Annotated in this window: 55 protein-coding genes, 1 rRNA gene and 4 pseudogenes (1 of these 60 cut by a window edge); 37 read left to right on the forward strand and 23 right to left on the reverse strand. The window is 70.5% G+C overall.

The window, feature by feature from the left end; translation table 11 throughout:
- From rrf to ACZ5WC_RS15960, 9 genes are all read left to right on the forward strand, one after another.
- Positions 1-92, forward strand: a 5S ribosomal RNA gene (gene rrf / locus ACZ5WC_RS15920); the annotation flags it as partial.
- 71 nt (positions 93-163) lie between these two features.
- Entirely contained in the window at positions 164-808 is a 645-nt protein-coding gene (locus tag ACZ5WC_RS15925) for an HAD family hydrolase (protein ID WP_468541349.1), read from the forward strand.
- Positions 809-850: 42 nt separating this feature from the next.
- Positions 851-2053 (forward strand): MFS transporter, encoded by a 1203-nt coding sequence (locus ACZ5WC_RS15930; protein WP_468541350.1) that lies wholly within the window; start codon positions 851-853, stop codon positions 2051-2053.
- Complete coding sequence (locus ACZ5WC_RS15935; RefSeq protein ID WP_468541351.1) at positions 2022-3191, forward strand: acetoin utilization protein AcuC; 1170 nt, start codon at positions 2022-2024, stop codon at positions 3189-3191. Before ACZ5WC_RS15930 ends, ACZ5WC_RS15935 begins: the two co-directional genes overlap by 32 nt.
- A gap of 103 nt (positions 3192-3294) precedes the next feature.
- Positions 3295-4110: a phosphatase gene (locus ACZ5WC_RS15940; RefSeq protein ID WP_468541352.1), complete on the forward strand. Its 816-nt coding sequence runs from the start codon at positions 3295-3297 to the stop codon at positions 4108-4110.
- A 128-nt stretch (positions 4111-4238) separates the two neighbouring features.
- Complete coding sequence (locus ACZ5WC_RS15945; RefSeq protein WP_003968329.1) at positions 4239-4451, forward strand: helix-turn-helix domain-containing protein; 213 nt, start codon at positions 4239-4241, stop codon at positions 4449-4451.
- Between the two features lie 110 nt (positions 4452-4561).
- Entirely contained in the window at positions 4562-4660 is a 99-nt protein-coding gene (locus ACZ5WC_RS15950; RefSeq protein ID WP_003948845.1) for a 30S ribosomal protein bS22, read from the forward strand.
- A gap of 148 nt (positions 4661-4808) precedes the next feature.
- Entirely contained in the window at positions 4809-5897 is a 1089-nt protein-coding gene (locus ACZ5WC_RS15955) for an NAD-dependent epimerase/dehydratase family protein (RefSeq protein ID WP_468541353.1), read from the forward strand.
- Positions 5898-5912: 15 nt separating this feature from the next.
- On the forward strand, positions 5913-6968 hold the full coding sequence (locus tag ACZ5WC_RS15960; protein WP_468541354.1) for a lysophospholipid acyltransferase family protein: 1056 nt from the start codon (positions 5913-5915) through the stop codon (positions 6966-6968).
- Positions 6969-7050: 82 nt separating this feature from the next.
- Here the strand turns inward: ACZ5WC_RS15960 and ACZ5WC_RS15965 are convergent, their stop codons facing one another.
- The 3 genes from ACZ5WC_RS15965 to ACZ5WC_RS15975 form a co-directional block, all read right to left on the reverse strand.
- Positions 7051-8250 carry a DUF5667 domain-containing protein gene (locus tag ACZ5WC_RS15965; protein ID WP_468541355.1) on the reverse strand — a complete coding sequence of 400 codons (1200 nt, stop codon included), beginning with the start codon at positions 8248-8250 and terminating at the stop codon, positions 7051-7053.
- A gap of 219 nt (positions 8251-8469) precedes the next feature.
- Positions 8470-9246, reverse strand: coding sequence for an ECF subfamily RNA polymerase sigma factor, BldN family (locus tag ACZ5WC_RS15970; protein ID WP_096633006.1), 777 nt, complete (start codon positions 9244-9246; stop codon positions 8470-8472).
- Between the two features lie 396 nt (positions 9247-9642).
- Positions 9643-10587: an HAD family hydrolase gene (locus ACZ5WC_RS15975; protein ID WP_468541356.1), complete on the reverse strand. Its 945-nt coding sequence runs from the start codon at positions 10585-10587 to the stop codon at positions 9643-9645.
- 135 nt (positions 10588-10722) lie between these two features.
- Between ACZ5WC_RS15975 and ACZ5WC_RS15980 the strand changes: the two genes are divergently transcribed.
- The 6 genes from ACZ5WC_RS15980 to hemB all read left to right on the forward strand — a co-directional run bounded on the left by ACZ5WC_RS15980 (position 10723) and on the right by hemB (position 17316).
- On the forward strand, positions 10723-11013 hold the full coding sequence (locus tag ACZ5WC_RS15980; protein WP_468541357.1) for a glutaredoxin family protein: 291 nt from the start codon (positions 10723-10725) through the stop codon (positions 11011-11013).
- A gap of 257 nt (positions 11014-11270) precedes the next feature.
- Complete coding sequence (locus tag ACZ5WC_RS15985) at positions 11271-12032, forward strand: redox-sensing transcriptional repressor Rex (protein WP_096631502.1); 762 nt, start codon at positions 11271-11273, stop codon at positions 12030-12032.
- Positions 12029-13537, forward strand: coding sequence for a glutamyl-tRNA reductase (locus ACZ5WC_RS15990; RefSeq protein WP_468541358.1), 1509 nt, complete (start codon positions 12029-12031; stop codon positions 13535-13537). The genes ACZ5WC_RS15985 and ACZ5WC_RS15990 overlap by 4 nt, the downstream gene beginning before the upstream one ends.
- The gene (gene hemC, locus ACZ5WC_RS15995) at positions 13534-14520 is read left to right on the forward strand and encodes a hydroxymethylbilane synthase (protein ID WP_096631505.1); all 987 of its coding nucleotides are present in this window, start codon (positions 13534-13536) and stop codon (positions 14518-14520) included. The genes ACZ5WC_RS15990 and hemC overlap by 4 nt, the downstream gene beginning before the upstream one ends.
- The gene (locus tag ACZ5WC_RS16000) at positions 14517-16187 is read left to right on the forward strand and encodes a bifunctional uroporphyrinogen-III C-methyltransferase/uroporphyrinogen-III synthase (protein WP_468541359.1); all 1671 of its coding nucleotides are present in this window, start codon (positions 14517-14519) and stop codon (positions 16185-16187) included. Before hemC ends, ACZ5WC_RS16000 begins: the two co-directional genes overlap by 4 nt.
- Before the next feature lie 118 nt (positions 16188-16305).
- Positions 16306-17316, forward strand: coding sequence for a porphobilinogen synthase (gene hemB / locus ACZ5WC_RS16005; RefSeq protein WP_468541360.1), 1011 nt, complete (start codon positions 16306-16308; stop codon positions 17314-17316).
- Between the two features lie 15 nt (positions 17317-17331).
- Here hemB and ACZ5WC_RS16010 read toward each other — a convergent pair whose 3' ends face one another.
- From ACZ5WC_RS16010 to ACZ5WC_RS16020, 3 genes are all read right to left on the reverse strand, one after another.
- Positions 17332-17811, reverse strand: coding sequence for a hypothetical protein (locus tag ACZ5WC_RS16010; protein ID WP_468541361.1), 480 nt, complete (start codon positions 17809-17811; stop codon positions 17332-17334).
- Positions 17812-17829: 18 nt separating this feature from the next.
- Positions 17830-18219, reverse strand: a complete 390-nt coding sequence (locus ACZ5WC_RS16015; protein ID WP_468541362.1) for a hypothetical protein — start codon at positions 18217-18219, stop codon at positions 17830-17832.
- Positions 18220-18314: 95 nt separating this feature from the next.
- Positions 18315-19145: a DUF4253 domain-containing protein gene (locus ACZ5WC_RS16020; protein ID WP_468541363.1), complete on the reverse strand. Its 831-nt coding sequence runs from the start codon at positions 19143-19145 to the stop codon at positions 18315-18317.
- 180 nt (positions 19146-19325) lie between these two features.
- Here ACZ5WC_RS16020 and ACZ5WC_RS16025 point away from each other — a divergent pair, with 180 nt between their 5' ends.
- Both ACZ5WC_RS16025 and ACZ5WC_RS16030 read left to right on the forward strand, forming a co-directional pair.
- On the forward strand, positions 19326-20243 hold the full coding sequence (locus tag ACZ5WC_RS16025) for an alpha/beta fold hydrolase (RefSeq protein WP_468541364.1): 918 nt from the start codon (positions 19326-19328) through the stop codon (positions 20241-20243).
- A 109-nt stretch (positions 20244-20352) separates the two neighbouring features.
- The gene (locus ACZ5WC_RS16030; protein WP_468541365.1) at positions 20353-20919 is read left to right on the forward strand and encodes a dihydrofolate reductase family protein; all 567 of its coding nucleotides are present in this window, start codon (positions 20353-20355) and stop codon (positions 20917-20919) included.
- 19 nt (positions 20920-20938) lie between these two features.
- Here the strand turns inward: ACZ5WC_RS16030 and ACZ5WC_RS16035 are convergent, their stop codons facing one another.
- From ACZ5WC_RS16035 to ACZ5WC_RS16045, 3 genes are all read right to left on the reverse strand, one after another.
- Positions 20939-21181, reverse strand: a complete 243-nt coding sequence (locus tag ACZ5WC_RS16035) for a DUF397 domain-containing protein (RefSeq protein ID WP_468541366.1) — start codon at positions 21179-21181, stop codon at positions 20939-20941.
- 53 nt (positions 21182-21234) lie between these two features.
- Positions 21235-21963, reverse strand: a complete 729-nt coding sequence (locus ACZ5WC_RS16040; RefSeq protein ID WP_468541677.1) for a helix-turn-helix domain-containing protein — start codon at positions 21961-21963, stop codon at positions 21235-21237.
- Positions 21964-22118: 155 nt separating this feature from the next.
- Entirely contained in the window at positions 22119-22826 is a 708-nt protein-coding gene (locus ACZ5WC_RS16045) for a DUF4232 domain-containing protein (RefSeq protein WP_468541367.1), read from the reverse strand.
- 195 nt (positions 22827-23021) lie between these two features.
- Between ACZ5WC_RS16045 and ACZ5WC_RS16050 the strand changes: the two genes are divergently transcribed.
- Positions 23022-24455: a helix-turn-helix domain-containing protein gene (locus tag ACZ5WC_RS16050; RefSeq protein WP_468541368.1), complete on the forward strand. Its 1434-nt coding sequence runs from the start codon at positions 23022-23024 to the stop codon at positions 24453-24455.
- A gap of 87 nt (positions 24456-24542) precedes the next feature.
- On the opposite strand, the gene argS is transcribed toward ACZ5WC_RS16050, so the two are convergent.
- Entirely contained in the window at positions 24543-26315 is a 1773-nt protein-coding gene (gene argS / locus ACZ5WC_RS16055; RefSeq protein WP_468541369.1) for an arginine--tRNA ligase, read from the reverse strand.
- 135 nt (positions 26316-26450) lie between these two features.
- On the opposite strand from argS, the gene lysS reads away from it, so the two are divergent.
- Positions 26451-28223, forward strand: coding sequence for a lysine--tRNA ligase (gene lysS / locus ACZ5WC_RS16060; protein WP_468541370.1), 1773 nt, complete (start codon positions 26451-26453; stop codon positions 28221-28223).
- A 107-nt stretch (positions 28224-28330) separates the two neighbouring features.
- Here lysS and ACZ5WC_RS16065 read toward each other — a convergent pair whose 3' ends face one another.
- The 3 genes from ACZ5WC_RS16065 to ACZ5WC_RS16075 form a co-directional block, all read right to left on the reverse strand.
- Positions 28331-29824 (reverse strand): DUF2637 domain-containing protein, encoded by a 1494-nt coding sequence (locus tag ACZ5WC_RS16065; RefSeq protein WP_468541371.1) that lies wholly within the window; start codon positions 29822-29824, stop codon positions 28331-28333.
- Positions 29825-29966: 142 nt separating this feature from the next.
- On the reverse strand, positions 29967-30131 hold the full coding sequence (locus ACZ5WC_RS16070) for a hypothetical protein (RefSeq protein WP_468541372.1): 165 nt from the start codon (positions 30129-30131) through the stop codon (positions 29967-29969).
- Between the two features lie 98 nt (positions 30132-30229).
- Entirely contained in the window at positions 30230-30991 is a 762-nt protein-coding gene (locus tag ACZ5WC_RS16075; RefSeq protein WP_468541373.1) for a DUF3558 domain-containing protein, read from the reverse strand.
- A gap of 428 nt (positions 30992-31419) precedes the next feature.
- Between ACZ5WC_RS16075 and ACZ5WC_RS16080 the strand changes: the two are divergent.
- The 7 genes and pseudogenes from ACZ5WC_RS16080 to ACZ5WC_RS16110 form a co-directional block, all read left to right on the forward strand.
- Positions 31420-31948 (forward strand): annotated as a pseudogene (locus tag ACZ5WC_RS16080) (transposase family protein); the annotation flags it as partial.
- A 248-nt stretch (positions 31949-32196) separates the two neighbouring features.
- Positions 32197-33263: pseudogene (locus ACZ5WC_RS16085) on the forward strand (IS110 family RNA-guided transposase).
- Positions 33264-33279: 16 nt separating this feature from the next.
- A pseudogene (locus ACZ5WC_RS16090) lies at positions 33280-33507 on the forward strand (transposase family protein); the annotation flags it as partial.
- Between the two features lie 421 nt (positions 33508-33928).
- On the forward strand, positions 33929-34336 hold the full coding sequence (locus ACZ5WC_RS16095; protein ID WP_468541374.1) for a hypothetical protein: 408 nt from the start codon (positions 33929-33931) through the stop codon (positions 34334-34336).
- 77 nt (positions 34337-34413) lie between these two features.
- Positions 34414-35160: an ABC transporter ATP-binding protein gene (locus ACZ5WC_RS16100; RefSeq protein ID WP_468541375.1), complete on the forward strand. Its 747-nt coding sequence runs from the start codon at positions 34414-34416 to the stop codon at positions 35158-35160.
- Positions 35161-35306: 146 nt separating this feature from the next.
- Positions 35307-36419 carry a DUF7224 domain-containing protein gene (locus ACZ5WC_RS16105; RefSeq protein WP_468541376.1) on the forward strand — a complete coding sequence of 371 codons (1113 nt, stop codon included), beginning with the start codon at positions 35307-35309 and terminating at the stop codon, positions 36417-36419.
- On the forward strand, positions 36416-36988 hold the full coding sequence (locus ACZ5WC_RS16110) for a hypothetical protein (protein WP_468541377.1): 573 nt from the start codon (positions 36416-36418) through the stop codon (positions 36986-36988). The genes ACZ5WC_RS16105 and ACZ5WC_RS16110 overlap by 4 nt, the downstream gene beginning before the upstream one ends.
- 157 nt (positions 36989-37145) lie before the next feature.
- Here the strand turns inward: ACZ5WC_RS16110 and ACZ5WC_RS16115 are convergent.
- The 4 genes and pseudogenes from ACZ5WC_RS16115 to ACZ5WC_RS16130 all read right to left on the reverse strand — a co-directional run.
- Positions 37146-37307 (reverse strand): annotated as a pseudogene (locus tag ACZ5WC_RS16115) (DUF2637 domain-containing protein); the annotation flags it as partial.
- A 142-nt stretch (positions 37308-37449) separates the two neighbouring features.
- Positions 37450-37614, reverse strand: coding sequence for a hypothetical protein (locus ACZ5WC_RS16120; RefSeq protein ID WP_468541372.1), 165 nt, complete (start codon positions 37612-37614; stop codon positions 37450-37452).
- Positions 37615-37712: 98 nt separating this feature from the next.
- Positions 37713-38531: a DUF3558 domain-containing protein gene (locus ACZ5WC_RS16125; protein WP_468541378.1), complete on the reverse strand. Its 819-nt coding sequence runs from the start codon at positions 38529-38531 to the stop codon at positions 37713-37715.
- A gap of 162 nt (positions 38532-38693) precedes the next feature.
- Positions 38694-39548, reverse strand: a complete 855-nt coding sequence (locus ACZ5WC_RS16130; protein WP_468541379.1) for a DUF3558 domain-containing protein — start codon at positions 39546-39548, stop codon at positions 38694-38696.
- 163 nt (positions 39549-39711) lie between these two features.
- On the opposite strand from ACZ5WC_RS16130, the gene ACZ5WC_RS16135 reads away from it, so the two are divergent.
- On the forward strand, positions 39712-40905 hold the full coding sequence (locus ACZ5WC_RS16135) for an RtcB family protein (protein ID WP_468541380.1): 1194 nt from the start codon (positions 39712-39714) through the stop codon (positions 40903-40905).
- A 32-nt stretch (positions 40906-40937) separates the two neighbouring features.
- Here the strand turns inward: ACZ5WC_RS16135 and ACZ5WC_RS16140 are convergent, their stop codons facing one another.
- Entirely contained in the window at positions 40938-41600 is a 663-nt protein-coding gene (locus ACZ5WC_RS16140) for an HAD family hydrolase (RefSeq protein WP_468541381.1), read from the reverse strand.
- 82 nt (positions 41601-41682) lie between these two features.
- Entirely contained in the window at positions 41683-42423 is a 741-nt protein-coding gene (locus tag ACZ5WC_RS16145; RefSeq protein ID WP_468541382.1) for a GntR family transcriptional regulator, read from the reverse strand.
- Positions 42424-42737: 314 nt separating this feature from the next.
- Here ACZ5WC_RS16145 and ACZ5WC_RS16150 point away from each other — a divergent pair, with 314 nt between their 5' ends.
- The 4 genes from ACZ5WC_RS16150 to ACZ5WC_RS16165 are packed head-to-tail and all read left to right on the forward strand — an operon-like array spanning position 42738 to position 46736.
- Positions 42738-43886 (forward strand): extracellular solute-binding protein, encoded by a 1149-nt coding sequence (locus tag ACZ5WC_RS16150; protein ID WP_468541383.1) that lies wholly within the window; start codon positions 42738-42740, stop codon positions 43884-43886.
- A gap of 2 nt (positions 43887-43888) precedes the next feature.
- Positions 43889-44845 (forward strand): ABC transporter permease, encoded by a 957-nt coding sequence (locus ACZ5WC_RS16155; RefSeq protein WP_468541384.1) that lies wholly within the window; start codon positions 43889-43891, stop codon positions 44843-44845.
- Complete coding sequence (locus ACZ5WC_RS16160; protein WP_468541678.1) at positions 44842-45675, forward strand: ABC transporter permease; 834 nt, start codon at positions 44842-44844, stop codon at positions 45673-45675. Before ACZ5WC_RS16155 ends, ACZ5WC_RS16160 begins: the two co-directional genes overlap by 4 nt.
- Positions 45672-46736, forward strand: coding sequence for an ABC transporter ATP-binding protein (locus tag ACZ5WC_RS16165; protein ID WP_468541385.1), 1065 nt, complete (start codon positions 45672-45674; stop codon positions 46734-46736). Before ACZ5WC_RS16160 ends, ACZ5WC_RS16165 begins: the two co-directional genes overlap by 4 nt.
- Before the next feature lie 69 nt (positions 46737-46805).
- On the opposite strand, the gene ACZ5WC_RS16170 is transcribed toward ACZ5WC_RS16165, so the two are convergent.
- Positions 46806-47564: an SDR family NAD(P)-dependent oxidoreductase gene (locus tag ACZ5WC_RS16170; protein ID WP_468541386.1), complete on the reverse strand. Its 759-nt coding sequence runs from the start codon at positions 47562-47564 to the stop codon at positions 46806-46808.
- 152 nt (positions 47565-47716) lie between these two features.
- On the opposite strand from ACZ5WC_RS16170, the gene ACZ5WC_RS16175 reads away from it, so the two are divergent.
- Both ACZ5WC_RS16175 and ACZ5WC_RS16180 read left to right on the forward strand, forming a co-directional pair.
- The gene (locus ACZ5WC_RS16175) at positions 47717-48250 is read left to right on the forward strand and encodes a hypothetical protein (RefSeq protein WP_468541387.1); all 534 of its coding nucleotides are present in this window, start codon (positions 47717-47719) and stop codon (positions 48248-48250) included.
- A 25-nt stretch (positions 48251-48275) separates the two neighbouring features.
- Complete coding sequence (locus ACZ5WC_RS16180; protein ID WP_468541388.1) at positions 48276-48983, forward strand: AAA family ATPase; 708 nt, start codon at positions 48276-48278, stop codon at positions 48981-48983.
- A gap of 12 nt (positions 48984-48995) precedes the next feature.
- On the opposite strand, the gene ACZ5WC_RS16185 is transcribed toward ACZ5WC_RS16180, so the two are convergent.
- The 3 genes from ACZ5WC_RS16185 to ACZ5WC_RS16195 form a co-directional block, all read right to left on the reverse strand.
- A complete protein-coding gene (locus tag ACZ5WC_RS16185; RefSeq protein ID WP_468541389.1) occupies positions 48996-49730 on the reverse strand; it encodes a Mut7-C RNAse domain-containing protein in 735 nt (244 codons plus the stop codon).
- 125 nt (positions 49731-49855) lie between these two features.
- A complete protein-coding gene (locus ACZ5WC_RS16190) occupies positions 49856-50161 on the reverse strand; it encodes a hypothetical protein (RefSeq protein ID WP_468541390.1) in 306 nt (101 codons plus the stop codon).
- 386 nt (positions 50162-50547) lie between these two features.
- Positions 50548-51132: a hypothetical protein gene (locus tag ACZ5WC_RS16195; protein WP_468541391.1), complete on the reverse strand. Its 585-nt coding sequence runs from the start codon at positions 51130-51132 to the stop codon at positions 50548-50550.
- A gap of 294 nt (positions 51133-51426) precedes the next feature.
- On the opposite strand from ACZ5WC_RS16195, the gene hemL reads away from it, so the two are divergent.
- The 4 genes from hemL to ACZ5WC_RS16215 all read left to right on the forward strand — a co-directional run.
- The gene (hemL, locus tag ACZ5WC_RS16200; RefSeq protein WP_468541392.1) at positions 51427-52734 is read left to right on the forward strand and encodes a glutamate-1-semialdehyde 2,1-aminomutase; all 1308 of its coding nucleotides are present in this window, start codon (positions 51427-51429) and stop codon (positions 52732-52734) included.
- A complete protein-coding gene (locus ACZ5WC_RS16205; protein ID WP_468541393.1) occupies positions 52731-53435 on the forward strand; it encodes a histidine phosphatase family protein in 705 nt (234 codons plus the stop codon). The genes hemL and ACZ5WC_RS16205 overlap by 4 nt, the downstream gene beginning before the upstream one ends.
- A gap of 313 nt (positions 53436-53748) precedes the next feature.
- Entirely contained in the window at positions 53749-55071 is a 1323-nt protein-coding gene (locus tag ACZ5WC_RS16210) for an enterochelin esterase domain-containing protein (RefSeq protein WP_468541394.1), read from the forward strand.
- Positions 55072-55316: 245 nt separating this feature from the next.
- Positions 55317-55939 carry the start of a polysaccharide deacetylase family protein gene (locus tag ACZ5WC_RS16215; protein ID WP_468541395.1) on the forward strand. 637 nt of this gene lie beyond the right edge of the window, so the window shows 623 of its 1260 coding nt (coding positions 1-623); its start codon is at positions 55317-55319; its stop codon lies off the right edge, out of view.

The raw sequence follows: 55939 nt of genomic DNA on the forward strand, positions 1-55939 counted from the left end.
CGCCCGGTTACATTCCGAACCCGGAAGCTAAGCCTTTCAGCGCCGATGGTACTGCAGGGGGGACCCTGTGGGAGAGTAGGACGCCGCCGAACAATTTTTCCGGGAAAGCCCCGTGCCTTGTGGCACGGGGCTTTTCTGCGTTCTGAACGTCTAGGCTCGAACCATGCGCTACGAACTGGTCATCTTCGACAACGATGGTGTGCTCGTCGACAGTGAGCCGATCGCCAACACCATCCTCTCCGGCTACCTGACCGAACTCGGTCACCCGACCTCGTACGAGGAATCGCTCCGCGACTACATGGGATCCGCTGTTCACCGCGTGCACGACCTCGTCGAGGAGAGAACCGGGGAGAAGCTGCCCGCGGACTTCGACACCACGCTCAACTCCCGTACGTTCGCGGCTTTCCAGCAGGAGCTGGTGGCCGTGGACGGGGCGGAGGAGCTGCTCGGGAAGCTTGTCGCCGACGGGGTGGACTACTGCGTCGCGTCCTCCGGGAGCCACGAGCGGATCCGGGTCGGGCACCGCAAGACCGGCATCGACCAGTGGTTCGAGGAGGAGTGGATCTTCAGCTCGGAGGACGTGGGGCGGGGGAAGCCGGCGCCGGATCTGTTCCTGCATGCCGCCGAGCGGATGGGGGTGGCGCCGGAGCGGTGCGTGGTCATCGAGGACAGCCCGCTCGGCGTCGAGGCGGCACGGGCCGCGGGGATGGACGTGTACGGGTTCACGTCGATGATGCCCGCGGACCGGCTCGTCGGAGTGACCGGGTACTTCTCCGACATGTCCCAACTTCCGGAACTGCTCGCCTGACCCATCTACCCACGGGTAGAGCCGGGCTCTACGCTCGCGGCCATGACTGATGCGGGCTTGCGGCACGGCAGGGCCTCCCTGGGGCTGAGCTTCGGCGTTCAAGGCGTCGCCTTCGCTCTCCTGGTGACGCGCATACCCGCCATTCAGGACCAGTACGGGATATCCGACGGGCTGCTGCCCGTCTTCCTCGCTGCCGTCCCCGTTCTGGCGGGGGTCGGCAGTGTGGCCACCGGAAAGCTGGTCGCGCGGGTGCGGCCCGGTGCCGTGCTGCGGTGGGCCCAGCCCCTCGTCCCGCTCGCCCTGCTCGGGGTGGGCGCGGGGCGGGAAGTGTGGCAGGTCGCCGTCGCGCTCGGCGTTTTCGGCCTGGCCGTCGGGGCGTTGGACGCCTCGATGAACATGCTGGGCGTCAGCCTTCAGCGGGCGTACGGGCGCAGCATCATGCTCGGCTTCCACGCCGCGTTCAGCCTCGGCGGGATCGTGGGGGCGTCCCTGGCGTGGGTCGGGGCGCGCTGGGATCTGCCGTTGCTCGTGTCGTACCTGCCTGCTGTGGCGGTGTTGTTGCCCGCCGCGCTGGTCGGGAGCCGGTGGTACACGGAGGGGAAGGCGCCCGAGCCGTCCGGTGGCGTTTCCGGCGGTCCGGGTGGGGCGGTTTCGTTCAAGCTGCTGTTGCCCCTGTGCCTCGTGATGGGCTTCGCGTACATCGGTGACTCGACCGTCTCCAACTGGAGTGCCAAGTACCTTCAGGACGTGCTCGGCAGCTCGGAGCAGCTGGCGACCGTTCCGTACAACCTCTACATGGTGACGACGCTGTTGGGGCGGGCCGTCGGGGATCTCGGGGTGCGGAGGTTCGGGGCGGTGGCCGTGGTGCGGGGCGGGAGTCTGCTGGCGGCCGGGGGGTTCGCGGTCGTGGCGGTGGCGCCGGGGGCCTGGGTGGGGATGCTCGGGTTCACGATGCTCGGGCTCGGGCTCTGTGTGATCGTGCCGCAGACCTTCGCGGCGGCCGGGCGGATGTTCCCGGGGAACAGCGATGAGGCCGTGGCCCGGATCAATATCTTCAACTATGTGGGGTTCCTGGTGGGTTCGCCGCTGGTGGGTGTTCTGGGGGATGCGTGGAGCTATCGGGGCGCCATGCTCGTGCCGATGGTTCTGGTGCTGGTGACGCTGGTGTATGCCCGCTCGTTCGGGCCGGAGCCCGCCCGATACGGTGGCGGGCATGAGCGGCCGCACACAGCTGATGTGGGATGACGCAGTTACGGGATACGACTTCGGGGAGAGCCACCCCATGGACCCGGTCCGGCTGGCCCTGACGATGGGGCTGGTACGGGCGTACAGGCTGGACGAGGCGGTGGATCTGCGGTCGGCGAAGCCCGTGGGGGACTCCACCCTGCGGCTCGTGCACCGGCAGGACTACGTGGCCGCGGTGCGGGCCGCCTCCGCGAATCCACGGGCCGCCGACCAGGACTACGGGCTCGGGACCGTCGACGATCCGGCGTTCGCGGGGATGCACGAGGCGTCCGCGCTGATCGCCGGGCTCTCCGTGGGGGCCGCCGAGGCGGTGTGGCGGGGCGAGTGCGCGCACGCGGTGAACTTCACCGGGGGGCTGCACCACGCCATGCCCGGGTCGGCCGCCGGGTTCTGCGTCTACAACGACCCGGCCCTCGCCATCGCCCGGCTGCTGGAGCTGGGCGCGGAGAGGGTCGCGTACGTCGATGTGGACGTCCACCACGGGGACGGGGTGCAGGCCGCGTTCTGGGAGGACCCGCGGGTCCTGACCATCTCGCTGCACGAGCACCCCAGGACCCTGTTCCCGCAGACCGGGTGGTCGGAGGAGACCGGGGCCGGGGCGGGGGAGGGCAGTGCAGTCAATCTGCCGCTGCCCGCCGGGACCGGGGACGCCGGGTGGCTGCGGGCCTTCCACTCCGTCGTGCCGGAGCTGATCGCCGACTTCCGGCCGCAGGTGCTCGTGACCCAGCACGGGGCCGATACGCACTTCGAGGACCCGCTCGCCCACCTCGCCGTCTCCCTCGACGCGCAGCGGGCCGTGATGGAGTCCTGCCACGAGCTGGCCCACAGCTACGCGGACGGGCGCTGGGTGGCGCTCGGCGGGGGCGGGTACGCGGTGGTGGATGTCGTACCGAGGTCGTGGACGCATCTGGTGGGCATCGCCGCGCACGCGCCCGTCGACCCCGAGTCCGTGGTCCCGGCCTCCTGGCGGGATCTGGTCTATGCCCGCACACGGCAGCTGGGCCCCGGGCGGATGACGGATGGACGTACGCCGTCGTGGAAGTCGTGGGAGGACGGGTACGACCCGGCGGACCGGCTGGACCAGGCCGTGCTGGCCACCCGGAAGGCGGCGTTCCCGCTGCGGGGGCTGCTGGCCTGAGGGAGGGGCGGCCGCGGGGCATTGTGCCGTGCGGTTACGCCAACGGTGGGGTGTAGCGGGAATCCGGCCTGTCCGTGCGCCGCGATACGGCAGCATCCGTGGGGTGTTGAGCACCGGGGCGCTGCGCGCCCATCTGCTGGCGGCCCGGCTGGCCGGGCCCGTGGCCACGCCGCGCGAGAACAGTCTGCGCAGCTACCGGCTGTTCGCGGCCCGGGATCCGCGGGTGATGCTGGGGCTCGCGCCCGAGCGGGCCTGGGGCGAGGGCGAGCTGCTGCGGCTGATGGCGGACCGGTGCGGGGTCTCGGCCGATCCCGCGCATGTCTCGGGGCCCGACGCGATCGATCCGGAGCGGACGGTGGCCGCGCTGGACGCGTTCGCCGAGCGGCTGGCGGTGGTGGCCGAGCGGCGGGCTCCGGTGCTGCTGGGGACCGGTCATCCGCACCGGCTGCTCGGTTTCTACGCCGGGCTGGCAGACGCGCTGTCGGCGGCGGGCTGTCCTGTTCTCACCCCTGCGCAGGGGCGATGTGTCGACATAACGACCCGGTTTGGCGTACGCACGTACAACCTCGACTACGTACGGGGTGTCGCCCTGGTGCGCGAACCAGGGGGGCGGCCCACGGGGGGTGCGACCGGCGCGCACACGCATTCGCCGCTTCCCGTGAGGCTCGCGCTCCAGGACGCGGCGGAGCGTCTCGGGGTGCTGCCCGAGCTGGTGATCGGGGATCACGGCTGGGTCTGCGGTGCAGGTCAGCTGGGGATCGAGGCGATCGGGCCGGCGGACACGGACGATCCGGCGCTGTTCGTGGGGGAGGCCGAGGGGCGGGTGTCCGTGGTGGTTCCGCTCGACGACGGCGTACGGTCGGCGTTCTACCGGCCGTTGACGCGCTATGTGCTCAATCGGGCCTGTCTGTCACAGTAGGCCGTCGATCGTCTCTCCTCTTCCCCACTCGCACCACCCGCCCCTAATCTGTGGAGTGAGCGCACAGCGACGAAGAGTCACCGGAGGGGAAGCCGGTGCGCGTCCGGTGCGGAAGGTACAGGTGGGTCATGGCTGCTGGCAGCGAGAGGCCTCTCAACGAGGTCAAGTTTCTGACCGTGGCGGAAGTCGCCTCGGTCATGCGAGTGTCGAAGATGACCGTGTACCGCTTGGTGCACAGCGGTCATCTGCCGGCGATCCGGGTGGGCAGGTCCTTCCGGGTGCCGGAGCAAGCGGTTCACGCGTATCTCCGCGAGTCCTTTGTGGGGGTGGAATCAGCCTGAGGTTGCCTGCGGATTACGTCCCTCGGACGGTGGCGGGTAGGCTAGGCCGACGTAGGTCGTGTGGGCCCAGACGCCCCGCACCAGTGAAAATGAAGTGAGCGAGGGTAGTCGTGGGCTCTGTTATCAAGAAGCGGCGCAAGCGGATGGCCAAGAAGAAGCACCGCAAGCTGCTCAAGCGCACGCGCGTTCAGCGTCGCAACAAGAAGTAAGCGAACGCAGTTCGTGAGATCCGCAGCCCTTCCGCCGTTCTGGCGGGAGGGCTGCGGTGCGTTTCGGGGCATGGGGTCGTCACAGGGCGGCGGCCACCCGCTACGGTGACGGCCAGGAAGTTACCGCTGGAAGCAGGGGAGCCGGGTCTTGGGGAAGGTCGTGCTCGTCACGGGAGTGGCCCGGCAGCTGGGGGGCCGCTTCGTCCGGCACGTCCAGCGCGAGCCCGGGGTGGACCGGGTGATCGCCGTCGACGCGGTCACGCCCGCGCATCAGCTGGGCGACGCGGAGTTCGTCCGCGCGGACATCCGGCAGTCGGCCATAGCGCGGGTCCTGGCCGAACACTCCGTCGACACGGTCGTCCACCTGGACGTCTCCGGCAAGGCGCTCGGCGCGGGCGGCCGCCAGGCGCTCAAGGAGACCAACGTCATCGGGACGATGCAGCTGCTCGGCGCCTGCCAGAAGTCCCCCACGGTCCAGCGGCTCGTGGTGAAGTCCAGTACCAGCGTGTACGGGTCGGCGCCCCGCGACCCCGCCGTGTTCACCGAGACCACCCCGCCCAAGTCGCTGCCGAGCGGAGGCTTCGCGAAGGACGCGGTGGAGGTCGAGGGGTACGTACGGGGCTTCGCCCGCCGCCGGCCGGACGTGGCGGTGTGCGTGCTGCGGTTCGCGAACATCCTGGGGCCCGAGCCGGACTCGCCGCTGGCGGACTATCTGTCGCTGCCCGTCCTGCCGACGGTTTTCGGCTATGACCCGCGGCTCCAGTTCGTGCACGAGGACGATGTGATCGACGTCCTGGGGATCGCCGCGAGCGAACCCCGGCGCGGGACGCTGAACAGCGGCACCTTCAACATCGCGGGGGACGGGGTGCTGCTGCTGTCGCAGTGTTCGCGGCGGCTGGGGCGGCCGACCGTGCCGGTGCTGCTGCCCGCCGTCACCTGGGTGGGCTCGGCCCTTCGTACGATCGGCATGACCGACTTCTCGCCGGAGCAGATCCGGCTGCTCACCCATGGCAGGGTGGTTTCGACCGTGCAGATGCGCGAGACCCTCGGTTTCCGGCCGAAGTTCACCACGGCCGAGACTTTCGCGGAGTTCGCGCGGAGCCGGGGGCCCGGTCTGCTGCCGCCGGAGACGGCGGGCAGGGCGGTGGACCGGCTGGCGGCGCTGCCGGTCCCGGGGGGTGCCGGGCCGCGGGAGCGCGGGGCCGGTTCGGTACAGACGACTCACGGCGCCAGGTAGAGGAGCGCACCGACGATGGCGGACGCCAAGGTCATTCCGTTCGACGACGACCGTTCGCGGTCCGGGAACGCGTCGCGTCCGGCGCGGCGCAGGACCGGGGCGGGCGGCCCCGGTGGCAGTGGCCGGGGCGAGGGCGCCACGGCTCCGGTGAGCGCCCTGCCGGGGGCGGAGGTCCCGGACCTCTCCCCGGCCCCGGAGGGCGGCGAGCCGCCTCCGGAGGGCGGCGAGGACGGGGGCTGGGAGCGGCGGATCGCGGGCGGGCTGGCGTTTCTGCGGCGGCGGGTCACCGGGGATTACGACGTCGATGAGTTCGGCTACGACAAGGAGCTCACCGACCAGGTCCTGATGTCGCTGCTGCGGCCGCTGGCGGACAAGTACTTCCGGGTCGAGGTGAAGGGCATCGAGAACATCCCGTCGGGCGGCGGGGCGCTCATCGTGGCCAATCACTCCGGGACGTTGCCGCTGGACGGGCTGATGCTTCAGGTCGCGGTGCACGACAACCATCCGGCCGAGCGTCATCTGCGGCTGCTCGCCGCGGATCTGGTTTTTCATCTCCCGGTCGTCAACGAGCTGGCCCGCAAGGCCGGGCACACGCTGGCCTGCGCGGAGGACGCGCAGCGACTGCTGGAGCGGGGCGAGATCGTCGGGGTGATGCCGGAGGGGTTCAAGGGCATCGGCAAGCCGTTCGGTGAGCGCTACAAGCTTCAGCGTTTCGGCCGGGGCGGGTTCGTGTCGACGGCGCTGCGGGCGGGTGCGCCGATCGTGCCGTGCTCGATCGTGGGCGCGGAGGAGATCTACCCGATGATCGGCAACGCGAAGACGCTGGCGCGGCTGCTGGGCTTCCCGTACTTCCCGATCACGCCGACCTTCCCGTGGCTGGGGCCGCTGGGCGCGGTGCCGCTGCCGACGAAGTGGACGATCCAGTTCGGTGAGCCGATTCCGACGGACGGCTATCCGCCGGAGGCGGCGGAGGACCCGATGCTGATGTTCAACCTGACGGACCAGGTGCGTGAGCAGATCCAGCACACGCTGTACCGGCTGCTGGTGCAGCGGCGGTCGGTGTTCTTCTGATCTTCGGTGTTCTTCCGTAGCTACGGAAGAAGGGGGGGCGGTACGCGCTTCGCGTACCGCCCCCCCCTTCGCTTGCTCCGGTCTACGGCTTGAGGTTCTCGCCGTCGATGCCCAGGCCCGGGAGGAGGCCCGGGAGGAGCGGGGGCAGGGTGACGTCCGGGGCGGGCGGGCTGCTGGGCCTGCCCTCGGGGGAGGGCTGGGTGAGGCCGTCCGTGGGCAGCTCGTCGAGCAGTCCGTCCCCGCCGCCGCCCAGCAGTCCGTCGTCGGGGGTGGATTCGGTGGAGCCGGAGGGCTTGGGGGCGGTGCTGCCATCGGTGCGGTCCCCGGGCTGCTGGGAGGCGCCGGGGGCGGGGGCGTCGGACCGGGGTGAGCCGGTGCCGGGGGTGGTGGTGTCGGCGCGTCCGGTGTCCTTGCTCCCGCCCGGGACGCGGGGGAGGAGCGACCGGAGTGGTTCGACTTCCTCCTCCATGGCGTCGAAGACGGAGCTGACCTCGTCGCCGACGTCGCTGAGCTGGACGGGCAGTCGGTCGCGGAGGTTGCTCCAGGTGTCGCGGTGTGAGCGGGAGAAGGAGTCGAGGGTCTGGATCGGGCCGATCGAGCCGTCGCGCTGGTAGGTGGCGTGGAGCAGCCGGTGGCCCTCGGAGGCGTCGTGGGACATGCCGTTGAGGGCGCGTCTGATGGCGCCGAGCGACTCGTGGTCCAGCTCGCCGGAGCGGCCGCGCTCCATGAGGCGGCGGGCCTCGCTGAGCCGGGTGGAGGCCTGGTCGAGGTAGGCCTCGCCGCGGTCGGCGTCGCCCTTGGTCATGCCGAGGCTGATGTCCTCCATCCCGCGCTTCAGCCCGTACAGCGAATCACCGGGGAGGGCGTCGGAGCTGGCGGCGGCGACTCCGCCGAACGCCCCTGCGGCGACACCGACGGTGAGCCCGCCGGCGGTGAGTCCCTTCGCCCAGCGGGAGCGGGGGCGCAGTTTCCGCAGCGGTGAGGCCCGGTGTGCCCCCTTGGCCCGTTGCTCGGGCACCGTAGGGCCCGTGGACGCGCCGCCCTCGGCGAACATGGCCTCCATGGCCGCGACGAGCTGGGCTCGCTGTACCACTTTGACCTCGGGGTCCAACTGCGGCTTCGGTAGTTCACCGAGGCCGTTCGCCAGGGCCAACAGCGGTCCGGGGTCGGCCTGTTCGGCCGTGTCCTCGGGCTGTACGGCCGCCGCACCCTGGGGGGTCTGCTCCTCCAGGGCCTGGGCGAAGGCGTTGGCCCGCCGGTGTGCCGAAACGTTTGCGATCACTGGCGGCACCTCCTCTCGTCATGACGGTCGACTCCCCTGGCGGTCCGGAAGGTTGCACACCTTGAGCGTTTCCACTCGATGGAGTGAGTGGCGACGGACAGGGGGTGACGACAGGGGGCCTGCAACCGGCACAACGAGCCTCGCGGCACTTGGGTTACGCGCGAAAGATGATCGGACCAGTGCGTGAGGGGACGGTCACGCAGAGGTCCGTCGGTCAGGTCAGCGGGCGTCGTCCGGCAGGAGCCGGGCCAGGGTCCGCACCGCGCGGTACTGGAGGGTCTTGATCGCGCCCTCGTTCTTTCCCATCACCCGGGCGGTCTCGGCGACCGAGAGGCCCTGGAGGAACCGCAGGGTGACGCACTCCTGCTGCTGGGGGTTGAGGCGTCGCACGGCCTGGAGCAGTGCGGCGTTGGAGAGGGACTCCAGGACGGAGTCCTCGGGGCTGCGCGCCACCTCGTTGGCGTCGAGCATCTCGCCGGTGGTCACTTCCAGTCGGAAACGACTGGATTTGAAGTGGTCGGCGACCAGATTGCGGGCGATCGTGACCAGCCAGGCGCCGAAGTCGCGGCCCTGCCAGGTGAACGTGGAGATACGGCGCAGCGCGCGGAGGAAGGTCTCGCTGGTGAGGTCCTCCGCGGTCGCCTTGCCGCCCACGCGGTAGTAGATGTACCGGTACACCGTGTCGCTGTACTGGTCGTACAGGCGGCCGAAGGCGTCCGCCTCGCCGGCCTGTGCGCGCTCGACGAGATCCATCATGCGCGCGCTGTCGCTGTCGGCGGTGGGACGACGGACGGCCGCCGTGGTCGAGGCGGTACGGGTGCTGCGTCTTCCGACCGCCGCACTGCGTTCGGCCATGGCGTAACAAGGGCCGGCAGGTGCAGGGGTGGCAAATGCGGGGACGGCGTACGCGGTGGGGACGAAGCCGCGCAAGCGGTCAATGACCGATGCACGCAGCGTAGCCAGGCCCGAGGCGTCAACCCCGACGTGTGGGTACACGGGACTCCCAGAGGCAGAGCTTCCATCACGAGCAGTTCGAAAAACGTCACCCGTCGTAGCGGGTGGCGGTCTCCGTGATGCGTCTGAGGAGAATAACGCTTCGTGCAGGCGGTGCTACACCCAGTTGTCTAAATCATCGCTTCCGTCGCTTCTGTTATCGCTAAGTGACGGAACAAGTAGCACATGGTGACCGTTTATTGATCGGATTACTTCGTGATCTGTCTCTGGGGGCGACGGGTTGTGGTCGGGCGTCGGTAATCCGACTGGCCGGAGGGGGCGCTGGGCCCGGCGGGGCGGCCGCTCACGATTGGCCGTACGGCTCCGGGCGTGGCTGCGCCCCGTGACCGGATGCGACCGGAGGTGCGGGGCGTGGAGCGTACGGGCGTGGGTGCGGGGTCAGCGGCGGCGGCGGTGCAGGGCGACGGCCGCGGCCGTGCCGCCCGCGAGCGCGCCGACCCCGGCGGCGGCCGGGATGCCGACCTTGGCCGCCTTGCGGCCGGTGCGGTAGTCGCGCAGCCGCCAGTCGCGGGCGCGGGCGTACTTGCGGAGCTTGGTGTCCGGGTTGATCGCGTAGGGGTGGCCGACCAGCGAGAGCATCGGGATGTCGTTGTGCGAGTCGCTGTAGGCGGCGCAGCGCTCCAGGTCCAGGCCCTCGGCGGTGGCCAGGGCGCGAACGGCCTCGGCCTTGGCGGGGCCGTGGAGCGGTTCGCCGACCAGGCGGCCGGTGTAGACGCCGTCGACCGATTCGGCGACGGTGCCGAGCGCGCCGGTGAGGCCGAGGCGGCGGGCGATGATGGTGGCCGTCTCCACGGGGGCGGCGGTGACCAGCCAGACCTTCTGCCCGGCGTCCAGGTGGGCCTGGGCCAGGGCGCGGGTGCCGGGCCAGATGCGGTCGGCCATGTACTCGTCGTAGATCTCCTCGCCGATGGACATCAGCTCGGAGACGCGGTGGCCCTTGACGATGGACAGGGCGCTGTCGCGGGCGTCCTGCATGTGGTCCGGGTCCTCGACGCCGGCCAGCCGGAACCACGCCTGCTGCCAGGCGAACCGGGTGAGCTCGCGGCGCTCGAAGAACTTCCGCTTGTACAGGCCGCGGCCGAAGTGGAAGATCGCGGCGCCCTGCATGACGGTGTTGTCGAGGTCGAAGAAGGCGGCGGCGCGGTCGTCCCCGGCGACCGGGAACGCGGGCTCCTCGGGCGCCTCTGCGGGGGCCCTGGTCAGGAGAGCGGCGTCCTCGTCGGCCGAGGTCCTGCGCGCGGCCTCCGCCGCGGCCTCGCCGGCCAGGACGCTCCGTGCAGTCGCGGAACGCCTACGGGGGGTGAGCCATCCAAGAGCGGCCATGCCGCGAGCATAGCCAGTCCGCCCGCACCTGCCGGACCTGCCGCGATGCAGGGGTGTGAACGCTGCGGGTCGGAATGGTGAATCGGGCGATTCCGGGCGGTCCGCCGCGGGGGCGCGCGGGCGCAGAATGTAGGCATGAGCCCTCTGCTGCGCCGTACGAAGAAGAAGCCCGCCGACCGGGTGGTCACGTTGATCGGGAAGCCCGGCTGTCATCTGTGCGAGGACGCGCGGGAGGTGGTCGGCGCGGTCTGCGAGGAGACCGGTGCGGCGTGGGTGGAGAAGGACATCACCGAGGACGAGGAGCTGTACCAGGCGTACTGGGAGCAGATTCCGGTGGTGCTGATCGATGACGAACAGCACACGTTCTGGCGCGTGGACCCGGCCAGACTGCGCAAGGCGCTGGGTGCGGACGCGAAACCCGGTTAACATCGTGGGCGTTTTGAGTGGTCTCGGGGGAGTGGATGTGAGGAGTGTGTACCGCTTTGCCCCCTTCGAGGCTGCAACGGGTTGATGCGGTCCTTGGTTCCGGGATCGCGCGGGGAATGTGCGTGACCCCGGTCACTTTGACCGGACAAAACGGACACCATCTTTGTGCACGCGTTCACAAAGACATAGCCTGCATTCGACGGGGCGGTCTTGGGACATACGGCCGCCTGCAGCCCCGCTCATCCCGCAGGAGCACCGTGGCAACTGGCCGAACTCACCGACCGGCGACCCGTAGCCGAGGAATTCCCGAGGCCACCGTCGCCCGACTCCCGCTGTATCTGCGCGCCCTGACCGCGCTTTCCGAGCGATCGGTCCCCACGGTCTCCTCCGAGGAGCTGGCCACGGCGGCCGGGGTCAACTCGGCGAAGCTGCGCAAGGACTTCAGCTACCTGGGGTCCTACGGCACCCGTGGTGTCGGGTACGACGTCGAGTATCTCGTCTACCAGATCTCGCGCGAGCTCGGGCTCACCCAGGACTGGCCGGTCGCCATCGTCGGCATCGGCAACCTCGGCGCGGCCCTCGCCAACTACGGCGGCTTCGCCTCCCGCGGTTTCCGGGTCGCGGCGCTGATCGACGCCGACCCCGCCATGGCCGGTACGCCGGTAGCGGGCATCCCCGTCCAGCACACGGACGACCTGGACCGGATCATCAGCGACAACGGCGTGTCCATCGGCGTGATCACCACCCCGCCCGGCGCCGCCCAGCAGGTCTGCGACCGGCTCGTGGCCGCCGGGGTGACCTCCATCCTGAACTTCGCGCCCACCGTGCTCTCGGTGCCCGAGGGCGTCGACGTGCGCAAGGTCGACCTCTCCATCGAGCTCCAGATCCTGGCGTTCCACGAGCAGCGCAAGGCCGGCGAGGACTCCGCCGCCGAGGACGAGGGTGCGCCCCCGATGCGCGCCACGCCCGCCAGCCGGAAGGGACCCGACGGGGACATGCCCGCCGTGATGCCGGCATGAGCCTCCTCGTCGTCGGACTGAGCCACCGCAGCGCCCCCGTCTCCGTACTGGAGCGGGCGTCCCTCGCTGCCGACACCCAGGCCAAGCTGCTCCAGGACACCCTCGCCGCGGAACCCGCGACCGAGGCCGCAGTCCTGGCCACCTGCAACCGCATCGAGCTGTACGCGGACGTCGACAAGTTCCACGCGGGCGTCGCCGAGCTGTCCACCCTGCTCGCCCAGCACAGCGGCGTCGGCCTGGACGAGCTCACTCCGTATCTCTATGTGCACTACGAGGACCGGGCCGTCCACCACCTCTTCTCGGTGGCCTGCGGCCTCGACTCCATGGTCGTCGGCGAGGGCCAGATCCTCGGCCAGATCAAGGACGCGCTCGCGCGCGGCCAGGAGCTGCACACCGCCGGACGGCTGCTGAACGACCTCTTCCAGCAGGCCCTGCGGGTCGGCAAGCGCGCCCACAGCGAGACCGGGATCGACCGGGCCGGGCAGTCGCTCGTCACGTTCGGGCTCCAGCAGCTGGCCGCCGGGGCCGACCCCGCCCTCTGGGTCCGGGGCAAGCGCGCCCTGGTCATCGGCGCGGGCTCGATGTCCTCGCTGGCCGCCGCCACCCTCGCCCGGACCGGTGTCGCCGAGATCGTCGTCGCCAACCGGACCCGCGCCCGCGCCGACCGGCTGGTGGAGATCCTCCACCAGGGCGACGGCACCGCGGTGCGCGCCCACGCGGTCGAGATGTCCGCGGTCGGCGACGAACTGACACGTGCAGACATCGTCGTCTCCTGCACCGGCGCCACCGGCCTCGTCCTCACCGCCGACGCCCTCGCGGACGCCCTCGGCGTGACCCTGGACGCCCCGGTGGGTGCGCCGGAGTCCGCCGCCGTCCCGGCTCCGGCCCCGGCCGACGTCGACCAGCACGCCGCTTGGGTGGAGAACGGTTCCGCCGCTTCCGCACCGGACGGCGGGGCCGCCCCGCGCCGCGTCACGCTGCCCGCGCAGTCCACCGGACCGGTGAAGCTCGCCCTGCTCGACCTCGCCATGCCGCGCGACATCGACGGCGCCGCCCACCGCATCGACGGGGTGCGCCTCGTCGACATCGAGTCGCTCGCCGAGGCGTCCGCCGACGCCCCGATGGCCGCCGACGTGGACCGGGTCCGCACCATCGTGTCCGACGAGGTGGCCGCCTTCGGCGCCGCCCAGCGCGCCGCCCACGTCGCCCCGACCGTGGTCGCCCTGCGCACCATGGCCGCCGACGTGGTCGCCGGCGAGATCGCCCGGCTGGACGGCCGCCTCCCCGACCTGGACGAGAAGCAGCGCGCCGAGATCACCCAGACCGTGCGCCGCGTCGTCGACAAACTCCTGCACGCGCCCACCGTGCGGGTCAAGCAGCTCGCCAGCGAACCCGGCGGCGCCGGGTACGCGGACGCGCTGCGCGAACTCTTCGACCTCGACCCGCAGACGGTGGCCGCCGTCTCCCGGGCAGACCTGAACGACCCGAATAGAGGGCGGTCATGACCGACAACTCATCCCCGGGCGCGCGGAACGCCGCGCCACTCCGGCTGGGCACCCGGCGTTCCAAGCTGGCCATGGCCCAGTCCGGCCTCGTCGCCGAGGCCGTCCGCGAGGTGACCGGGCGCGCCGTCGAGCTCGTCGAGATCACCACGTACGGGGACACCTCCCGCGAGCACCTGGCGCAGATCGGCGGCACCGGCGTGTTCGTCGCGGCCCTGCGCGAGGCGCTGCTGCGGGGCGAGGTGGACTTCGCCGTCCACTCGCTCAAGGACCTGCCGACCGGCCAGCCCGACGACCTCGTGCTGGCGGCCGTGCCGCAGCGCGAGGACCCGCGCGACGCACTGATCGCACGGGACGGGCTGACCTTCGAGCAGCTGCCCGACGGCGCCCGCGTGGGCACCGGTTCGCCGCGCCGCATGGCGCAGCTCAACGCGTACGCGCGTTCCCACGGCCTGCGGATCGAGACCGTCCCCATCCGGGGCAACGTCGACACGCGGATCGGGTTCGTGCGTGACGGCAAGCTCGACGCGGTGGTTCTCGCCGCCGCCGGGCTCAGCCGTCTCGGCCGGACCGGTGAGGTGACCGACTTCCTGCCGGTCGACACCGTCCTGCCCGCTCCCGGCCAGGGAGCCCTGGCGATCGAGTGCGCCGCGTCCGACGCGGACCTCGCCGCCGCGCTCGCCGAGCTCGACGACCCGTACACCCGGGCCGCCGTGACCGCCGAGCGTGCCCTGCTCGCCGCCCTGGAGGCCGGCTGCTCCGCACCTGTGGGTGCGCTGGCCGACCTCCTGGTCGACGGACAGGTTGTCAACGAACTGCGCCTGCGCGGAGTCGTCGGTACCACCGACGGTTCCTCGCTGGTACAGCTGTCCACCACCGGTCCCGTCCCCACGTCGCACGACGACGCGGCGGCCCTCGGTCGCGAACTCGCGGCCGAGATGCTTGCCAAGGGTGCGGCCGGTCTTATGGGGGAGCGAGCACTTTGAGCCCCACCGGCCCCGCCGCATCCGACTTTCCGGTCCTGTCCGCCCAAGGCCAGGTCACCTTCCTCGGCGCCGGTCCCGGCGACCCGGGACTGCTGACCCTGCGCGCCGTCGAGGCGCTCGCGAGCGCGGACGTCCTTGTCGCCGAGCCCGATGTGCTCGACGTCGTTCGCGGCCATGCGCGGGCAGGCGTAAGCACGCCTGAGCTGACGGTTGTTGACGTCTCGTCAACGACCGCCGGAGTACCCGTTCTCAGGGATGCGGCCAATCTTGTCATGGAGGCCGCGAAGGGCGGCAGGCGGGTGGTCCGTGCTGTTGCGGGCGACCCGGGCCTGGACGGGGACGCGGGCGCGGAGATGCTCGCCTGCGCCGCCGCCGGGGTGCCCTTCGAGGTCGTCCCGGGCGTCGCGAACGCCGTCGGCGTACCCGCGTACGCCGGGGTGCCGCTGCGCGACGCGCAGGGGGCGGACGTCCGCTTCGTCGACGCGCGTACCGCCTCCGACCGGTGCTGGAACGAGGTCGGCGCGAGCGACGCGACCGCCGTCGTCTCCACCACGCTGGACTCGGTCGCCGCCGCCGCCGGTGAGCTGGTCTCCGCGGGCCGCAAGCCCGACACCCCGCTCACCGTGACGATCGCGGGCACCACCACCCGCCAGCGCACCTGGACGGCGACCCTCGGGACGATCGCCCAGGTCCTCAAGCAGGCCAAGGTGCTGCCCTCGCCCGAGGGCCACCGGCCGGTCATAGCCGTGGTCGGAGAGCGCAGCTCCGCCGCCCAGCGCGACCAGCTCGCGTGGTTCGAGTCCAAGCAGCTGTTCGGCTGGAAGGTGCTCGTGCCGCGCACGAAGGAGCAGGCCGCGTCGCTCTCCGACCAGCTGCGTTCCTACGGTGCGGTGCCGCACGAGGTCCCGACGATCGCCGTCGAGCCGCCGCGTACGCCCCAGCAGATGGAGCGCGCGGTCAAGGGCCTGGTCACCGGACGCTACGAGTGGATCGCCTTCACCAGCGTCAACGCCGTCAAGGCGGTCCGGGAGAAGTTCGAGGAGTACGGTCTCGACGCCCGGGCCTTCGCCGGGATCAAGGTCGCGGCCGTCGGCGAGCAGACCGCCGCGGCGCTGGTCGACTTCGGAGTGAAGCCCGACCTGGTGCCCTCCGGGGAGCAGTCCGCCGCCGGGCTGCTGGAGGACTGGCCGCCCTACGACCCGGTCTTCGACCCGATCGACCGGGTGTTCCTGCCGCGCGCCGACATCGCCACCGAGACCCTGGTGGCCGGGCTCATCGAGCTGGGCTGGGAGGTCGACGACGTCACCGCGTACCGCACGGTCCGCGCCTCGCCGCCGCCGGCCGACACCCGCGAGGCGATCAAGGGCGGCGGCTTCGACGCGGTCCTGTTCACCTCGTCCTCGACCGTCCGCAACCTGGTCGGCATCGCGGGCAAGCCGCACAACGTGACCGTCATCGCGTGCATCGGTCCCGCCACCGCGAAGACCGCAGAGGAGCACGGCCTGCGGGTCGACGTCCTCTCCCCGGAGCCGTCGGTGCACAAGCTCGCCGAGGCGCTCGCCGCCTTCGGTGCGCAGCGCCGGGACGCGGCGAAGGAGGCCGGTGACCCGGTGACCCGGCCGAGCGAGCGGCGCCCGGGTGCGCGCAGGCGCCGGACGACGACGTAGCAGTTACGTGGGTGGGTGGGCCCGGTCGCTTCGGCGGCCGGGCCCGCCACCGTTTCCGGGTCCTTTACCGGTACCGGTGTCGGTAAGACCGTGCCGTGTGCGGGTCTATCGTCGGAGGATGACTGCGTACGGAAACTTCCCCGGCTCCCGCCCTCGGCGGCTGCGGACGACCCCGGCGATGCGGCGGATGGTCGCCGAGACACGGCTCGACCCCGCGAACCTGATCCTCCCCGCGTTCGTACGGGAGGGCATCGACGCCCCGGTCGCCATCTCGGCCATGCCCGGCGTGCACCAGCACACCCTGGACACCCTGCGGAAGGCGGCCGTCGAGGCGGTGTCGGCCGGGGTTTCAGGGATCATGCTCTTCGGGGTCCCGGAGGACGCGAAGAAGGACGCCCGGGGCACGGCGGGCACCGACCCCGACGGCATCCTCCAGCTCGGGCTGCGGGCGGTGCGCGAGGAGGTCGGGGACGATCTCGTCGTCATGTCGGACCTGTGCCTGGACGAGTACACCGACCACGGCCACTGCGGGGTGCTGGCGGCCGACGGGCGCGTGGACAACGACGCGACCCTGGAGCGGTACGCGGAGATGGCCCAGGTGCAGGCGGACGCCGGGGCCCATGTGGTGGGCCCGAGCGGGATGATGGACGGTCAGGTCGGTGTGATCCGGGACGCCCTGGACCAGACCGGGTACGAGGACGTGTCGATCCTCGCCTACACCGCGAAGTACAGCTCCGCCTTCTACGGCCCCTTCCGCGAGGCCGTCGGCTCCTCGCTGACCGGCGACCGCAAGACCTACCAGCAGGACCCGGCGAACGCCCGGGAGTCCCTGCGGGAGCTGGCGCTCGACCTGGAGGAGGGCGCCGACATGGTCATGGTGAAGCCCGCCGGACCGTATCTGGACATCCTCGCCAAGGTCGCCGGGGCCGTGGACGTGCCGGTCGCGGCGTACCAGATCAGCGGTGAGTACGCGATGATCGAGGCCGCGGCCGAGAAGGGCTGGATCGACCGGGACAAGGCGATCCTGGAGAGCCTGACCGGTATCCGGCGGGCCGGGGCGCAGATGATCCTCACCTACTGGGCGACCGAGGCCGCCGGGTGGCTGGGGCGGGGCGCGGACCGGGGCTGAGGCCCTGAGTTCTCCTCAGGGGCTGCTGCCGGCTCCGGTCTCCTGGAGCCGGTGGGCCTCCTTGATCGAGAAGCGGGCGCTGTCCCGCACGAGGGGGTCCTCGTCGGCCCGCGCGGTGGTGTCCAGGACCGTGGCGACGACCGGGTCGGCCGTGTAGGGGGCCAGCGACATCGCCGCGTACTGGCGGACCAGGTCCTCGGCCGGGTCGCGCAGCGCGGTGAGCAGGGCGCGGCCCGCTTCGCGGCGCAGGGCCGGGTCGGCCGGGGGCCAGACGCGCAGGACGGTGGCGCTCTCGACCCGGGCGAGGTCGTACTCGGCGGGGTCCGCGACGACCGAGACGAGGAAGGGCAACGCCTGGGCGTTGGCGTCCAGTTCGGTGATGATCTCGCGCTTGCGGTCGCTGTCGGCGGGCAGGGCGCGGAACTCGGCTATCAGGCGCTCAGCGGCTTCGGCGGCTGCCGTCGCTGCCGTGGTCGGGGAGTGCGTGTCGTTCATGGGGGTGGACACTTTCTGTCAGGGCCAGTCGACCAGTGCCATGAATGCTACGAAAGTGACCACGACGGTGGCGGGTGCGGCGAGCGCCAGGCCCGCCCGCCGGGCCGCGTAGCGGACCTGGTGCGGGACGGCCCAGCTTGCGATCAGCACGATGAGGGCGATCAGCAGGCCGATCCAGAGGACGGTCCACGCGACGGTGAAGCTCGCGTGGAAGCCGTCGGCCGCGGCCCCGTTGCAGGAGTCGCATGCCATCGGCGTGAGCCCGCCGAAGAACAGGGCGACCAGCCCCAGCGGCAGGGTCACGACCGTGGAGATCAGCGGGGCGACCCAGGCGCGGGGGGCGGGGGCGTGCTCGGGGGCGGTCTCCGGGGCGGTCTCCGGGGTGCTGCCGGGAATTTCGTCGCTCATACGTCCGAGTCAACCTCGGGGGCCGGGTGCCCGCATGAGTACGAGGACTCAGCTCGCGGTCGGCCGGTGGGCGCGCCCCTCCAGCCAGGCGTGGCTCAATCCCACCAGAACGACCACGCGTTCTGGTTGAGCACGGCCTTCTCGGCGTACACGTCGAGGTCGTGCGGCGGGCACTGGTCGATGTTGTCCGGACAGAACGCGTAATGCTCGGCGGCCAGCGCGCGGGCCTCCCCGACCGTGGTGGGCGGGCGGCCCACGGAGACGATCATCGTGTCGAAGCCGAGCACCACGACCCGGGCGTCGTACCGGTCCTCCCAGGAGCGGAGCACCGCGCAGAGCCGGGCCACGTCGTTCTCGTGGTTCATCGGTCCCGACCAGCCGATCGCCGCCGGTATGTCGGCGCTGCGGCGGGCCGGGACGAGGGCCATCCGGGCCCCGCCGAGCCACTCGTCCGCGTCGGCGGCGATCACGCCCGCGAGGCCCGCGGCCGCCGTGTCCGCGTCCTCGGCCGCCTCCCGGGCGGGGACGCCCGCGAGGCCGGGCCAGGAGCCGGGTCCCTCGGACTGCTCCTCGCCCTCCCCGGCCGCCGTGCCTTCGTCCATCCCGTCGTCCGCGTACTCCGTCCAGTAGCCCGCCAGGACCTCGTCGGCGTCGTGGTCGCCGGGATACGACGTGCCGTCCGGGCAGAGGTCCCACTCCTCGGGCCACTGGTCTCGGCGGCCACCAGTGACGAGCACCGGCAGCAGCCCGAGCCGCCGCCCGGCCGCCCGCAGGTCCGACCAGTCGCGCGGGGCCGCCGGGCCGTCCGCGTACCAGAGCAGCGGCTCGTGCCAGGGGCCGTCCAGCGTGGCGTCCACCAGGGAGCCGGGCGGGAGGAGCAGGCCGGAAGTGGCCAGGGAGGGCAGGGGGTTCGGGAGCGTTGCCATGGTGGTGAGCGTAGGCGGCGGCACTGACAACGCTCGGGGCGGCGACACCGAGGTACGGCGACGTGGCCTGCGGGTCGTGGACATCAGCAGTAGCACCCCGTGGGGCATCCTGACCGTCCCGACGGGCCCGGAGCGCTAAAGCCGGTGCAGGGAGGTGCTGGCTGGATAATGATGTCCGGCATGAGTTTGTACGTCGATGATCCTGCCCGCCTCGGAACCACGCGCCTCTCCGACGGGAGGCTTCTCGGCTGGGCCGAGTGGGGCCCGGAGGACGGGCTGCCCGTCCTGCTCTCTCCCGGAGCCGCGACCAGCCGGTGGCTCGGGATCGGGGCCGGGGCCGTCGAGACGGAGGGCGTCCGGCTGGTATCGATGGACCGCCCCGGGCTCGGGGTGTCCACGCCCGCGCCCGACCGGACCTTCGCCGACTTCGTGGACGACGTACGGGAGCTGGCCGAGCTGTGCGGGCTCGGCCCGCGTCCGGCCATGCTCGGGAACTCCCAGGGCGCGCCCTTCGCCCTCGCCTGTGCGGCGGCGGGCGCCGTCTCCGCGCTCACGCTCGTCTCGGCCGCCGACGAGGTTGCGGCACCGGAGTTCGCCGCAGCGCTGCCCGACGAGCTTCGGGACCTGGTCGCGGGGGTGGCGGACGATCCGGTCGGCGCCGAGAAGGTGTTCGCCGGGCTCGACGCGGACGCGATGCGGCGGATGGTCCTGGCCGGGAGCCCGGCGTGCGATCTCACCGTGTACGAGGACCCCGGCTTCGCCGCCGCCTACGGCCGCGCCCTCGACGAGGCGTTCTCGCAGGGCGCGGCGGCCGGATACGCCCGGGACACCGTGCTCGCGATGGGTCGGTGGCCCATCGACCTCGGCGCGATCACCGTCCCGGTCGACGTCTGGTACGGCGAGGAGGACGCCGCCCACTCGCCCGACCTCGGCCGCAGCCTCGTCTCCCGTATCCCCGGCGCGCAGCGCACGGTCGTGCCGGGGATCGGCGGCGCGCTGCTCTGGGCCGCCGCGGAGCCGATCCTCGCGTCGCTGGCGGAGACCGTACGGCGGGACGGGCGGGTGGAGGGGCCGGCGGACGGGCGCAAGGACCGGTAGCGGGGTGGGCGCGGCTGACGGCGGTCGTCGCTCCCCGGGCGTATCGTCGTGGCGCCCGTTGCGCGCCGCCCGGCCCCTGTTGGCCGGGCCGATCCGGCAGGAGCCACCGGTGAACAGGATCGTCACGTCCGTCTCGCTCTCCCTCGACGGCTTCTTCGAAGGGCCCGACCAGGACATCGACTGGCACACCGTCGACGAGGAGGTGCACCAGCACTTCAACGACTACCTCCGGACGATGGGCGGCTTCGCCGAAGGGCGCGTCACCTACCAGCTGATGGAGGAGTTCTGGCCGACCGCCGATCAGGACCCCGCCAACGAGGGGCCGATGGCCGAGTTCGCGGGCATCTGGCGGGACATGCCGAAGTTCGTCTTCTCGCGGACGCTGGAGAGCGTGGGGCCGAACGCGACCCTGCTGCACGAGGTCGACCCCGAGCAGGTGCGCTCACTGCGGGACGCCGCCTCGGGGGATCTGGTGGTCGGCGGGGCGGATCTGCTGGAGTCGTTCCGGCAGGCCGATCTGGTCGACGAGTACCGGGTCTACATCCACCCCGTCATCCTCGGCCGGGGCCGCCCCTTCTTCCGGGACACGGAGGAGCGGCAGATGCTCCGGCTGCTGGAGACCCGGACCTTCGGGAACGGAGTCGTACTGCTCCGTTACGAGACGGTCCGGGTGTGAGGCCTACGGCGATGAGGGGTCAGGCGGTGGCCGCGTAGGCGGCGAACGCCGACCAGGCCGTGGGCGCGACAGTGAAGGTCGGGCCCTCGATGTCCTTGGAGTCACGGACGTGGACGGCGGCGGGGTGCGCGGCGATCTCGACGCACTGCCCGCCTTCGTCGCCGCTGTAGCTCGACTTCCGCCAGTCGTAGGCGACTTCGAGGCACGCGCCGCCTTCGTCGCCGCTGTAGCTCGACTTGAACCAGTTCAGTGCGGTGCTCATGTCTCTCCCAGTAAACGGGCCAGCAGGCGCAGGGTCTCAAGGGGGGTGAGCGCCTAGGCTCGCAGCATCGCATATTTCTGGGCGAGGATGCTGATCTCGTTCCGGTCGGAGATCAGGTGGCTGCCGCGCTGGGTCTCGGAGTAGGCGGCGTGCTGGTGGTCCTGTGTTTCCAGGAGGGTGAAGGGGCCGTTGAGGCCCGCGTGGGACCTGCTGTCTAGTGGCAGCACCTGGATGCAGATGCCCGGGAGTTGAGCCATCGCGTAGAGGTGGCGCAACTGCTCCCGGTGCTCCTCGTCCGACGTCAGCTTCATCATCAGGACCGGTTCCCAGATCACCATGCTGATCGTCGGCGGCTTCTTCCGCTCCAGGATCTGCTGGCGTTGCAGTCGCGTCGCCGTCTGCGTCTCGATCTCCTCCGGGCTGTAGACCGGGATCTTGTTGCTGAACACCGCCTCCGCGTAGGCCTTCGTCTGGAGCAGGCCCGGGATGACCTGGTTGTCGTACCAGGAGAGCGCCAGCGCCTCGTGTTCCATGTTGAGGTAGTGCTCGGCCCACAGCGGAATCAGGTCGTATTCCGGCATGTTGTCGACCGCCGTCGACAGCGCGCCCTTGGTGTCCAGCAGATCGTCGATCGTCTCCGCCAGATCCGGCACGAGCGAGCGTCTGCCCTGCTCGATGGAGGCGATCGTGTCCTCCTGTACGCCCGAGGCATGGGCGAGTTCGACCTGCGTCATGCCCGCCTCGGTGCGGAACCGGGCCAGGAGCTTGCCCACGAGCTTCATCGTCGACGCGTTCTTACGCTGTCGCTTTCTGGGGTGCATACGGTCCCACTCCCACCCCGGAACCCACTTCACGCACGCGCGACCCGTACAACAAATGTGTACGGGTCGCGCACGGTTACGGCACGTCAGGCGCTGGCCTGTGCTGCTCCGTCGGCTCAGAACATCAGCGCGGTCTCGACGTCCGACTGCCAGTAGGTGACGAAGCCCAGGCTGTCCGTGTAGGTCTCCGCCGGGAGCTTCAGCGTGGCCTCGCCCTTGGACTCGTTGTTCTTGTCGACCATGATCACGCCGAGGTTGTCGCTCTTGACCGGCTCGTTCTCGCCGGGCTCGCCGAGCAGGCCGATGCCCGCGTACGCCTTCTCGCCCGGAGAGAGCACGACGACGGCCTGCGGCTTGCTGTCGTCGAGGATCGGGTAGACCGCCTGCGCGTCGTCGAAGCGGAGGAACGGCGCGTAGTACGCGGCGCAGTCCTTGGAGCCGGTGTTGGTCACCGTGAGCAGCAGGTGGTTGATCGGGCGGCTCACCGAGGAGACCTTGATCGTGGAGTTCTTGGGCGTGCAGGCCGGGATCGAGGCCGCGGCCTTCGCGTTCGGCGCGGTCTCCGGCTTCTTGCCGTCGCTGTCGCCGTTGCCGCCCGCGAGCTTCCCCCCGGCGGGGACCGTCTGCGTGTCGGGCGTGCCGGCCTTCGGGGCGTCGGGCTGTGCCTTGTCGTCGGTGCTCGTTGCCGTGGGGGCCGCCGTCTCGGCCGGGGCGGCCGCCTTGGTCCCCAAGGCCTTGTCCTCGCCGCCGCAGGCGGTGAGCGAGAGAGCGGCCGCGAGGGCGGTGGCGGCGAGGGCGGTGGTGCGGATGCGGTTGGTGCGCATGGCGTCGGTACTCCCCGTACTCGGTTGATCTGCGGTGCTGTTGTGGTCTGGTCCGAGCTTGCGGGGCGGCTGGTTCCGGCCGCAACGCCCGGCGAACCATTGGGGATGCTGGAACGTCTACGCGTACGGTGACCTGCGGGAATTCCGCGTCCCTGGGACGCCGTTCCGGGACGCACGAGGAAGGGGAACGCCGTCGTGGCGACGCCGGAGGCCGTGGAGTTCGCGGCTCTGCTCAAGGATCTGAAGGACCGTTCGGGGCGCAGCTACGGGGTTCTCGCCGGCAGACTGCACGTCAGTACGTCGACCCTCCACCGGTACTGCAACGGTGACGCCGTGCCGAACGAGTACGCGTCGATCGAGCGGTTCGCGCGGCTGTGCGGGGCGTCCGGCGACGAGCTGGTGGAGGTGCACCGGCGGTGGATCGTGGCGGACGCGGCCCGGCGGCGGCCGACGGGGGCGGCGGCTCCGAAGCCGGGGCCGAGGGCGGGTGCGGCCGCGGTTGTCGCCGCGCCTGCTGTCGTGCCCGAGGCCGACGACGCTGCCCAGGCGGTTGAGGCGCGCGAGCCGTCCGAGTCGTCAGAGCCGTCGGAGCCGTCCGTCACGTCGGAGCCGTCCGTCACGTCGGAGCCGTCCGTCACGGCGGATGGCGGCGGTGCCGATCGCCCGGCCCCGGCTTCCCGGTGGTCCCGGCTCTCCCGGCGTACGCGGGTGCTCATCGCCGCCGCCGGGGTCGCCGCGCTCCTCGTGCCCGGCACCGTCGTCGCCGCCGATCTCGTCGGGTCGGGGAAGGAAGGCGGCAGGAGCGCCGCAGACCGGGTGGAGGGCGCGGGCGGGGGCCCCGCACCGGTGCCGGACGGTTCCGCTTCGGGTACGCCCCTGGCCTCCGGAAGCCCGAGCCCGTCCGCTTCTTCGGCCTCCTCGCCGGGCGGCTCCGTAGCGTCCCCGGGCCCGCCAACGGCGAAGCCCTCGGGCGGCTCCGGTCCAGGGCAGTCGCAGGGCGGTACGGGCCTCGGGGCTCCGCCGACCGTCAGCATCTCCTCGTACAACTGGGACGAGCCGTGCGGGCAGCACTATCTGGTGAACCGGGGGCCCGACGAGCTCGATCCGCCGCCCGCGCCGCAGGACCGGCGCGGCTGGGCGGAGTCGTACGGCGGGGTCGACGCCGGGAACATGCTGCTCCAGCTCTCCGTACAGGGGACCTCGCGCGAGGCGGTCGTACTCAAGGGCATGCACGTCCGCGTGCTCTCCCGCAGGGCTCCGCTGCCCTGGTCGGCGTATCTGATGGGCAACGGCTGCGGCAGCGGGATCACGCCCCGGACTTTCGCGTCCAACCTCGACGCCGGACATCCCATCCTCCGGCCGGTGCCGGGGAAGCAGGGGGACATCGAGGTCCCGGCCGTGGACTTCCCGTACAAGGTGTCGTCCGAGGACGTGGAGGTCTTCAACCTCGACATGAAGGCCGTCGGTTACGACGTGACCTGGTACCTGGAACTGGAGTGGAGCAGCGGTGGGAAGGAAGGGACGCTGCGGATCGACGACCACGGGAAGCCGTTCCGGCTCAGCGGGATGAAGGGGCGGCCGGAGTACGTGTACGGCAACGAGGAAGTCGGCTGGGAGCCCGCCTCCTAGGGCGGGGGCCCCGGCCTGTCGTACGCGCGTCGGCCCCGGCACCTGTTGAGGGTGCCGGGGCCGACGTACGTACAGCCGGGTGCGGGGTCAGAGCCGCTCGGGCGTCCGGATGCCGAGCAGCGCCATCCCCTGGTGGAGGGTCCGGGCGGTGAGGTCCACCAGGAAGAGCCGGTTCTCGACGACCTCGGGGGCGTTGTCCGGGCTGAGCACCTGGCACTGGTCGTAGAACGTGGTCAGGTGCGACGCCAGCTGGTAGAGGTACGCGGCCAGCTTGTGCGGCTCGTAGCCCGCCGCGACCTCGCCCAGCACCTCGCCGAACTGGTCCAGGTGCAGGCCGAGCGAACGCTCCGCCGGGGCCAGCGCCAGCTCCGGGTGGGCGGCCGGCACCGCGTCGCCCGCCTTGCGCAGGATCGACTGGATACGTGCGTACGCGTACTGGAGGTACACCGAGGTGTCGCCGTTCAGCGACACCATCTGGTCCAGGTCGAACTTGTAGTCCCGTACGGCGGAGGTGGACAGGTCCGCGTACTTCACGGCCCCGATGCCGACGTACCGGCCGTTCTCCACGATCTCGTCCTCGGTCAGGCCCACCTTCTCGGCCTTCTCCCGGACGACCGCCGTGGCCCGGCCGACCGCCTCGTCGAGGAGGTCCTCCAGCCGGACCGTCTCGCCCTCACGGGTCTTGAACGGCTTGCCGTCCTTGCCGAGGACCGTGCCGAAGGCGAGCTGCACGGCCCGCACGTCCTCGTTCAGCCAGCCGGCCCGCCGGGCCGTCTCGAAGACCATCTTGAAGTGGAGCGACTGCCGGGCGTCCACCACGTACACCAGGGTGTCGGCCTTGAGGTCCTGCACCCGGTTCCGGATCGCGGAGAGGTCGGTGGCCGCGTAGCCGTAGCCGCCGTTCGTCTTCTTCACGATGAGCGGGACCTTGTTGCCGTCCGGGCCCTTGACGTCGTCGAAGAACACGCACAGCGCACCCTCGGAGCGGACGGCGACGCCCGTCTCCTCCAGGATGCGGCAGGTCTCCTCCAGCATGTCGTTGTAGCCGGACTCGCCGACGATGTCGGGGTCACGGATCTCCATGTCGAGCTTGTCGAAGACCGAGTGGAAGTAGATCTTCGACTCGTCGACGAAGCCCTGCCACAGCTCCAGCGTCTGCGGGTCCCCGGCCTGGAGGGCCACCACCCGGTCCCGGGAGCGCGCCTTGAACTCCTCGTCCGAGTCGAACAGGGCCCGCGACTCCTTGTAGACCCGGTTCAGCGTCGACATCGCCGCCTCGCCGTCGCTCGCGCCGCCCTCGTGCTTCAGGGCGCCCGGGTGCTCGATCAGATACTGGATCAGCATGCCGAACTGGGTGCCCCAGTCGCCGATGTGGTGCCGCCGGACGACGTCCTCGCCGGTGAACTCCAGGATCCTGACCATCGCGTCACCGATGACCGCCGACCGCAGGTGGCCGACGTGCATCTCCTTGGCGACGTTCGGCTGGGCGTAGTCGATGACCGTCGTCCCGGCCTCAGCCCTCAGCGGCACGCCGAGCCGGCCGCCGTCGTCCGCCGACCTGGCGGCCAGCGTCTCGACGATGGCCTTGTCGGTGAGCGTGATGTTGAGGAAGCCGGGCCCGGAGACCTCGATGTCCTTGATCAGCCCACCCGCAGGGAGGGCGGCCGTGACCTGGCCCGCCAGCTCGCGCGGGTTGCCCTTGAGCTTCTTGGCGAGCGCCAGGATGCCGTTGGCCTGGAAGTCGGCCCGGTCGCTTCGGCGCAGCAGCGGGTCCGCGGTGCCGGCATCCGGCAGAGCTGCCGTCAGGGCGTCCGCCAGCTGCTGCTGGAGCGTGGAAGCGAGGGAAGGGACCGAGGCCATGGCTGGCTGCCGTTTCCGTAGGGGTACAAGGGATCGCCCCAGTATCCCACGGGGTGTAAAGCCGTTTTCGCGCTGCGGGGGGTAGCTGGGAGAATGGTCCGTACCCCATCGGGAAACGACAGACGAGAGAAGGACGTGCCGACCGTGGCCGAGAGTCAGACCAGCACCGAGACCGACTGGGTCTCCCGCTTCGCGGACGATGTCATCGCCGAATCGGAGCGTCGTGCGCCTGGCAAACCGGTCGTCGTCGCCTCCGGTCTGTCCCCCTCGGGCCCGATCCACCTCGGCAACCTCCGCGAGGTCATGACCCCGCACCTGGTCGCCGACGAGGTCCGCCGCCGCGGGTACACCGTGCGCCACCTGATCTCCTGGGACGACTACGACCGCTACCGCAAGGTCCCCAACGGGGTTCCGGGCGTGGACGCGTCCTGGGCCGAGCACATCGGCAAGCCGCTGACCTCGGTGCCCGCCCCGGCCGGCTCCGCGTACCCGAACTGGGCCGAGCACTTCAAGGCCGCCATGACGGCCGCCCTGGACGAGCTGGGCGTCGAGTACGACGGAATCAGCCAGACGGAGCAGTACACCGCCGGGGCCTATCGCGAGCAGATCCTGCACGCGATGAAGCACCGGGCCGACATCGACGCCGTCCTGGACCGCTACCGGACGAAGAAGGACCCGGCGGCGGCCGGTTCGGCGGCCAAGGGCGGCAAGAAGCCCCAGCAGCAGAAGAAGGTCGACGAGGCCGAGCTGGAGGCCGCCGAGGGCTCCGGCGCCGCCGACGAGGACGACGGCAGCGGCAACAGCGCGGGCTACTTCCCGTACAAGCCGTACTGCGGCAACTGCGAGAAGGACCTCACGGTCGTCACCTCCTACGACGACGACAGCACCGAGCTGAACTACACCTGCTCGGCGTGCGGCTTCGCCGAGACGGTCCGGCTCAGCGAGTTCAACCGCGGCAAGCTCGTCTGGAAGGTCGACTGGCCGATGCGCTGGGCGTACGAGGGCGTGATCTTCGAGCCCAGCGGCGTCGACCACTCCTCGCCCGGCTCCTCCTTCGTCGTCGGCGGCCAGATCGTCCGCGAGGTCTTCGACGGCGTCCAGCCCATCGGGCCCATGTACGCCTTCGTCGGCATCTCCGGCATGGCCAAGATGTCCTCCAGCAAGGGCGGGGTGCCCACCCCGGCCGACGCGCTGAAGATCATGGAGGCGCCGCTGCTGCGCTGGCTCTACGCCCGCCGCAAGCCCAACCAGTCGTTCAAGATCGCCTTCGACCAGGAGATCCAGCGGCTGTACGACGAGTGGGACTCGCTGGGCCGCAAGGTCGCCGACGGCACGGTGCTGCCCGCCGACGCCGCCGCGTACTCCCGCGCCGTCCGCACGGCGGCCGGGGAGCTTCCCAGCACCCCGCACCCGCTGCCGTACCGGACGCTCGCCTCGGTCGCCGACATCACCGCCGGCGCCGAGGACCAGACGCTGCGCATCCTCAGCGAGCTGGACCCGGAGAACCCGCTGACCTCGCTGGACGAGGCGCGCCCGCGCCTCGACCGCGCCGAGAACTGGATCACCACCCAGGTCCCGGCCGAGGCCCGCACCATCGTCCGCGACGAGCCCGACAAGGAGCTCCTGGGCTCGCTCGACGACCAGGGCCGAGAGTCCCTGCGCCTCCTCCTGGAGGGCTTGGACACCCACTGGTCGCTGGACGGTCTCACCACGCTCGTCTACGGCGTGCCGAAGGTGCTGGCCGGTCTTGAGCCGGACGCCAAGCCGACACCCGAGCTGAAGGCCGCCCAGCGTTCCTTCTTCGTGCTGCTCTACCGGCTGCTCGTCAGCCGCGACACGGGGCCGCGGCTGCCCACGCTGCTGCTCGCGGTGGGTGCGGAGCGGGTGCGGAGGCTGCTGGGCGCATAGCCGTACGTACGGTGAAGGGCCGCCGCCCGGGGTTCCGGGTGGCGGCCCTTTCGGCTGCGGCGGCCGGGTCAGGCGGTCTGGTCAAACGGTCTGGTCAGGCGGTCTGATCAGGCGGTCTGGTCGGCGGTCGACTGCGCCGGGACGTAGGCCTGCTTGAACTCGGGCATCAGGCGCAGGAGCAGCTCCCGCGAGCGGGGGTGGTGGACGTTGCGCGTGTCGGAGAGGTGGATGTCCAGGATCTCCACGCTCGGGTACTGGCCCTCCTGGTCCGTGTACGCGGTGAACACCTCGAAGGCCATCTCGGCGTACTCGGAGTCCTCCTGGGACCACTCCTCCAGCTGCGGGGCCTCTTCGGGGCCGATGGCCTCGGGCGCCTCGGGCGCCTCGGGCGTCCCGGCGGCCGGGGGCTGGGGGAGGTCCTCGCGGCGGGGGTGCGGGGCCGCGCCGATGGTGCCCACGTCCCCGAGGGGCCGGGTGCGGCCGGGGCCCGCGGGGATCTGGACCGGGGCGGGCTCCAGGCCCTCGACGTACTGCGGGTTGTACGCGCTCTCGTGGACGTTGTCCGGCAGCTTCTGGGCGGCGAACCAGGGGCTGTCGTGGGTGGGCGGGACCTGGAGGGCCGCCGGGTCCTGCTGGGGCGCCTGCTTCTGGAGTGATGTGGGTTGCGGCTGCGGCTGCGGCTGCGGCTGCTGCGGCTGGTGGGAGTGCTGGGGGTGCTGCTGGGCCTGCTCCTGGGTCTGCTCCTGCTGGGGCCCGTGCTCCTCGCGCTCCTGCCCGGGCTCCTCGCGCGGTTCGTACGGAAGCTCCGCCTGGCTCGGCTCCGCCTGGCTCAGCTCAGGCTTGCCCAGCTCCGGCTTGCCGAGCTCCGTCTTCGGGCGGTCGGCCCCGGCGGGCATCGGCGGCAGCAGGGCCGGTTCGATGCCCGCGGCGGCGAGCCCGGCCGGGGCGGTCTCGGCGAGGGGGACGCCGTACTTCGCCAGGCGCAGCGGCATCATCGACTCGATGGGGGCCTTGCGCCGCCAGTTGCGGCCGTAGCGGGCCTGGAGGCGGGCCTGGTAGATCAGCCGGTCCTGTTCCAGCTTGATGACCTGCTCGTAGCTGCGCAGCTCCCACAGCTTCATCCGCCGCCACAGCTTGAACGTCGGTATGGGGGAGAGCAGCCAGCGGGTGAGGCGTACGCCCTCCATGTGCTTGTCGGCGGTGATGTCCGCGATCCGGCCGACCGCGTGCCGGGCGGCCTCGACGGAGACGACGAAGAGGACCGGGATCACCGCGTGCATCGCGGTGCCCAGCGGGTCGGGCCAGGAGGCGGCGCCGTTGAACGCGATCGTCGCGGCCGTCAGCAGCCATGCCGTCTGGCGCAGCATCGGGAACGGGATGCGCATCCAGGTCAGCAGGAGGTCCAGGGCGAGCAGGACGCAGATGCCCGCGTCGATGCCGATGGGGAAGACCAGGGAGAACGACCCGAAGCCCTTCTCCTCCGCGAGCTCGCGCACGGCGGCGTAGGAACCCGCGAAACCGATCGCGGCGATGACCACCGCACCGGCGACGACGACCCCGATGAGTATGCGGTGCGTGCGGGTCAGCTGCATGGCGGCCACCGGCGATCCCCTCCCCGACCTCTGTGCCCGGCTTTTTGTGTCCGGTGTTGTTTCCCGTCCGGGCATCCGATGCCCGGCGAGGGGACAGCCTGGCACATGTGTGCGAGCTTTGTTGCGCGGGGAGGGGGCGGCGGCCGTCCCGCTACCCCTCCCGCCTGCGCCGGAGGTGGTAGGAGACGGTGACCGCCGTCAGCAGCGGGTCCCAGAGCAGCAGCGGGACGTAACACCAGCCCATGAACGCCCGGTGGGCCTCCGTGAGGGTGTCCTGGTGGACCGAGTCCCGGATCATCAGCTGACTGAACGTCACCAGGGTCGTGAGCAGGGCGCCGAGAGCGGCAGGCGCGACCGCCCCAGTTGCCGGCCAGCCCGAGGGCGAGGAGGGCCGAACCCTCCTGTCGTCGGTGCTCAGCCCGCCTTGGGCGAGGCCTTGGAGTCGTCCTTCGCGTCGCTCTTGGCGTCGTCCCCGGCCTTGTCCTCCGCGGGGGGCGTCGCCGTGGCCTCGGCGGTGGCGTCGACCGCGGCGACGGCCTCCTTCGCCGCCTTCAGCGCGCCCTTGGCGATGTCGGCCTTGGAGGGCGTCTTGGCGCCCGCGTACCCAGCGCCGTTGTACGTCAGGGTGACGACGACGTTGCCCGTGCGGGCGACGACGGTGGCGTACTCGAAGTCCTCGTCCGTCTGCTTGAGGCCGTAGGTGATGACGCTGGCCTCCTCGCCGATGCCCTTGGCGGGCTCGGTGGCGACCTTCTCGGCGCCCTCGGAGGCCTTCGTCTTGGCGATCTGCTTGGCGTACTCGGCGGTGGCGCGCTTGGCGCCGCTGCCCAGTGACTGGTCCGATTCGAAGCGGGTGAAGCCGACGTCCAGCCAGCGGTACTGCGAGCCCTTGACGCCCTTGTCGTCCAGGCCGTTCCAGGAGCAGTTGCCGCGGATCGAGAGATCGTTGGAGCGGCCCGCAGTGCCGTTCTTCTTCTTCGCCTCGGGCACCAGGTCCTCGATCGTCTTCTTCTTGATCGACGAGCACGGGTCGGGCAGGTCGGAGAACTTCGCCGGTTCGACCGCGGGCGGGCTGGGCTTCTTGGTGTCGGCGGAGCCGGACGACGAGGAGCCCTCGTTCTTCTTGCTGTCGGAGCCGGAGCCGGAGTCCGACGAGCAGCCGACGGCTACGAGCATCACCGGGACGGCGGCGCAGGCGAGGGCCGAGCTGGTCAGATGGGCTGCAGGAAGGCGGAGCCGGCACGGCAGCGCGCCGTTGCCCGGGCCTGCTCAGGTACGTTCGGCAAGAAGTACCCCAGCCAGGCCTTGACCGGGCACGCTACATCCTCAACTCACCCGTTCCTGAGGAAGCCCTGAGGGGCGCCACCACGGCAGTGCTGGCGTCCGACGTTGACCTTGCGCCTCTCGTGACCGACACCGTCAGCAAGTGGATCACGAATGCCGGAAAGCCGACCGGAACGGAACTGAACGTCTTCTACGACGTCTCCAGTGAGCCTTCTCCAACCTCGTGGTGGTGGCCGAGAGTTGGACGCTCCTGCGCAACGACGAAGCTCCCGGTAGACGGGTTCTGGACCAAGATCACCCGTGTCTGCCAGGAGCTTCGCGTGCTTGTCCATCCGTCCTCGATTGATCTGTCCAGCCGCACCCTTCGGTTCCTGACCGGACAACTGGCCATCCGGCGCCGGGAGATCGGGACGCGGTGGCGGTGCTTGTCGGCCGGGCGTCAGGCCCTGTCGGCCTTGGCCCACCTGCGGTGCGGCGATACCTATGCCCAGCTCGCCGCAGGGTTCCGCATCGGCATCGCGACGGTCTATCGCTACATACGCGAGGTCATCGTCGTCCTGGCCGCCCTCGCCCCGACCCTGACCGAGGCGATGAAGACCATCCGGACCAAGGCGTTCGTGATCCTGGACGGCACCCTCCTACCGATCGACTGGATCGCCGCCGACACCCCGTACTACTCCGGGAAACACAAGCGCCACGGCATGAACGTCCAGGTCCTCACCGATCCGTTCGGCAGGCTGCTGTGGACGTACCCCGCCCTGCCCGGGTCCGTCCAACGACCTGACCGCCGCACGGACACACGGGATCATCGACGCGCTCACCGCAGCAGAGCTGAAGTGCTGGGCGGACAGTGATGATGGTTCATGGCGTCACCGACAGATCTGTCCCTTGGGCTGACTGACCGGAGTCTCGTGTCCTTGCCTTGATCCGTCGGTCTGTCGGTCTGTCGGTCTGTCGGTGACGCGATCGCACGTGGCCGGCCAGGGGCATCGTGACTTCATAGGTGCTTGTGCGAGAAGACCCGTCACTGTCGTGTCCGCCTGCCTCAACTGGCCCGTGTTGCCCTGTCAGCACGATGAGAAGGCAGCAGCTCCCACATGATCAACCAGTAGCCCGATAAGGAAGTCTTCGCCGGAGTCGACACCCACACCGACACACACCATGCCGCCGTCGTGGACCCGCTGGGACGTCCACTCGCCGACCGAGAATTCCAACGACCACCCAGGGATACCGTGCCCTGTTGATGTGGCTCATCACGTTCGGCCACGTACAAGCGGTGGGTGTGGAGTGCACCGGCTCCTACGGCGCCGGACTGACGACGGTGCTGAGCGCGGCCGACCTGACGGTGGTCGAGGTCAACGCCCCCGGCAGGGGCACCCGACACACCCGCGGCAAATCCGACCCAATCGACGCCTATGCCGCCGCCCGCGCGGCAGCCTCAGGACGAGCCACGGCCATCCCCAAGTCCCACACCGGCACAGTGGAAGCCCTTCGCCAGCTGCGTGTGGCCCGCGCGTCCGCGATCAAGGCCAGAACCCAGGCGATCAACCAACTCATCGGCCTGCGAGTAACCGCTCCCGAACCTCTGCGCGCGTCGCTCACAGGGCTCACCAGCACCACCCTGGTCAACCGCTGCCTTCGGCTGCGGCCAGGAGCTGACCTCACCTGCCCCACGGAGGCCGCCCGCTACGCACTGCGGCAACTGGCACGCCGCGTCCGCATGCTCACCGAGGATATCGACGAGGCCACCGAACGCCTGACAATGCTCACCACGTCCGCTGGTCCTGAGCTCGTCGCACTATTTGGCGTGGGCACAGAGACCGCCAGTCAGCTCTTGGTCACGGCCGGCGACAACCCCGAACGCCTGCGCACGGAAGCCGCGTTCGCCGCTCTATGCGGCGCCGCTCCGGTTCCGGCTTCCTCCGGACGCACCGACCGACATCGATTCAGCCGAGGCGGAGACCGCCAGGCCAGCCGCGCCCTCCACATGATCGTGGTGGTGCGGATGCGGTACTGCCCCCGCACTCGCGCCTACACTGCGCGCCGCACCCAGCAGGGACTCACCAAGAAGGACATCATCCGTTGCCTCAAACGCTTCATAGCCCGCGAGGTCTACCACGCGCTCGCCCACACCCACAACGGCGTCACTTCTTCGCCGAGTTGACTTCTATAGGAGCATCAAGGCGTGCCAAGGAGCCGGCGGGACCGTTCGGGTCCCGTTCCGGGGCCGCCGTCTCAAGCGATGGAAGCGCCGTCACAACAGCAGCCGGGCCAAGATTCGTTGCCTCGGCGAGCAGGCCATGGCCACCCTGAAGGGCTGGCGACTGCTCCGGAAGCTCCGCTGCAACACCAATCGCATCACCGACATCGTGAAGACCGTCCTTGCCCTTCACCACGCCTCAAGCTGAGGTTGGAAAAGGCTCACTACCAAGGCGCACATGGCGGGCGGTCGAGGAATGAGACGATCTACGCCGACGACATGCAGATCTGCAGCGCCACTGCTCTGAACTCAAGGAATGAGTTCAGACGCACGCCGCCGCCGTCGACCTGATGGCTCTGGATTTCGAGGCCCTCACCGAGCAGCACGCGACCTCTGCCCGCGTGCTGCCCCAGCCGGTTACCTGTTCTGGCGATCACATCTGCGTGAACCCATCGTGGCCAGAGATCACCCACCTAACGACACGCAAAGCGGACATTAGCCCCCGAACCGCAACTTTACCTTCGCGCCATCGAGACAAAGTATGGCTGAATCAATTGCAACTGTTGATCATCGCTTGAGCGTGTTCATACATTGCGGGTCGCTCGTGTTGATCAAGTGAAGGAAAAAGCATGAAGTCTCTGCATGGACGCCGCATAGCCACCGTGGCCGTGGGTGCCGCCACAGCGCTGAGTGTCATCACCGCTCCCGCTCAAGCGGCAAGCTGGAGCAGCTCGCTGAAGAACGCCGGCCCTGGCTTCGAGTCTCGTCGCTGGACCGACTCCGGCGGTACCACCACGATCAAGTTCACCGGGTGCAGTTCCGGTAGTTACAAGGTGGTGAACGTCCTTCTCCGTAAGGACACTTTGGGGCCGGACCCGTCCTATGTGAACGCCTCGTTTACGAAGTGCTACAACAGTACGACCTCCACTTCTACCGGCAACTGGGCCGACCACGGTTCCGGTAACTACTACTTCGTCGTGAACTCGGGCGCAGTCGGCATACGGGTGTCAGTCAGGTCGCTCACTGTCTCATACTGATCGCACGTCACCTTGAGCCGTCCCCCGCGCAGCGGGGGACGGCTCAAGGACTCCCCTTTTGTCGACGAGGTCCCCGAATGCCTTTGAGCTACCAGTCCTGCACCTTCCGATATACGCGCCGTTCACGCCCTGTGCTGCATGGCCTCGATCTCAACTTCTCACCTGGCCATACCGTCCTCCTTGGGCCGAACGGTGCGGGTAAGAGCACGTTGCTCACCCTTGGTGCGGGTGTGGAGCTTCCCAAATCTGGACATGTCCGATACGGCCGCCTCGATCCAGCCAATCGCAGGCATCTACGGGACTATCGGCGCCGCATTTCTTGGCTTCCCCAGCGCCCTAATTTTCTACCCGGGCTGACATGTCGGGAGCACGTTGCTTATGTCGGCTGGCTCAAGGGCATGGGGGAACGTGACGCCTGGCTCGCCGCTCCAGCGACACTCGAGCGGGTTGGGCTCACCGACAAGATTGACAATAAGATCAAGACACTGTCGGGTGGACAGCAGCAGCGGGTCGCCATCGCCCAAGCACTCGTTCACGACGCTGAACTTCTGCTCCTCGACGAGCCGACCGTGGGGCTAGACCCGCACCAACGACGCCGGTTCCTGGACTTGCTGATCTCGCTTCGCGGGACGGTCGACGTGATCGTTTCGACCCACGACATCGGCGATCTCGACAAGGCGTTCGACGAAGTCGTGGTCCTGGAATCCGGGCAGTGTCGTTTTCGCGGGACGGTTGAGCGGTTCGCTTCACACGCCGAACCCAATCACGCGCCGGGACACCAGCTGGTAAGCGCCTACTCAACGCTGCTCGGGGTGACGGAGTGAGGGTCACCCTGGCGAATCTCCGTGCCTCGTCGGCACCCTGGCTTGTCATACCCATCCTGCTCTACGCTGGCTTGTACATCACGGACGCCTCTCACACCGTCCCGTCCAAGTACGGCGTGGAGTCGGGTGAGCTTGCAGGTTTCGGCATGGCCGTAATCGCCCCCGCCATAGCCGGTGCCGCCGCGTGGGAAGCCGGCCGCCACCGGCTGGCCGAAGCGCTGCGCGCAGCCAGTACCCGCAGCTCTATGCGCAAACTGATCCAGGCCACCACCCCTGCCTTGGTCCTTCTCCTGATTCTCGTCGCCGGAGCCCTTGTTCTGGCTCGCAAGGAGGTCGGAGCCTGGCCAGGAGGCGCAGGATGGCTGGCTGTTGCGCACCTGGTTGTGCTTCCTCTCGCCTGGCTGGCCATCGGCTGGTCGCTCGGGCTGATCATGCCCAGAAGCATTGCAGCGCCCATAGCCGGCATCGGCTGCTGGGCATGGCTTTCCATGCCACATGCGACGTCCAACGCCACCGTGCGGCATCTCGGAGGCTTCATCGACGGGGCTTCGACGGTGACCGACCTACGCAGCCCTGCCGCATATCTCGTCCCGTGGCTGGTCGCTGCCGGGTTCACGGTCGCTGCCCTGCTCCTTACTCGAGTACGGAAGCGTCCCGCCACGAGCGTGGTTGGAAGCGTCCTGGTCGCTTCCATTACCTTCACCGGCGGCCTGGCTCTGGTGAGCGATTGGGGCTTTCACTCGCCGACACAGGCCCGCGCCGTCGCCTTGGTATGTGTCGGTGACGCTCCTAAGGTGTGCGTGCCACCAGAATATGAGCCGTATGCAGCAACACTTCACCGAGACGCACTGACTCCGATCGGTCGGCTGAAGGCTGCCGGACTGCAGCCCCCTGAAGAGCTACGCATCGCCTCCGCAAAGCAGCACCTGCCGAAGGGAACGTGGCCTCTCTTCTGGTCGCTTCCTTCTTCTCGTGCAGAAGGTGACGTCCGCAGTGAGTACGCGGTTGAACTGGCAGAGTCAGCAGTGACGGGCGTTGCTGCGGCCCAGGGCGTACATGATTGCCGGCAACCAGGCTCTCTCACCGCCGCGTGGGCCGCCCTGGTGATCGGAGTGGACGAATCATCGATGAAGCAGGCGATGCTGGAGGCCGATTGGGTGGCTATCCAGAAGATCAGGCAGCTACCACCCGCTGAGCAGGCTGACTGGTTCACCCACAATGTCACCGCGCAAAATCACTGCGGGGCTGTGATCCCGTGAGGCTCTATGCGATCACCGTGCGCCGTTGGTGGGCCGTCCTTTTGGCGATCATCGCTCTCATTGCGGTCTGCTGGTCGCTTGGCGCCACTGAAGTGCCAGTCCCGAGTTTGATCGGCGGCATGACGGGGGCGCGCCTCGCGTACTTCACCCCGCTTTTCGTCGTAGTAGCCACGTTGTACTGCCTCGAAAGACGGCTCCCTCACGTGGAGAATGCAGCAGTTGTCGGAATCACCCGCCTCGACCTCAGCGCCGTACTGCTGGTTGTCCTCGGCACCCATGCTGCCGGGTTGATAGCGGGAATGGACATTGCACGCAATGTAACTCTCCTCCTTTCCTTGGCCCTTCTTGTGCGGCGGCTCACGAACGAGGCTGCTGCCGGGGCTGCAGGACTGATGTGCTTGATCGCCAGTCTCATGCTCGGGCGCACCTACCAACCGGGTGGTGAGGCTGGCTACGCATGGTGGGCTCTCCCGCTCTATCCGGCCGACAGTATCGCCGCATGGCTCGCCGCCACTGCCTTCTTGACCGTTGTCACAGGTTTGGGTCTGGCAGGACGATCTCGTTACTGAGGTTGAACTCGTGTTGTCGTGGCGTTACTCAGGCGGGTTTCGGCGAGGCACCCGTCTATGAGGTGGCTGCGGTACTCGATGTGCCGTAGGCCATGTCGGAACTGTGCTCACTTCCGGCATAACACCGAACCAAGCAACAAGTCACTGGCTACAGAACGATGGGGAAGACCAGGGAGAACGACCCGAAGCCCTTCTCCTCCGCGAGCTCGCGGACGGCGGCGTAGGAACCCGCGAAACCGATCGCGGCGATGACCACCGCACCGGCGACGACGACCCCGATGAGTATGCGGTGCGTGCGGGTCAGCTGCATGGCGGCCACCGGCGATCCCCTCCCCGACCTCTGTGCCCGGCTTTTTGTGTCCGGTGTTGTTTCCCGTCCGGGCATCCGATGCCCGGCGAGGGGACAGCCTGGCACATGTGTGCGAGCTTTGTTGCGCGGGGAGGGGGCGGCGGCCGTCCCGCTACCCCTCCCGCCTGCGCCGGAGGTGGTAGGAGACGGTGACCGCCGTCAGCAGCGGGTCCCAGAGCAGCAGCGGGACGTAGCACCAGCCCATGAACGCCCGGTGGGCCTCCGTGAGGGTGTCCTGGTGGACCGAGTCCCGGATCATCAGCTGACTGAACGTCACCAGGGTCGTGAGCAGGGCGCCGAGAGCGGCAGGCGTGACCGCCCCAGTTGCCGGCCAGCCCGAGGGCGAGGAGGGCCGAACCCTCCTGTCGTCGGTGCTCAGCCCGCCTTGGGCGAGGCCTTGGAGTCGTCCTTCGCGTCGCTCTTGGCGTCGTCCCCGGCCTTGTCCTCCGCGGGGGGCGTCGCCGTGGCCTCGGCGGTGGCGTCGACCGCGGCGACGGCCTCCTTCGCCGCCTTCAGCGCACCCTTGGCGATGTCGGCCTTGGAGGGCGTCTTGGCGCCCGCGTACCCAGCGCCGTTGTACGTCAGGGTGACGACGACGTTGCCCGTGCGGGCGACGACGGTGGCGTACTCGAAGTCCTCGTCCGTCTGCTTGAGGCCGTAGGTGATGACGCTGGCCTCCTCGCCGATGCCCTTGGCGGGCTCGGTGGCGACCTTCTCGGCGCCCTCGGAGGCCTTCGTCTTGGCGATCTGCTTGGCGTACTCGGCGGTGGCGCGCTTGGCGCCGCTGCCCAGTGACTGGTCCGAGTCGAAGCGGGTGAAGCCGACGTCCAGCCAGCGGTACTGCGAGCCCTTGACGCCCTTGTCGTCCAGGCCGTTCCAGGAGCAGTTGCCGCGGATCGAGAGATCGTTGGAGCGGCCCGCGGTGCCGTTCTTCTTCTTCGCCTCGGGCACCAGGTCCTCGATCGTCTTCTTCTTGATCGAGGAGCACGGGTCGGGCAGGTCGGAGAACTTCGCCGGTTCGACCGCGGGCGGGCTGGGCTTCTTGGTGTCGGCGGAGCCGGACGCCGAGGAGCCCTCGTTCTTCTTGCTGTCGGAGCCGGAGCCGGAGTCCGACGAGCAGCCGACGGCTACGAGCATCACCGGGACGGCGGCGCAGGCGAGGAGGCGGGACAGGCGCGGGGCTGATCGGTGCATGGTTCCTTCACTCGGATGGCACGGAGGTCTCGGCGGGCAGGTCGGATCGTCGGCGGGTCGTCTTCCGGACAGCCACGGTACGACGGCCGGCGACCGTCCCGCGTCCCGGTTCCGGTCCCCCTCGGACCGGAATCCGGCCGTGGAGGACCCGTCGGAGGGGGACTATTCGCTGAGCTTCTCGGCCAGCTTCCGGGCCAGTGCCTGGGCCTTCTCCTGGAGTTCCCTGCTGTCGGGCACCTTGGTGACGAGGGCGGGCTGCTCGGCGTACCGGACGGTCACGATCACGTTCGATGTGCGGAACACCACGCTCACGGTGCGGTGTTTTGCGGTGGAACCTGCCCGGGTGAGGCGATCGTTCAGAAACGCGGCATCTCCGAGGCCGTCGAGGACACGGGGGCGGAGGTCGTCGGCGGGGCTGCCGGGGGAGGCGGAAGAGGAGGAGGCCCCCGAGGGGGACGGGTCCGACGAGCCCGTCGCGCCCTCCGGTTCTCCCTTGCCCGCGCCCCCGCCCTCGTCCTTGCCCTTGTCCGTTTCCTCACCCTTCGCCGAGCTCTTCTCCGCGTCCGGGCCGGGCGTCGCGGAGGACAGGCCGGCGGCCTTCTCCTTCTTCGCGTAGACCGTGTCGGCGCGGTCGTCGTCGCTCACCGCGGGGTCGTACGACACGACCCGCTCCAGGTCGATGGAGAGGCTCCGGGCGGCGTCCGGCGCGTCCGACTTCCAGTTGCATCCGACCCTGCGGTCGGTGTCGTACGTGACGGACGCGACGCCCCGGAACACCTTGTCCTGCTGGCTCTCGGTCAGCTCCGCGGCACCGGGCAGCAGGTCCTTGAGCGTCCCGCGCGGCACGGCGCGGCAGGGGGCGGGCAGGGTCAGGTACTTGCCGGGGGGTGCGGAGGTGACCGCAGGGCTGCCCGGCTTGCTGTCGCCGCCGCTCGCGTTGCTGTCGGCGCCGGCGCTACAGCCGACGACGAGCGCTGCGAGGAGCGCGGCACCGGGTACGTACGCCTTGTGTCGCACCGTCCCAGGCTCCCTTCGGTACGGAAAAGCGGTTGCCGCCGCGAGGCGGCCGATGGAGACAATGTGTATCGCACGCACTGCTGTGGATGCCGGTCGGCCGACGTGTTCGCCGACCTTGGCACCGGTTTTGCGCTTTCAGTCTTTTCGGGGGAATCGAGGAGTTATGTCGTACGTAGAGGTACCGGGAGCGAAGGTTCCCATCCGGATGTGGACGGATCCGGCGTCGGTCGAGGACGTCGCCATGCAGCAGCTGCGGAACGTGTCCACGCTGCCGTGGATCAAGGGTCTCGCGGTCATGCCGGACGTCCACTTCGGCAAGGGGGCCACGGTCGGTTCGGTGATCGCGATGCAGGGCGCGGTGTGCCCGGCCGCGGTCGGGGTGGACATCGGCTGTGGGATGTCGGCGGTGAAGACCTCCCTGACCGCAAACGATCTTCCCGGTGACCTGTCACGGCTGCGCTCGAAGATCGAGCAGGCCATTCCGGTGGGGCGGGGGATGCACGCCGACGCGGTGGACCCGGGGAAGCTGCACGGGTTCCCGACGTCGGGGTGGGACGACTTCTGGGGGCGGTTCGGGGGGATCGCGGAAGCGGTCAAGTTCCGTCAGGAACGTGCCACCAAGCAGATGGGAACACTCGGCTCGGGCAACCACATGATCGAGTTCTGTCTCGACGGTGACGGCTCGGTGTGGCTGATGCTGCACTCGGGCTCGCGCAACATCGGCAAGGAACTCGCCGAACACCACATCGGCATCGCCCAGAAGCTGCCGCACAACCAGAGCCTCGTCGACCGGGACCTGGCCGTCTTCATCTCGGACACCCCGCAGATGGCCGACTACCGGAACGATCTCTACTGGGCGCAGGAGTACGCCAAGTACAACCGCGCGATCATGATGGCGCTCTTCAAGGACGTGGTCCGCAAGGAGTTCAAGAAGGCGAAGCCGGTCTTCGAGCAGGAGATCTCCTGTCACCACAACTACGTCGCGGAGGAGCGGTACGACGGAGCGGACCTGCTCGTCACCCGTAAGGGAGCGATTCGTGCCGGCTCCGGCGAGTTCGGGATCATCCCCGGCTCGATGGGCACCAGTTCGTACATCGTGAAGGGCCTCGGCAACGAGAAGGCGTTCAACTCGGCCTCGCACGGCGCCGGTCGCCGGATGAGCCGGAACGCAGCCAAGCGCCGGTTCACGGTGCGGGACCTGGAGGACCAGACGCGGGGTGTGGAGTGCCGCAAGGACTCCGGCGTCCTGGACGAGATCCCGGCCGCGTACAAGCCGATCGAGCAGGTCATGGAGCAGCAGCGGGACCTGGTCGAGGTCGTGGCGAAGCTCAAGCAGGTCATCTGCATCAAGGGCTGATGTGTGGGGCTCCGCCCCTTCCAGCGCCGCCCCTACGCCGCCCCCGCCAGGTCCGCCTCCGTCAGGGAGGTGACCAGGACCGTGCGCGGGCCGGGCTCGATGCCGGGGACCGAGGGGACGGCGAGCAGTCGGCAGCCCGCGGCGAGGGCGGCGGCGGCGCCCGTGGGGGTGTCCTCGACGGCCAGGCAGTCCTGCGGGTCCACCCCCAGCGCGGCCGCGGCGGCCAGGTACGGGTCGGGGTGCGGCTTGCCGCGGGGTGCCTCGCCCGAGGCTATCGACGTGTCGAAGCGGTGCCGGCCCAGGGTGTCGAGCACCAGATCGGCCACATGCCGCTCGGACGCGGTCACCAGGGCCGTGGGCACCCCCAGCGCCCGCGCCCGGTCCAGCAGCCGGAGGGCGCCCGGCTGGACGGCCACTCCGGCCGCCACCCGTGCGGTGAACGCCCGGTCGAGACGGGTGGCCGTCTCCGCGGCGGGCAGGGCGGTGAGGCCGTCGCGTACGAGACGGTCCGCCGCGTCGGCCACCGCGGCGCCCGCGAACGGGGCCAGCGTGCCCGCGTCCGTCGGGGAGCCCTGTGCGCGCAGGAACCCGGCGACCGTGTCCAGCCAGGCGTGTTCGGTGTCGACGAGGGTGCCGTCCATGTCGCAGAGGAGGGCGGCGGGGCGGGGGAGCGGGGGCAGGGAGAGCGGGGACATGCGTGCTCGCTGTTCGTGGGAGGGGCGACCGGGGCGCTGGTCAGGGGCGGCCTGTGGGCCGGGGCGGGGCGTGCCCGCCCCATCAGTCGGGCGTCGTGCGGACCAGGGGGTTCGCCTGTACCGAATTGCGGACCGTGAAGACCACCGAACCCGGCTTGTAGCGGTCGTCCGAGGTCTCGACCGGGCGGCCGTCGGGCGTGGTCGTGGTGCGGCGCACCCGCAGCAGCGGGGAGCCGCGCCGGACGGCCAGTTCCCGGGCGTCCGTGGTGCCCGCGGCGACCGCGTCCAGGTGGTGTTCGCCGTGGCTCATGAGGACGCGGGCCTCGTCGTACAGGCTCTGGGTGACCGACTCGCAGTCCTCCGGCAGCCGTTCGACGGCGGCCGCCGCCCACCCGGCGTACACCGTGCGCTCCAGGAGTGCCGGTTCGCCGTCCAGGGTGCGTACCCGCAGGACGTGGAGGACCGTGTCGCCGGGGGCGAGGTGGAGCTGGGCGGCCTGTGCCTCGGTGGCCTTCGCGCGGCGTGAGCGGAGCACCAGGCCGCCGGGGGTGCGGCCGCCGGCCCTGGCCCACTGGGCGAAGCTGCGCAGCTCGGTGAAGCTCTGGCTGGGGGTGGTGGACAGGACCGTGCGGCGGGCGCCCTGCCGGGAGCCGATCAGGCCCTCCGACTGGAGTGTGCCGAAGGCCTGCCGGAGCGTGCCCCGGGATACTCCGTGGGCCAGGGCGAGTTCGGACTCGGACGGCAGCTCGGAGCCCACCGGGTAGGTGCCTTCGGCGATGGCGAGGCGCAGCTCCTCGGCGATCTGCTGGTGCCGTCGGATCACGTCTCTCCTCGGGGGCTTTCGGGGCTGTCGGCGGGCGTCCGGGCGGGCTTCCGGGCGGGCAAGGACGATCATGTCATCCGCACGCGGTGTCCCGCATCCCTTAACTGCGCGCAATCAGTGTTCCCCCGGAAGTGCGAACCCTGCGTCTTTCCGCTTTGGCGGTAGGTAAACCTACGTCTTTATAACGCTTCTGACCTGCACTTTTTCCTTCGTGAGGGCTTTACTGGCTGGTCACTTGGCTGCTAGCTTCGGCTGGCTTACTGACGCTGGCTTGTCCATACAGGTGGCTCGCCGAAGACCCAGGAGTACGCATCGTGAAGGCACACCGTCCCCGTCGCGTCCTGACCGCCGCGGCCCTCGCAGGCCTCACCGTCGTGGTGGCCGCCGGCTGTGGCTCCGCACCCGACGACGCGGGCGCGAAGAACAGCAAGGCCGCGAAAGCGGAGTCGGCCGCGGACCTCGGCGGTATGGACAAGCTCGTCGAGGCGGCGGAGAAGGAGGGCAAGCTCAACGTCTACGCCCTCGCGCCGGACTGGGCCAACTACGGCGAGATGATCGCGGCCTTCGAGAAGAAGTACGCCATCGAGGTCAACAACGAGGACCCGGGCGGCAGCAGCCAGGGCGCGCTGAACGCCGCGGCCAAGCGCAAGGGCCAGAGCAGGGCCGTCGACGCCCTCGACATCGGCACCTCGTACATGCAGGAGGCCAAGAAGCAGGACCTGCTGGCCCCCTACAAGGTCAAGGGCTGGGACGACATCCCGGACGCGCAGAAGCAGTCCGACGCCTCGTTCATGAACAACTACGGCGGCTTCATATCCATCGGCTGTGACGCCAAGGCCGTGAAGAACTGCCCCGAGACGTTCAAGGACCTGCTCAAGCCCGAGTACAAGAACAAGGTCGCGCTCAACGGCGACCCGACGGAGTCCGGCTCCGCGCTGGCCGCGGTCATCGCCGCCGCGCTCGCCAACGGCGGATCCCTGGACGACGTGCAGCCCGGTCTCGACTTCTTCCAGGAGCTGAAGAAGAAGGGCAACTTCGTTCCCGCGAAGTCCACGCTCGCCACCATCCAGCAGGGCGAGACGCCGATCTCGATCGACTGGGACTACCTCAACCTCGGCTACGGCGAGAAGCTCAAGCCCAAGGGCGTCGACTGGCAGGTCGTGGTGCCCTCCGACGGCCTGTACTCGCGCTACTACAACCAGGCCGTCAACAAGCACGCCCCGCACCCGGCCGCCGCCCGCCTGTGGGTGGAGTTCCTCTACAGCCCCGAGGGCCAGAACATCTGGCTCAAGGGCTTCTCGCGCCCCGCGCTCCTGGACACCATGAAGGAGGACGGCACTGCCGACAAGGCCGCCGCCGCCAAGATCCCCGAGGTCGACGGCACCCCGCAGGAGCCCACCGAGGCCCAGGAGGCCAAGGCCAAGGAGACGGTCGTCCAGGGCTGGGGCAAGGCGGTCAGCTGACCATGCCCGACAAGACCGCGCTTCCCGTCCCCGCCGCGGGCTCCGTGCCCGCGGCGGGCACGGCCGCCCCCGCACCACCCGCGCCACCCGCACGGGACGGCGGCGCCCGTCGCCGCCGCACCCGGCGGCACCGGTGGCCCGTCGTCGTTCCGTTCTTCGTGTTCCTCGCGGTGTGCTTCGGGCTGCCCGCCGGGACCATGGTGTACGGGGCGTTCACCGTCCTCGACCCGGCGAGCGGCACCAGTGAGCTCTCGACCGAGAACGTCAGCGGGTCGCTGTCCGGGGCCTACGCGACCGGGCTGACCGGGAGCGTCGAGCTCTCGGCCGTGACCGCCCTGCTGGCGACCGTGATCGGCGCCCTGATCGCCCAGGCCGTCGTCAGCTCCCCGAGGGCGGGGCTGCGGGGCATCGTCGTCTCGGCCAGCGGGGTGCTGGCCAACTTCTCCGGCGCGCCGCTCGCCTTCGCCTTCATCGCGACGCTCGGCACGACCGGCACCGTCACCCAGCTGTTCCACCTGGACCGGACGGGCTTCAGCCTCTACAGCTTCACGGGCCTGGTGCTGGCCTACCTCTACTTCATGATCCCGCTGATGGTGGTGATCGTCCTGCCCGCGCTCGACGGTCTGCGCGCCCAGTGGCAGGAGGCCGCCGCGTCCTGCGGTGCGACCCGGGCGCAGTACTGGCGGCACGTCGGCATCCCGGTGCTGACGCCCTCGCTGGTCGGCGGTGCGGTGCTCATGTTCGGCACCGCGTTCGCCTCGCACGCCACCGCCGCGGTGATGGTCGGCTCCTCGCAGCCGCTGATCACCATCCAGATCGCCAACGCCCTCAACGGCAACGTCCTGGTGGGCCAGGAGAACCTCGCCCTCGCCATGAGCCTCAACATGGTCGTGATCGCGCTGCTCGTGATGGCCGTACAGATACCGTTGCAGCGCAGGAGTACCCGATGGCTCGGATGAAGATCACCTCACGAGGCATCGTCCTGCCGGTCGCCGCGCTGTATTTCCTGGTCCCGATCGGCGCCTCGATCTGGTTCAGCGTCAACGAGGTGGACGGCGTCAGCTTCGACGCGTACACGCAGGGACTCGGCACCGAGGGGCTGACCACCAGCCTGATGCTCTCGGTACGTCTGGGCCTGGCCACCATCGCCTGCGGTCTGCTCCTGATGGTGCCGACCCTGGTCGCGGTCTCGCTCTACCTGCCCAGGCTGCGCCGGATCGTCGAGATCCTGTGCATGATGCCGCTGGTCGTCCCGCCGATCGCGCTGGTCGCGGGCGTCACCACCGTGCTGTCCTGGGAACAGGATCTGGCCGACACACCCCTCTACATGACCTTCCAGGTCCTGCGGGACGAGAGCTTCCCGCTGGTCCTCGTGCTCGTCTACACGGTCATGTCCCTGCCGTTCCTGTACCGCTCGCTGGACGCCGGGCTGCGCGCCGTCGACCTGCGCACCCTCGTCGAGGCCGCCCGCAGCCTGGGCGCCTCGCGCCTCCAGACCCTGTGGCAGGTGATCGTGCCGAACCTGCGGACCGCCGTCACGGGCGGGGCCGTGCTGAGCCTGGCCATGGTGCTCGGCGAGTACACCGTCGCCTCCGTGCTCTCCTACCGCCCGTTCTCCGTGTGGATGGTGGAGATCAAGGACTCCGAGGCGCAGCTGTCGGTCGCGGCCGCGATGCTGAGCCTGCTGATCACCTGGGGGCTGCTGCTCCTGCTCACCACCCTGGCCGGCGGCCGCAGCCGCCGTCGTACGAACTCCGGCCGCGAGAACCGAAAGAAGACCGTGTCATGACCGTCCCTGTGCAACTCAAGAATCTGCGCCGGGAGTTCGGCTCCACGGTCGCACTCGACGGGCTCGACCTGGACATCGCCCCGGGCGAGATGGTCGCCCTGCTCGGGCCGTCCGGCTGCGGCAAGACCACCGCGCTGCGCATCATCGCGGGGTTCGAGACCGCCGACGGCGGCGAGCTGCTGATGGACGGCGAGGACGTCACCGGAATCCCGGCCAACCGCCGCGACATCGGCATGGTCTTCCAGTCGTACAGCCTCTTCCCGAACATGACGGCCGCCGAGAACGTCGCGTACGGCCTGCGGGTACGGGGCCGGGGTGCCGCCGAACGCAAGGAGCGGGCGGGGGAGCTGCTGGAGCTGGTCGGCCTGCCCGGCCGCGAGGGCCACTACCCGCACCAGCTCTCCGGCGGCCAGCAGCAGCGCGTCGCGCTCGCCCGCGCCCTGGCCATCCGCCCCAAGGTGCTGCTCCTCGACGAGCCGCTGTCCGCCCTGGACGCCAAGGTGAGGCTCACTCTCCGCGAGGAGATCCGGCGCATCCAGCTGGAGCTGGGCATCACCACCGTCTTCGTCACCCACGACCAGGAGGAGGCGCTGTCCATGGCGGACCGCGTCGCCGTGATGAAGGACGGCCGGCTCGAACAGTGCGCCGCGCCCGGCGAGTTGTACGACCGCCCGGCTACGCCCTTCGTCGCCGAGTTCGTCGGCACCATGAACCGGCTGCCGGGGACCGTCCGGGACGGCGGGGTCGTCGAGCTGTTCGGGCGGCGGCTGCCCATCCACGGCGAGACGCCCGCCTCCGGCGCCGAGGTCGACGTACTGCTGCGCCCCGAGGGCCTGGCGGTCGGCGCCGCCGACGACGCGTCGGGCACCCCGGCGACCGTACGGGTGGCGACCTTCCTCGGCGCCACCACCCGGCTGCACCTCACCACGGACTCGGGGGCCGACTGCAAGGCCGACCTGCCCAGCTGGGAGGCGACCGCGCTGGCACCGGGAGCTCGCTGCACGATCACCCCGCACGACAACCCCGTGCTCGTCGCCGAGCGAGCCGCCGCCCCGGCCTGAAGGGCTCCTGCGATGACGTTCACGGACGTCTGACGCCGGGGACCGGAACACCGGTCCCCGGCGCCCTGCTCACAGCGTCCGGTGGACCTTCGTGTTGGAGGCCTGGGCGCGGGGCCGGACCACCAGGAGGTCGATGTTGACGTGGCTGGGGCGGGTCACGGCCCAGCCGATCGTGTCGGCCACGTCCTCGGCGGTCAGGGGGGCGTCGACGCCCGCGTAGACCTTGGCCGCCTTCTCGGTGTCGCCGCGGAAGCGGGTGGTGGCGAACTCCTCGGTCCGGACCATGCCGGGGGCCACCTCGATGACGCGGACCGGGGTGCCGACGATCTCCAGCCGCAGGGTCTCGGCCAGGACGTGTTCGCCGTGCTTGGCCGCGACGTATCCGCCGCCGCCCTCGTACGCGGACAGGGCGGCGGTCGAGGAGAGGATCACGATCGTGCCGTCGCCGCTCTCGGTGAGGGCGGGCAGCAGGGCCTGGGTGACGTTGAGGGTGCCGATGACGTTCGTCTCGTACATCTGCCGCCAGTCGGCCGGGTCGCCGGTCGCCACGGGGTCGGCCCCCAGCGCCCCGCCCGCGTTGTTGACGAGGACGGCGAGGGAGCGGAAAGCGGTGGCGAACTCGTCGACCGCCGCCCGGTCGGTGACGTCCAGGGGGTAGGCCGTCGCCTGGTGCCCCGCCTCGGTGATCTCGGCGGCCAGCGCCTCGATGCGGTCCCTGCGGCGTGCGGTGAGGACGACGCGGAATCCGGCGGCGGCCAGCGTGCGGGCGGTCGCGGCGCCGATGCCGCTGCTCGCGCCGGTGACGACGGCGATGGGGGTGGCGGCCATGGCGATCTCCTCGGACAGCTGATCGGTTACGGGGAAAGGATAGGCAGGCGACAGGGGGTCTCCCCGGGTGGGCGTGGGCTGTGTGGGTGGGGGCGAGCGCGTCACATCGGTACGTTCATCGGATTAATGGGCGTGATCGGTATGTTCCGGGCATGCAGATGCGTAGGAGAGGACTGTTGATGCCGCTGTCCGCCGTGCTCGCGACGGCCGCGGCGATGACCGGGCCGGCGGCTGCCGCGGTACCCGGTGCGGCCGCTTCGGCGACGGAGCGCGCCGGGACTTCTTCCGCCGCCGCCCCCGTGCCGGAAGCGGACATCGCCCACCACGGGCACGTCACCCTCTGGGCCGACCGGATCCGCGTCCGGCTGCGGACCGAGAACCGCGGGCCCACCGACGTACCGGCCTCGACGGTACGGCTCCGCTTCTCCGCGCCGCTGTCCGTACGGCAGCAACTGCCCCCGGGCTGCCTGTGGGGCGGCAGGGCCGCCGTGCTGTGCGAGACGGGTGCGCTGCCCTCCGGCGGGCAGGCCCGGCAGACCGCGCTGGACCTGCGGCTCGCGGGGCGACCGGCCGAGGTGGTCCTGCGGGTCGACACGGTGTGGAGCGGCGGGACGCGCGACGCGGACTCCCGGAACGACGAGCACGCGGTGCTGGCCCCTTCGACCGGGGACGCGTACGCCTTCTGAGCCGGGGACCGGTCATCATGGGCCGGTGATCGTCGAACGCGCCTACGCCCATGTGCACGCCCCCGAGCCGGACGCCTGGCCCTGGTCGGTGCCCTGTGTGCGGCAGTTCCTGGCCGAGGGGCTGCGCTTCCGGGCGCCGGTGACCTTCCTCGTCGGCGAGAACGGTTCGGGGAAGTCGACGCTGGTGGAGGCGCTGGCCGAAGGTTTCGGGCTCGACTCGTACGGCGGCTCGGCCGACTGGAAGTACGCCACCTCGCGGGGCAAGTCCGCGCTCGGGGAGCGGGTCCGCTTCGACGCCGCGCCCCGCGGGCGGCGGATGATCGGCAGCCGGGCCGCGCGCAAGGGGTTCTTCCTGCGCGCGGAGACCGCCCTCGACGCCCTGGACCGGGAGAGCCTGGAGCCGGACTCCCGCAGCCACGGGGAGGGCTTCCTCGCCGCGTTCCGGGAGAAGTTCGTGGTGCCGGGGCTGTACGTCATGGACGAGCCCGAGGCCGCGCTCTCCTTCGCCTCCTGCCTCGAACTGCTCGGTCACATCGACCAGTTGACGAAGGCGGGCGGCCAGGTGGTGTGCGCCACCCACTCCCCGCTGCTCACCGCGCTGCCGGGCGCCGACATCGTGCAGGTGGGCGACGGCGGGATGGAGCGGGTGCGGTGGGCTGACCTGGCCCTCGTCGACCACTGGCGGCGCTACCTCGCCGACCCGCAGGCCTATCTGCGCCACATCATCGGCTGAGACGGCCCTCCACTACGCCGCCGCGCCCCCGAACTCCCGTACCGCGTCCGCCACGATCGTCTCCAGATGGCCGTGGTGGGCGCCCCGCCAGTACACCCGGGAGCAGTCGGTGCACTGCGCGAACACGTCGTACGCCTGCTGCGTGCCGTGCTCCAGCAGCTCGCTCACGGAGTCCTTGTCGGCCTCGGCCAGGACGCCGTTGCACGCGGTGCACCGGGTCCACGGGGCGAGGACCGGCGCGAAGCGGCCCAGGACGTCCCGCAGCTGCTCCTGCGGGCGGTCGCTGTAGACGTACGCCCCCGCCCAGATCTCGCGGCGGCGCAGCAGCCCGCGGTCCCGGGAGAGCAGGACGCGCCGCTCCCGCGCCGAGAGGGCGGCGAGGGCCGGGTCGCCGATGTCCTCGCTCTCGTAGGCCGCGTCGACGCCCAGCAGCCGCAACCGGCGGGCGAGCGTGCCGAGATGGACGTCGAGGAGGAAACGCAGGGGTGCGCCGGGGACCTGCTGGGGGCGCTCCACGGCCCGTACGTCGATGTGCTCGCCCGGCTCCGGCACATGGGAACGGTCCACCGGGTCACCGTTCACCAGCAGGGCCCCGGCCTCGGTGAGCGGGACGCCGAGGGACTCGACGACATGGCCGAGGGTGGAGGCGCCGTCGGTGGTGAGTGGCGTGGGGCCTCGGCGGCGCTCGTGCGGGATGAAGAGCCGCAGCTCAGGGGCTACTTCGACGGTGATCTCGGGTCCGTTCACGGGGCCAGGATGCCACCCGGGCGAGGCGGGCGGCCAGGGATTTGGCGAGGGTGGCAGCGGTCGGAGCCGGTCACCGGGGCGGGGGCTCGGGCCGGAGGAGGGGACTGCCGGGCAGAGAGGCCCTGCTAGCGCTTCTGAGCGGGCGCCTGCGGTGACGGGGCGGTGGCGTCCGGCGGCTGCGCGGTGATGGCTGCGGGCCGGCCGGTGGTGGGGGCCGGGGCGTCGTAGAGGGGGCCGAGCGCGGCGTACGCGTCGTCCACGATCTCCTCGGCCAGCAGCAGCATCTCCTGCTCCGCGAGCCGGGCCGCCCGGTGGGTGTACGGGGACGGCGGCGCCGGGTGCCTGCGGCGCCACCAGCAGTCGCAGGCGGCGTAGATCCCGCTGCCGAAGACCAGAAGGGGGATGGACAGGGCCAGCAGAACGTCGCCCACGGCGGACCTCCTCGACGGTCGATGTCCTCTGCATCGGCGCGGGGGGAGGGTCGGCTGAAGACCGGCCGTCGGCCAATTCCCCGTGCTGCGTGGCTCAATTCGACCGAATACGTGCGCGTGGGTGCGTCTGTCTGAACGCTTCGAGTGCCCGTACGGCCGAATCTCGCTCGAAAGGGCTTTTCGATCCGGTCTGTTGACCCCGGCCCGGGGCCCGGGGCCTGCGACTGCCCGGCGGTGAGGTGCTGCACCGTCAGGACGCTGACGAGATCAGGCCGCCGACGAGGGCGAGTCGCACCGATCCGACGGTGCGGAGGCGAACGGCTTCAGCCCGCCGTCCCGCGCCGAGTCGGACGGTCTCGGGCGGAGCCGCGCCGGGGAATCCCGGATCAGGGCCACACCAGGCAGTAGGCCTGGTGTCCCGCGTCGTGCAGGCGGTGGGAGAAGTCCTGCCACTCGTGGAGCAGCTGGTAGACGTTGAAGGCGTCGCGCGGGCCGCCGCGGTCGGGGACCGTGGACCAGATGAAGGCCGCCGCGCCGACGGACTCCTCGCCGACACCGCGCAGCGGGTCGACGACGGTCATCGGGAGTTTGACCACGGCGTAGTCGGGGTGGAGCACGACCAGTTCGAGCGGGGGGACCTTGTGCAGGGGTATGCCCTGGATGCCGGTCAGGACCATGGCGGCCACCGTCTCCGGCTTGATCTTGGTGAACATGCCGCCCATGCCCAGCTCGTCGCCGCCGAGCTCCTCCGGGCGCATCGAAATGGGCACCCGCGCGGCCGTGGCCCCGTCCGGGGCGCCGAAATACTTGTAGGTCACCCCCATTCCGCCACCGCTCCTGCTCACGGGGTCCGGAGTGCCCTCCGCGCCCCTGCCCTGTACGCGCTCGGCCCTGCGCCGGTGCCGCCCTCGTCGGGCAGGCTCGGGCCCCAGGTCGTCGGTCCCTTCGCCCACTCCGCCACCGCGATGCATATCTCCACCCGACTACTACTTCTTAGGAGGCACAGCCCCCGCCGCGCAACCCGATCATCGTGTCAGTGACCTCCCCCGCGGGCGTCCGGTGAAACACCTGTCCGCAAGACCGTCCGTGCCTCTGACACCATGGCATGTGTGAGCTTTCCCTATGTCGGCCCAGTTTCGCAGACGCGAGGGGACTGACGCTCTTTCGTGATACGAGCGGAGCGCGCTTCCTGCTCACCGGTGGCCGGATTCCCCTGGATCTTCCGGCCCGGCCTCCCGATACCCCCATCGCAGATCAGGACCAAAGTGGCGTATTCATACGAAGCCCCAGTTTCGCAGTCGCTGTTCGACCGGGCGTCCGTCGTGACGCCCGGCGGCGTGAACTCACCCGTGCGTGCCTTCCGGGCCGTGGGCGGTACGCCCCGGTTCATGGTGTCCGGCACCGGCCCGTACCTCACCGACGCCGACGGCCGCGAGTATGTCGACCTCGTGTGCTCGTGGGGGCCGATGATTCTCGGCCACTCCCACCCCGAGGTCATCGCGGCCGTCCAGGAGGCGGTCGCCCGGGGTACCTCGTTCGGTACGCCGGGTGAGGGCGAGGTGGCGCTCGCCGAGGAGATCGTGGCCCGGATCGAGCCGGTCGAGCAGGTCCGCCTGGTCTCCTCCGGCACCGAGGCGACGATGTCGGCGATCCGGCTGGCCCGCGGCTTCACCGGCCGGGCCAAGGTCGTGAAGTTCGCCGGGTGCTACCACGGCCACGTGGACGCGCTGCTCGCCGCCGCCGGGTCGGGCCTGGCCACCTTCGGGCTGCCCGACACCCCCGGGGTGACCGGTGCCACGGCCGGGGACACCGTCGTGCTGCCGTACAACGACCTGGACGCGGTGCGCGCCGCCTTCGCCGCGCACCCCGGCGAGATCGCCTGCGTGATCACCGAGGCCTCGCCCGGCAACATGGGCGTCGTCCCGCCCGCCGACGGCTTCAACGCCGGGCTCAAGGAACTGTGCGCGGCCAACGGCGCGCTGTACATCTCCGACGAGGTCATGACGGGCTTCCGTACGTCGAAGGCGGGCTGGTACGGCGTCGACGGCGTCCGGCCCGACCTGATGACCTTCGGCAAGGTCATGGGCGGCGGCTTCCCCGCCGCGGCCTTCGGCGGCCGTGCCGACGTGATGGCCCACCTCGCCCCGGCCGGGCCGGTCTACCAGGCGGGCACCCTCTCCGGGAACCCGGTCGCCACCGCCGCGGGCCTCGCCCAGCTGCGGCTGCTGGACGATGCGGCGTACGCGAAGATCGACGCGGTCTCCGCCGAGCTGCGCACCCTGGTGGGCGACGCGCTCGGGAAGGAGGGCGTCGCCCACACCGTCTCCGCCGCGAGCAACATGTTCTCGGTCTTCTTCACGGACCAGCCGGTGCGCGACTACGACGACGCCAAGAAGCAGGAGGCGTTCCGCTTCACCGCGTTCTTCCACTCCATGCTGGAGCAGGGCGTCTACCTCCCGCCCTCCGCGTTCGAGTCCTGGTTCGTCTCCACCGCCCACGACGAGCGGGCGGTCGAGCGCATCGCCGCCGCTCTCCCCGCCGCCGCCCGCGCCGCATCGGAGGCCACCGCATGAGCGACGACGCCGGCCGCGACGAGCAGCTGACCGTGGTGCACCTGGTCCGTCACGGCGAGGTGCACAACCCCGACGGTGTCCTCTACGGCCGCCGCCCCGGCTACCACCTCTCCGACCTCGGCCGGAAGATGGCCGACCGGGTCGCCGAGCACCTGGAGCGGCGCGACATCACCCATGTCGTCGCCTCCCCGCTGGAGCGCGCCCAGGAGACGGCCGCCCCGGTCGCCAAGGCGCACGGTCTGGACCTGGCCACCGACGCCCGGCTGATCGAGGCCGCCAACGTCTTCGAGGGCAAGACCTTCGGCGTCGGCGACGGGGCGCTGCGCAAGCCGGACAACTGGAAGCACCTCACCAACCCGTTCAAGCCGTCCTGGGGTGAGCCGTACGTCGAGCAGGTCGTCCGCATGATGGGTGCGCTCGACGCGGCCAAGGACGCGGCGCGCGGGCACGAGGCGGTCTGCGTCAGCCACCAGCTGCCGATCTGGATCGTCCGCTCCTTCGTGGAACGCCGACGGCTCTGGCACGACCCGCGCAAGCGCCAGTGCACGCTGGCCTCGCTGACCAGCTTCACCTACCGGGGCGACACGATCGTCTCGGTCGGCTACTCGGAGCCCGCCCGGGACCTGGTGCCCGCGCATCTGCTGGCGGGGGCCAAGCCGGTGAAGGGGAAGCCGGGGCAGTCCAAGGCGTTCGGGGCGTAGCCCGACGCCTCCGGGGCCGACGAGATCGGACATCACGGGACCGGCTGCCGCGAGCTGCGGCGGCCGGTCCCGTCCTCGTTGCCGGGTGCGGCAGGAAACAACCGACGTGAAGTTAGGTTAGGCTAAGCTAACTTGATCTCCGGTGGGCGGGGCGGCGGCCCGTCGGGCTCTGCTGGTTCCCGTGGGGCTCGTCGTGGTCACCGGCGCCTACGACGAAACGGTGGAACGATGACCCGTACTGCCCCCACGAACGTGCTCGGCAATGTGCTCGGCCGGAGACCGGCGAAGCGGTCGACGCCGGTGAGGCCCGCCGATGTGTGACGCGGTGGACGCCCTTCCCCGGCCGGTCACCGGCCCCCGGACAGCCCGCCTCGCGCGGCAGCTCGAAGCGGCCCGGGACGCCGCGGCCCGGGACGCGCTGGCCGAGGAGTTCTGGGCCGCGGCCGCCCGCACCGGCACTCCCCTCGTCGAACCGCTCGACGACGACCCCGGCCATCGTGCCGTCACCTTCCTGTGGCGCGGCCACCGCGCGACCCGCCACGTCCTCCTGATGGCCAACGGCATCAGCCATCGCGACCGGCCCGCCGCCTCACTCCTCCACCACCTCCCGGGCACCGATATCTGGTACCTCGGCTACCGGCTGCGCGCCGACCACCGCGGGTCCTACCGGATGGTGGCCGACATCTCGCCCGGGCCCGCGCCCACCGATCCCGTACGGCTTCAGCGGCGGCTGCTGGCGCTGACGGCGCACGGCGTCGCCGACCCGCTCAACCCCCACCGCCTGCCGGTGCGCCGGCGGCCCGTGGAGAGCTCGGTGTTCGCCCTCCCGGCGGCCCCGCCCCAGCCCTGGGCCGCCCGGCGGGCGGGCATCGGGCGCGGCACCGTCGAGCGGTACCCCGTCACAGGGCGTGCGCTGGGCGAGGCGCGGGAGGTCTGGACGTACCTCCCGCCGGGGGAGACGCGAGGAGGGACGCCGGGTTCCGGTTCCGGTGCGGGTGGCGGTACCGGCGGCGGTGGTGCGGGCGCCGGCGGTCCCCTGCCCGTCCTCGTGCTCTGCGACGGCGACATGTGGTTCGGGCGGCTCGGCTTCCAGGACACGCTGGACGCGCTGATCGCCGACGGGGCCGTGCCGCCGCTCGCCGTCCTCGCCCCGGACACCGTCGACGCCGGGACCAGGCGGCGCGACCTCGGCGCGCGGGAGTCCTATGCCTCCTTCCTCGCGGACGACCTGCTGCCCTGGGCGCGCGCCCGGTGGCCGCTGACCGCCGACCCGGGCCGTACCGTCGTCTCCGGCCAGGGCCTCGGCGGTACGACGGCGCTGTACACCGGACTCACCCGGCCCGAACGCTTCGGCCGGGTCCTCGTCCAGTCGCCCGCACCGGGATGGCGGCCGGGCGGCGGGGGCCGGGAGTCCGGCGGCACTGTCCACCTCGACATCGGCCTGCACGACGGGACCGCGTCGGCCGAACACGGCGAGGCCCTCGTCTCCGTGCTGCGCGCCCGGGGGCACCGGGTCACCCGCAATGTCTACAACGGCGGCCGCGACCACGCCTGTTGGCAGGGGTTCCTGGCCGACGCGCTGGTGGAGGCCTTCCGGCAGGGGCGTCCCGCGACGGGCGGCGGTCAGGGCGCATGAGCTCCCCGGGACGGGGAAGCCGAACCGCTGGGCGGCTCCCGGACATGCGCTCGGGCGGTGCCCGGAACGGCACGGGCCTCCCCGCGCGTCCTTCCGCAGGAGCGGGCGCGGGGTGACAGGGCCGGACGCCAAGGTAAAGCGTAGAGAAAGTCCTTAAATGTGCGGAACCGTCGTGTTGTCCACCTCATCTAACCCTTCAGTAGTTTGTATGGCCTTGAGATAAAACGACCGTGGATGGGGACGGCATGCGCGACATCAATCGAAGGGGGCTGCTCGGGGCCGGACTCGGGGCCGCGGCCGCGATCGGACTCGCCGGCTGCGGGGGCTCGGGTTCCTCCAAAGGCGACGGGTCCGGTCAGGGCAGCGGCAAGGGAGACACGGGCACCGGCGGCAACGGGGGCGGAAACGGTTCTCCGAAGGACAGGGTCCGGCTGATCGGTGACGGCTCCACCGCCGACACCGGCAAGCAGCCGCACCAGCCCTCCGCGCCCGTTCCGCTCGAACCCGGCCAGAAGCCCCCGCAGTTCGTGATCTTTTCCTGGGACGGTGCGGGCGAGGTCGGCAACGGTCTCTTCCCGCGCTTTCTCGACCTGGCCAAGGAACACGACGCGGCCATGACCTTCTTCCTCTCCGGGATCTATCTCCTGCCCGAGTCGAAGAAATCCCTCTACCGTCCCCCGAACAATCCCCGCGGCGCTTCCGACATCGGCTATCTCACCGACGGCCACGTCAAGGACACGCTGAAGTACGTGCGTCAGGCGTGGCTCGACGGCCATGAGATCGGCACACACTTCAACGGCCATTTCTGCGGCGGTTCCGGATCGGTGGAGCGCTGGACGCCCGCCCAATGGCGCAGCGAGATCGATCA

This window comes from Streptomyces sp. NPDC033165, from assembly GCF_055577965.1.

Bases quoted from the DNA above. Each gene is read 5' to 3' on its own strand.
- ACZ5WC_RS16010 (WP_468541361.1), bottom strand. From the start codon at position 17,811: ATGAACGACACGCACTCCCCGACCACGGCAGCGACGGCAGCCGCCGAA.
- ACZ5WC_RS16195 (WP_468541391.1), bottom strand. From the start codon at position 51,132: ATGCATCGCGGTGGCGGAGTGGGCGAAGGGACCGACGACCTGGGGCCC.
- hemB (WP_468541360.1), top strand. From the start codon at position 16,306: ATGACTGCGTACGGAAACTTCCCCGGCTCCCGCCCTCGGCGGCTGCGG.
- ACZ5WC_RS16140 (WP_468541381.1), bottom strand. From the start codon at position 41,600: ATGTCCCCGCTCTCCCTGCCCCCGCTCCCCCGCCCCGCCGCCCTCCTC.
- ACZ5WC_RS16165 (WP_468541385.1), top strand. From the start codon at position 45,672: ATGACCGTCCCTGTGCAACTCAAGAATCTGCGCCGGGAGTTCGGCTCC.
- ACZ5WC_RS15990 (WP_468541358.1), top strand. From the start codon at position 12,029: ATGAGCCTCCTCGTCGTCGGACTGAGCCACCGCAGCGCCCCCGTCTCC.
- ACZ5WC_RS16205 (WP_468541393.1), top strand. From the start codon at position 52,731: ATGAGCGACGACGCCGGCCGCGACGAGCAGCTGACCGTGGTGCACCTG.
- ACZ5WC_RS15925 (WP_468541349.1), top strand. From the start codon at position 164: ATGCGCTACGAACTGGTCATCTTCGACAACGATGGTGTGCTCGTCGAC.
- ACZ5WC_RS15975 (WP_468541356.1), bottom strand. From the start codon at position 10,587: ATGGCCGCTCTTGGATGGCTCACCCCCCGTAGGCGTTCCGCGACTGCA.
- ACZ5WC_RS16155 (WP_468541384.1), top strand. From the start codon at position 43,889: ATGCCCGACAAGACCGCGCTTCCCGTCCCCGCCGCGGGCTCCGTGCCC.
- ACZ5WC_RS16020 (WP_468541363.1), bottom strand. From the start codon at position 19,145: ATGGCAACGCTCCCGAACCCCCTGCCCTCCCTGGCCACTTCCGGCCTG.
- ACZ5WC_RS15945 (WP_003968329.1), top strand. From the start codon at position 4,239: ATGGCTGCTGGCAGCGAGAGGCCTCTCAACGAGGTCAAGTTTCTGACC.
- ACZ5WC_RS16175 (WP_468541387.1), top strand. From the start codon at position 47,717: ATGCAGATGCGTAGGAGAGGACTGTTGATGCCGCTGTCCGCCGTGCTC.
- hemC (WP_096631505.1), top strand. From the start codon at position 13,534: ATGACCGACAACTCATCCCCGGGCGCGCGGAACGCCGCGCCACTCCGG.
- ACZ5WC_RS15930 (WP_468541350.1), top strand. From the start codon at position 851: ATGACTGATGCGGGCTTGCGGCACGGCAGGGCCTCCCTGGGGCTGAGC.
- ACZ5WC_RS16040 (WP_468541677.1), bottom strand. From the start codon at position 21,963: ATGAAGCTCGTGGGCAAGCTCCTGGCCCGGTTCCGCACCGAGGCGGGC.
- ACZ5WC_RS16210 (WP_468541394.1), top strand. From the start codon at position 53,749: ATGTGTGACGCGGTGGACGCCCTTCCCCGGCCGGTCACCGGCCCCCGG.
- ACZ5WC_RS16100 (WP_468541375.1), top strand. From the start codon at position 34,414: ATGCCTTTGAGCTACCAGTCCTGCACCTTCCGATATACGCGCCGTTCA.
- ACZ5WC_RS16095 (WP_468541374.1), top strand. From the start codon at position 33,929: ATGAAGTCTCTGCATGGACGCCGCATAGCCACCGTGGCCGTGGGTGCC.
- ACZ5WC_RS16160 (WP_468541678.1), top strand. From the start codon at position 44,842: ATGAAGATCACCTCACGAGGCATCGTCCTGCCGGTCGCCGCGCTGTAT.
- ACZ5WC_RS15980 (WP_468541357.1), top strand. From the start codon at position 10,723: ATGAGCCCTCTGCTGCGCCGTACGAAGAAGAAGCCCGCCGACCGGGTG.
- argS (WP_468541369.1), bottom strand. From the start codon at position 26,315: ATGGCCTCGGTCCCTTCCCTCGCTTCCACGCTCCAGCAGCAGCTGGCG.
- ACZ5WC_RS16105 (WP_468541376.1), top strand. From the start codon at position 35,307: ATGGCCGTAATCGCCCCCGCCATAGCCGGTGCCGCCGCGTGGGAAGCC.
- ACZ5WC_RS15960 (WP_468541354.1), top strand. From the start codon at position 5,913: ATGGCGGACGCCAAGGTCATTCCGTTCGACGACGACCGTTCGCGGTCC.
- ACZ5WC_RS16045 (WP_468541367.1), bottom strand. From the start codon at position 22,826: ATGCGCACCAACCGCATCCGCACCACCGCCCTCGCCGCCACCGCCCTC.
- ACZ5WC_RS16025 (WP_468541364.1), top strand. From the start codon at position 19,326: ATGAGTTTGTACGTCGATGATCCTGCCCGCCTCGGAACCACGCGCCTC.
- ACZ5WC_RS16170 (WP_468541386.1), bottom strand. From the start codon at position 47,564: ATGGCCGCCACCCCCATCGCCGTCGTCACCGGCGCGAGCAGCGGCATC.
- ACZ5WC_RS15935 (WP_468541351.1), top strand. From the start codon at position 2,022: ATGAGCGGCCGCACACAGCTGATGTGGGATGACGCAGTTACGGGATAC.
- ACZ5WC_RS16135 (WP_468541380.1), top strand. From the start codon at position 39,712: ATGTCGTACGTAGAGGTACCGGGAGCGAAGGTTCCCATCCGGATGTGG.
- ACZ5WC_RS16075 (WP_468541373.1), bottom strand. From the start codon at position 30,991: ATGCTCGTAGCCGTCGGCTGCTCGTCGGACTCCGGCTCCGGCTCCGAC.
- ACZ5WC_RS16015 (WP_468541362.1), bottom strand. From the start codon at position 18,219: ATGAGCGACGAAATTCCCGGCAGCACCCCGGAGACCGCCCCGGAGACC.
- ACZ5WC_RS16125 (WP_468541378.1), bottom strand. From the start codon at position 38,531: ATGCACCGATCAGCCCCGCGCCTGTCCCGCCTCCTCGCCTGCGCCGCC.
- ACZ5WC_RS16035 (WP_468541366.1), bottom strand. From the start codon at position 21,181: ATGAGCACCGCACTGAACTGGTTCAAGTCGAGCTACAGCGGCGACGAA.